A 55492-nucleotide genomic window follows, 5' to 3' on the forward strand; every position below is an offset into this window, starting at 1 on the left:
AGCATGGACTGCGATGTCAGCCAGGACTGGCTGGATCAGGTCAATCAGGCCCTCAAGCACGGCACGGCGCTGCGCATCCAGGGGGGCAACAGTAAAGCCATGCTTGGCCGTAGGGTGGAGGGCGAGGTGCTCGATACTCGCTGCCACCGCGGCCTGGTCAGTTACGACCCGACCGAATTGGTGCTCACCGCCCGAGCCGGCACCCCGCTGGTGGAAATCGAAGCAGCGCTGCACGAGGCTGGGCAGATGCTGCCGTGCGAGCCACCCCACCTGAGCGATGAGGCGACCCTTGGCGGCATGGTCGCGGCCGGGTTGTCCGGGCCGCGCCGCCCTTGGGCAGGAGCGGTAAGAGACTACGTACTCGGTACACGGGTGATCACCGGCCACGGCAAACTCCTGCGCTTTGGCGGCGAGGTGATGAAAAACGTAGCAGGCTATGACGTATCACGCTTGCTGGCTGGCAGCTTCGGCTGCTTGGGGCTGGTCACGGAGGTATCGTTGAAAGTGCTGCCGCGCCCGCGCCAATGCTTGAGCCTGCGCATGCCGATGAGCCGCCATCAGGCGCTGGCCGAGCTGGCCACGTGGGGCCAGCAACCATTGCCGATCAGCGCCGCCTGCCATGAAGGCGAAACCTTGTATCTACGCCTGGAGGGTGGTGAAGGTTCAGTGCAGTCGGCCTATCGGCGCCTGGGTGGCGAGCTGCTCGATAGCCTGTTCTGGAGCGATCTGCGGGAACAGCGCCTGGCATTCTTCGATGACCCCGCCCCCCTATGGCGGCTGTCGCTGCCGACCGCCACCGCAGAAGTCGACCTGCCAGGGCCACAACTGATCGACTGGGGCGGCGCACAACGCTGGCTTAAGTCTAGCGCGCCAGCCGAGCTGATTCGTCAGCAGCTCGCCACGGTCGGTGGTCACGCCACCGGCTATTTCCCAGGTGATGACAGCACGGCACCGCTGCCCGCAGCACTGATGCGCTACCACCGCGCCCTCAAGCAGCAACTCGACCCCCAGGGTGTATTCAACCCTGGCCGTTTGTACCCCGATTTGTGAGCAGCCACCCATGCAAACCCACCTGAGCGATAGCGCCAAGCAGCTGGCCCGTGGCGACGAGGCCGAAAGCATTCTGCGCTCGTGCGTACACTGCGGCTTCTGCACGGCCACCTGCCCGACCTATCAACTGCTCGGCGACGAGCTCGATGGCCCGCGGGGGCGTATCTATCTGATCAAACAAGTACTGGAGGGTGAACCAGCCACCGCCAGTACCCAACTGCATCTGGACCGCTGCCTGAGCTGTCGCAGCTGTGAAACCACCTGCCCATCAGGGGTGCAGTATCACCACTTGCTGGATATCGGCCGCGCCGTGCTGACGCAAAAAGTGCCGCGCACGCTCGGTCAGCGCCTGCTGCGCTTGGGCCTGCGCGCAGTGGTGCCGCATCCTGCGCTGTTCAAAGCGCTGACCCGCACTGGCCAAGCCTTGCGGCCGCTGCTGCCGGCCAGCCTCAGGTGCAAGCTGCCAGCTCGGGTAGCACCTGCCGGCAAACGGCCAGCGCCCCGTCACGCCCGGCGAGTGCTGTTGCTCGAAGGCTGCGTACAGGCGGCCTTCTCACCCAACACCAATGCCGCCACCGCGCGGCTGCTGGATCGCTTGGGCATCAGCGTGGAGCCAGCCTACCAAGCCGGTTGCTGCGGCGCCGTGGACTACCACCTTGACGCCCAACAACAAGGCCTGCAACGTGCTCGGCGCAACATTGATGCGTGGTGGCCGGCGGTCGAGGCCGGGGCTGAGGCCATCGTGCAAACTGCCAGCGGCTGCGGTGCGTTCGTGCGCGATTATGGCCACCTGCTCAAACAAGACCCGCACTACGCGGCCAAGGCTGCACGGGTCAGCGCACTGTCACGGGACCTGGTCGAAGTGCTTGGCAACGAGCCGCTCGAAAGGCTCGGCCTGTGCCCCGAGCAGCGCGTGGCCTTTCACTGCCCATGCACCCTGCAGCATGCCCTCAAGCTTGGCGGCCAAGTAGAAAGCCTGCTGTCACGCTTGGGCTTCACGCTCACTCCCGTAGCCGATGGGCACTTGTGCTGTGGCTCGGCCGGTACTTACTCTCTGACCCAGCCTGAGCTGTCGCGACAACTTCGCGACAACCGGCTCAATGCGTTGGAAAGCGGCAGACCCCAGGTCATCGTCACCGCCAACATCGGTTGCCAGATCCACCTGCACGCGGCCGCGCGCACGCCGGTCCAACACTGGATAGAAGTCGTCGAGGCTGCCCTGCAACCGGACATCGATCCCGCTTAGCCAGGCGGTGATCGTCCGCAGGCACCGCGCAGGCTGGATCGCTCGGTCCTCCTCCAACGCCCATCGCCCTCAGAACTTTCCTACAGAAGATGCGGATGTGCCTTACTTGCGGCTGTGAGCCAGCAAAAACATGCTTCAGCCATCGAACCCGAGGAGGCTGCGCATGCACCCAGACACCCGCACCACCGCCGAACTGCGCAGTGCCCTGCGCGAATTGCTGGCTCACGACATCAGCAACCCCGACGACGACCCTCACCTCTCAGGCGTGCTGTTTTTCTGCGCCACCGACGAGCGCACTCGGCAATTGGTCGAACGCATCGAACTACTGGCCAGCGAGATCTTCTTCGACCCCTGCGGGCGGGCCGTCAGCTTCCAGATGCGCGCTGTTGGGGTCAAAGGAGTGTGCATCAAGCAAAAACGCAAGGCCCTGGCAGATGAGACGGTGATACGCATCGCGCTGGGCGCCAAAGGGTACATCACGGTAAGCACCACACGCTTGTGATCCGCTATTCTGAGCGCTCTTGCGCTTGGAAACCGATCATGGAATTGCATATCCGCCTGGACGGCCGCAAAGGCCTGGCCGACCAGCTCTACCAACAGCTACGCGCCGGCATCGATAGCGGCCATCTGGCCGCAGGCACACAACTGCCGCCGACCCGGCTGCTGGCAGCGCAACTGGGGGTGTCGCGCAAAACCGTGGCTGAAGCCTATTCCAGGCTGACCTACGAAAACCTGCTCAGCGGTGTGGTCGGCCGCGGCACGTTCATCACGCCTCGCGTACCGCTGCCAAGCGGCGAAGCACGCACGGTGCCACTTGCGGCAGCGGCGACGCTGCAACGCTGGCAGCAACGGGCCACGGTGCTCGCCGGGCGTGGGCAGGAGGCGCCGTCGCGCTACGACTTCGTCGGTGGCGCTTCAAGTAAAGCGCAGTTTCCCTTCGACCAGTGGCGTAGCTGCCTGAATTACGCCCTGCGCCGCAGCCAGCGCCATCCTGAGCGGCAGTTCGCTGCCCAGGGTTTGCCCGAACTGCGTGAGGCCATCGCCCACCATATCGCCTATGCGCGCGGAGTGCATTGCAGTGCGGCAGACATATTGGTCAGCAATGGCGCACAGCAGGCCCTGGACCTGATTGCCCGGGTGCTGGTCGAGCCAGGTTGCCAAGTGGCCATGGAAGACCCTGGCTACCCACCGGCGCGGCAACTGTTCCTGGCGCAGGGCGCGAAGGTGCAATCCGTACCCGTGGACGATCAGGGCATGTGCGTTTCGCACATTGCCGATGGCACCCGCTTGATCTACGTGACACCCTCGCACCAGTTTCCGCTCGGCATGCCGATGAGCGAGCCTCGCCGCCAGGCCCTGTTGACGCGGGCCGCAGAACTCGGCGCGGTGATCATCGAGGATGATTACGACTGCGAGTTTCGCTACCAGGGCCCGCCAGCCGATGCCCTGCAGCGGCTGGACCGGCACGGGCTGGTGGCCTATGTCGGGACCTTTTCCAAGACCTTGCTGCCAGAACTGCGCCTGGGTTACGCGGTGCTCCCCCCGGCAGTGCTCGGCGCCGCCAGCGTGGCCAAACACCTGAGTGACTGGCATAGCCCGACATTGTTGCAGTGGGCGCTGGCGCGCTTCATAGCCGAAGGCCACCTGAACAAACACATTCGCCGCTGCCACGATATCTACAGCGCCCGCCGGGCACGAATCCTGGCGCGGCTGGACGACGACTTGTCGCCTTGGTTGAGCGCGGTGCCGGCCAGTGCCGGGTTCCACCTGAGCGCCCTTGCCCAGCCAGGTGTAGATATCGGGTTGCTGACCAAACTGGCCCGCAATGTACAGGTTGGCCTGTATTCACTGGCACCTTTCTTCAGCCAAGCACCGGTACGCCCAGGGCTGCTGATGGGGTTTGGCGCCATCGAATTGCTGGACATCGACCCGGCGTTGGATCGGGTCCGCGACACCCTGCAGATGCTCAGTTGATCTGGGCCACTCGGTCATCCGGCGCAGGTCGCGCCAGCGCCGCTGCGTAGCCACGCGGGGTGAAACGCGCGGTCACCAGCAACATCGCCAGCACCGTGACGGTCAACAGCGTCCAGGATGCCTGGAAGTCGCCGCTCATATCGCGTAACCAACCGGCAATATAGGGCACGATCCCAGTGATGATGAACCCGATGCCCTGCACGAACGCCGCGAGGCTACCGGCCTCGGCGGGTGCCTTGAGGTGCTCCAGAGTCAAGGTCAAGCTGAGGCTGAAGCAGGCACCCAAGCCGAAACCAATCATCGCCACCCATAGCCCCGTGGCCATGGTCGGCGCCAGCAGTAGCCCAACAAAACCTGCAAGCTGTACTCCCAGAGCCAGCCACAGACCTGGGCGGCGGTCGGTGACGCCGCGCAGCAACAAGGGTAAGCCCAAGGCACCGCAAACCTGGAACAGGGTCATCAGCCCGACCAGGTCGCCGCCACCTTGCGCCGTACCGCCGTGTTCCAGATGAAAAGCTGGCAGCCAGGCGACCATGCTGGTGTAGCCGCCGTTGATCAGGCCGAAATACAGCGCCAGCAACCAGGCCCTGGGAGAGCTGAACCAATGCCCGCTGCGGGCACTGCTGAGCATCGGCACGGGTGACCGAGGGCGCAGCACGGCCCAGGCGAGTATCGCCAGCACCGCTGGAATCGCCCACAGACCAAGCCCGGCCTGCCAATGGCCGAAGTGCTCGCTGACCCGCGGCCCCAGCATCGCTGCCAGACCTCCGCCACTCATCAGCGCCGCCGAGTACAGGCCCATGCACCCAGCCAAACGGGTGGGGAACCAGCGATTGACCAGCCCGGGCATCATGCCCTGTACCACCGCCACGCCGATTCCCGCCAGTACCGCGCTGGCAACCAGTGCCCAGGCACTGTCCAACTGCAGCCGCCACAGGCAAGCCAGGGCAATGGCGCTGAGGCCGGCCAGCATTCCGCCATGTTCGCTGACCCAGCGTCTTAGCCAAGGCTGCAGTAACGGCACCAGGCCCATGCACAGCACTGGCAGCGCAGTAAGCAGCGCCGCTTGCTGGTAGCCCAAGCCGGTACTGGCACGCATCGGCCCAAGCAACGGCCCGATACTGGTGAGGGTCGGCCTCAGGTTCACTGCCAGCACGATCATCAGCAACAGGTTCAACGCCACTCTCATCACACATCCACTCCGAACAAGACCGCCTGATTATCCTGTCTGGGAGGTCAGGGTAGAAATGAAGAGATTGGATGCAGGTCAGTGGCCAGCTGAATAACCCGATTGGCCTCCCGGCAAACCGCGCGATTGGCTATGGGGCATGCAGGCGACGGCGGCTAATGTAGGGCCAAGTCCACAACAGACCCTTGGAGCACTTATGAACGACCGTATCGAATGGGCCAAACACTCGCCGCAAGCCTACAAAGCCATGGTCGGGCTCGAGCAGGCTTTGGCCCAGAGCGGGCTGGAAAACTCCCTACTGGAACTGGTGCGCCTGCGTGCCTCGCAAATCAATGGCTGCGCCTACTGTGTGAACGTGCATGCCAATGATGCGCGCAAGGCCGGTGAAACCGAGGCGCGCTTGCAAACATTGTGCGTCTGGCAGGAAACCCCTTACTTCAGCGCCCGTGAACGTGCCGCATTGGCATGGCTGGAATGCCTGACCCGGCTGCCCGAGCGCGGTGCGCCACAAGCCGAATATCAGGCATTGCACGCTCACTTCGAACCCACTGAAGTGGTCAACCTGACGTTTGCCATTGCCACTATCAATGCCTGGAACCGCTTCGGCGTAGGGTTCGCGATGGCCCCGGCCTGAGCCGAACCTGAAATCGGCCGTGGGATCGAGGCGCTGCCTTGCAGCGTTCGGCCCCACGACCGCTCAGGCAAGGGTGCGTCGGCGGCTCAGGCAGACGTAACCCATCATCAGCACACACAGCAAGGTAACCGCCAACAACCCCACCAGCTCCCGACTGTAGCGCGCAACCAGCGCAGGGAAACCGGTGAACTCCCGATAGACTCGGATATCCGCTTCGCCCCCGGCGAAGCTCACGCCTATGCCACCTTGACGGATCTGCGAGTAGTCGGCGTCGAAGTACACCCAGACCTTGCACGCCCCGCCCTTTTCGATCAGAGGTATCAGCACCTGGGCTGTGGCCGCTTCGTACAACGTGTCGTTGCCAGCTGCATCACGTACCTGCACCAGGCCTTTGGCTGGTAGACGTACTTTTACCTCACGCACATCGCTGTCACCCAGGTTCTGCAGGTCGATGAGCAATCCGGTGCGATGATCGACCAGGCCGGCTTCGAAGGGCTTGGCAAACAGTTGCGCATAAGGGGCCTGGGCCATTTCGATCAACTTGTCGATCTGGTATTGATTCAACGCGCCGCCACTGATGCTATTGATCCGTGGCTGCAACTGCTCGTACTTGAGCTGGTCATTGGCCTTGCTGATGCGCTCGCTGAACTGGCTGGGATAGGTCAGGTAGGCGTAGGTCAGCGTCGCCTCGAGCCTTGGCTGGTTTGTGACCAGCACATAGGCCACCAGCAAGACCATCAGGCCAAGCAACATGGCAACCAGGGTTTTGCCGATTTTTTCCCAGCTCAAGAGCGTGCTTCCTTCTGTCACGGCATGAACAATCGATCCGGCGCAAAGGGTGACAAGTTCAACGCCGCCAGGCAAGCCCTCGAAGCCACGCTGCCTGCCGACGTGAAACCGCAAAGGTGACTGACCTGCCCCAGGCGCCGCCGTGGCCGACGGTTGCCTCGCGCTGCCCGGTGTCTGCTGGCGAATCAGAAGCCGAGTGTTGCCGATAGCAGGTAGGTACGCGGGGTGGCCAGGGTCAAGCCAGGCTCGCTATCGTCCGGCGCGCCCGCCGATGCCCAGTAACGTTTGTCCATCAGATTCTCGACATTGGCGCGCAGGGTGACCTCAGTGCTGTCGAGCTTCAACGCATAGCGCGCGCCCACGTCGAATCGTTCCCAGCCGTCGATCCGCTTGCTATTGGCCTGGTCCAGGTACTGGGAGCTGGAATGAATGCCCCGCCCTGTCAGGGTCAAACCGTTGACCCCAGGCACATCCCATTCCACGCCCAGGTTAACGTTGTATCGCGGAGTTGCCGGGGCGCGGTTGCCGTCAAAAGCGCCGTTGACCGTACCGGTCAGCTCGCTGTCGATGAACATCACGCCCCCGAGCACGCGGATACCGTCAAGCGGCTCGCCGAATACACTCAGTTCCACTCCACGATTTTCACGTTTACCGTTGGGGCCGAATACCCGAGACGTGGCATTGGTTTCGTATGCTGGCTGGCGGATGCGGAAGGCACTGGCAGTGAAAGCCACGCGGCCTAGATCATATTTGGCGCCGACTTCGATCTGACGGCTGATGAACGGTGGGAAGATCTGGTCCTCGTTGATCGAAGTCGACGGCGCAATCTTGCCTTGGCTCAAGCCCTCCATATAGTTGGCATAGAGCGAAAGCTGGTCGGTGACCTTGAGCAGCAGGCCAGCGGAAGGCGAAACCTTCTCTTCGTCATACGCTGTATCGCCCTTGACACCATCGCTCCAGTCGTCCACCTGAACCCGTTGCCAGCGAGCGCCCAGGGTCAGCAGCAGTCGATCGTCGACAAAGCCAAGTGTGTCGGCCAGCGCAATCCCGGAGAACCGATTTTCGGTGTAAGCCTCAGCGTCGCTGCGGGTTGGGGTGACCGGTGTTGGGGTAGCGACGGGGTTGTACAGGTTGCTCGGGGCCGTGGCATAGCGTGCGCCGCCGTTGGTGAAGTCCATGTAGAAGTAGCTGGCGGCCAGATTGACTTCATGGCTGACGGGGCCTGTTTGAAACCAGTTGCGCACCCCGGCCATGGCGGTGCGCACCGACTCGTCACGGGTGAAGTCGCGGGGCTGCACGCTGAAGTCACCGGCGTTGTTGATGATCGACACGTTATGGCGCAGGAAATCGTGGTGGCTCTCGCGAGCGCCGACTGCACCGTAGGCCATCAGTGAGTCGCTGATATCGTACTCGGCATTGAATGTGCCGAAGGTGTCGTTGGTGTGCGCCTGGCTCCAGCGCTGCGCATAGTTGTGGCGTACATCGCTGGCACTGGGCACCCTGGCATTGGCCCCGACCAAAACACGCTCCTGGGGGGCGTCGGTGTCACGCTCAGTGTGGCCCAGGTCTGCCGACAGCCGCAGGCGCTCGCCCCTGAAGTCCAGTCCAAGCACGGCCATTTCGCGGTCCACGCGCTGCTGGCCCCACTCGGTATCGCCGCCCTGCTTCACCCCATTGAAGCGCAGGCCGAACTGCTCACCCTCACCGAATCGGCGGCCAACATCCACTGCACCGCCAACTTGGCTATTGGAAGCGTAGCTACCGGTGAACTCGGTGATCGGCGTGTCGCCAGCGCGCTTGGGGACCACGTTAATGGCGCCACCCACGCTGCCCCGCGGCGAAATGCCATTGATCAGCTGGCTTGGGCCTTTGAGAATGTCAACGCGGTCGGCCATCTCCATGTCGATCGAATAGGTCGGCAGGATGCCGTAGAGGCCATTGTAGGACACATCGCTATTGAACAGGCTCAAGCCACGGATGGTGAACTGCTCGAAGCGCCCGCCTGCCGGGTTGGTAGCACGCACCGAGGGGTCGCTGGCCACTACATCGCTCAAGGTGCGAGCCTGTTGGTTCTTCACCAACTCATGGGTGTAGGTGGTCATACTGAAGGGTGTGTCCATGAAGTCGCGCGCACCGAGCAGGCCCTGCGAGCCCTTGCGCGCCACTTGCCCGCCCGCATAAGGCTGGCCGTCGTTGAGCTGGAGCTGGCCGCCGCTGATGTTGGTTGGTGCAATCTCCAGCACACTCGCGTCCTTGGGGGCCGGCACCAGGGTGAACGCCCTCTCGCCTACCGGCTGCAACAGCAGGCCCGTGCCGCGCAGCAATTGCAGGAAGCCTTCGTCCAGGGTGTAACGGCCAGACAAACCTAGGCTTTGCTGGCCACTGACCAAAGCCGGGTCAAGCGACAGGCTCACCCCAGCCTGGTCGGCGAAGCGTGTAAGCGCAGTGCCCAGGCTGCCAGCAGGTACTTCGTAGGTGCGCAGCGCTCGGTCTGCGGCCCATAGTGGTGTGCTGAACAACAGGCTCATGGCGAACCCGGCACGCAGCAAGTGGCGCGTGGAAAGTGGCATTACAGCAGGCATCGAGAAGGCTCCCTAGTGTTCTTCTACCGGTAATGACCGGTGAGAAGAATAAAGGGGACAGCCTTAGCCACGAATTTCTGGCGCCGTCAGGCTTACCCAGTAACGGGTGTGGGTCTGCACATGCAGTGGAAGGCTTGCGGCCAACAGGGCCAACACACGGTCGGTATCATCCAGGCGGAAAGTGCCTGTTACCCGCAACCGTTCCAACTCAGGATCCCAACGCAGCACACCTGGGCGATACCGGCGCAGCTCGTTGAGCAGGTCGCCCAATGGCCGATCGTTCAAGCGCAGCACGCCCTCGCGCCAGCCCAGCAGCAAATCGTCTAGGGCCGCAACACGGCCAGGGCCGTCGGCCCGCACATCGGTTTGCTGGCCCGCTTGCAGCACCACGGCACCGCCACTTAACGGGTACACCGTGGCCTGGCCTTTGACTACCGAGACTCGGCATGCCTGTTCGAACAGGTGCAGGCAAACGTCAGCGCCACTGATAACTACTTGCCCATAAGGCTGCTGCAGTACTTGGTTGCGCCCCTGGGGCACTGCCAAAGCTACCTCGCCACGCAGCAGTTTCACGCTCGCACCTTCAAGGTTCAGATCGACCGCACTATCGGTGTTCAGTTGCAACACCGTACCGTCACTTAGAACCAGCCGTCTGCGCTCGCCGACCGCCGTGTGCACATCGGCGGTCCATGCCTCTAACGGCAATTGCCGGCTCAGCAACCAGGCCGCGGGCGCCAGGGCGGCTAGGCCCAATGCCTGCTTGAGCAAGGCGCGGCGACTGGCCTGGGGGCGGTCTAGGGTAGCCATGGCCAACTCGGGGGGCAATTGCGAAAAGCGCTGGCGCAACTGCTGCGCTTTTTGCCAGGCCTGTTCATGTTCGCTGTTGCTGCCTCGCCATTGCGCCAGGCGCTTGAGGTCGCTCGGGCTAGCCCGACCGGATTCGAGCAATGCCAGCCAGCAGGCAGCTGCGCGTAGGGCCTCGCGCGTCTGGTTCGAATGCGTGTGCATCACAGCTGAGCCAATAGGCAGTGCTCGTAGGCCTGCGCCATGTAACGTTTGACCGTGCGCTCAGAAACACCCAGACGCTCGGCGATTTCGCAGTAGCCCAGGCCTTCTAGCTGACTCCAGAGAAAAGCCCTGCGCACTGCTGGTTTGAGGCCATCGAGCAGTTCATCCAACGCTTGCAGGGTTTCGAGCAGTATCCAGCGCTGCTCGGGCGACGGCAGACTCTGCTCTGGCAAATGTGCCAGTGCCTCGAGGTAGGCCTTCTCGAGGTTGCGCCTTGTGTGAAAGTTGCTGAGCAGTCGTTTGCCTACGGTAAGAAGATAGGCACGGGGTTCGCGAAGCTCGGCCAGGGGCTGAGCGCTAGCGAGCAAGCGCAGGAAGGTGTCCTGGCTGAGGTCTGCGGCATCCCAGGCGTTGCCCATACGCCGGCGCAGCCAGGCCTCCAGCCAACTGCGATGTTCACGGTAAAGATCAGGCAGGCTGTGCTGGGAAGGCGGCGCGGCGTCGACCATGATGAAGCTCGGCAAGTGAAGTAAATGGTAGTGATTCTAATTTACTTTAATCGCCGAGCCAAGACTGAGCGCAGGTGGTGTATGCCGACCTTAACGGGTCGCCACGACGAATAAGCGTGGGAATGGGAGCAATACCTTGCCGTCGGTCGATGGCGGATAGTCACGCTGCATGGCCTGCAGGTACATCTGCAGAAAATCCACCTGCTCGTCAGCCTCGAGTTTGCTCAAGTACGGCCGCAACGCCGAGCCCTTGAACCACTCCACCACTGCCTCGGCGCCACCCTGCAGCGGATGATGATAGGTGGTGCGCCACACGTCGACCCGTGTGCACAGTGGGCTGAGCAGGTCGTAGTAAAAAGCAGCATTGTGCCGCGGTGGAAGGCTGAATTCGCTGAACTTGCCCGCCCAGGGGCCACGCCCGGCGATCTCGCGCAGTTGCCGATGTGCCGGTTCATCAAGGTTGTCCGGGGTTTGCACGGCCAGGCTGCCGCCTTCGTTCAGCTGGCGCACCAGGTGCGGGTACAGCGAGCCGTGGTCGGGCACCCATTGCAGCGAGGCATTGGCCAGAATGAGGTCCTGAGGCTCTGGGGCGGCCCAGCCAGCGATGTCGGCGATCTCGCAGCGCACCCGCGGAATCAGCAAGCGCTTGCGCTGGCGTGCCTTCTCGATCATGTCGGGGTCGCTGTCCAGCGCGACCACCAGCGCATCTGGACAATGCTGCAACAGCACTTCGGTGGAATTGCCCGGCCCGCAGCCCAGATCGGTGGCATGGCGCACCGGCCTTGGCGGCACGGCGGCCAGCAGGTCGCGCACAGCGCGCGTACGTTCATCTTCGAACAGCGAGTACTGGGTGGCGGACCAGGCCATGGGCGGCTCCTTCTGAGGGCGATGCTGTGAGCATACGCCATGTAGCCAAGCCAATGGGCCTGAACTGTGCGCCTATGCTTGTAGTCATTCCCTGTATGCGCATGCCGATGAAAATCTTTCTGGCTCTGGCCATCGTGGCATTGATTGCCGCCGCCGCACTGCTCGGCTCACCCTGGATGAACCAGCGCTTTCACATGCCGGCAGAAAAACACCAGGCCCAGCAACGCGAAACGGCCGGGTCCACGAGGGAGCCGGCCGCTTCCAACAGCGAGTAAGGCTTAGTGCTGCTGCTTGCCAGAGCGGATCTGGTGGACCACGCCCATCGCTACCACCAGGGCAGCGGCGATGCCGGTAGAGATCACCAGAATCTGGTAGTCAGGCATGAAAGCCATGGTCACCAGGGCAGCGATGATGAAAGCGATCACCAGATAAGTCAGCCATGGGAACAGCCACATCTTAAGGCGCACTTCCTTGCCTTCGGCGATCAGCTTGCGGCGCATGCGCAGTTGCGAGAAGGCGATGACCAGGTACACCAACAGGGCAATCATACCGGTGGTGTTCATCAGGGTTTCCAGCACGTCTTTGGGGCGCAGGGTCTCACTGAAGTTGATCAGCGCGCAGACCACCGCCACCATGCAGGAGCCGATGATGGCGTATACCGGCACACCGGTACCGGCGCGGGTGATCTTGAAGAACGATGGCGCATCACCGCGCTGGGCCAGGGAGAACAGCATGCGCGAAGCAGTGTAATGGCCCGAGATCAGGCAACTGCTCACCGACGTCAGCACCACGAAGTTCATCAGCAGTTCAGCGTGCGGCACACCCAACAGCTCCAGGGTGCGGCGGTACGCGCCGTAGCCGGAAACCCCCAGTTGCGGGTCGTTCCATGGCACCAGGCAGACGATCAGGAAGATCGAGCCCACGTAGAACAGGCACACTCGCCATACCACCGAGTTGGTGGCTTTGACGATCTGGGTAGCAGGGTCCTTGGCTTCGGATGCGGCGATGGTGACGATCTCGGCACCCAGGAAGGCGAACATCACCCCAAGCAACGCACCGATCACGGTGGTGATGCCATTGGGCATGAAACCCTCGGCGGTCAGGTGGGTGATGCCCCGCACCTCACCGAACTGCCAGATGTTCATCACTGCGGCGGTACAAACCACCAGGAAGCAGACGATCGCCACGACCTTGATCAGCGCGAACCAGAATTCGAACTCACCGTAGTGCTTGACGTTGAAGAAGTTGACAGTGATCAGCAGCAGCGTGGTGGCCAGCACGAACACGTTGACGCTGACGTCGGGGAAGAAGCCATGGAGGATCTTGCCCGCCACGTACGCTTCCCAGGCCATCAGGATGACCCAGTACCACCAGTACAGCCAGCCGATGGTGAAGCCGGCCCAACGGCCGATGGCACGGTCAGCATAGGTCGAGAACGAGCCGGTGTCGGGCGAGGATGTCGCCATTTCGCCGAGCATGCGCATGATCAGCACCACCAGGATGCCCCCGGCCAGGTAGGCCAGTACGGCCGCTGGACCGGCGCTGTGGATCACGCTGCCGGAGCCGACGAACAAGGCGCCGCCGATCACCCCAGCGATCGACATCATCGTCAGGTGGCGCGACTTGAGCGAGGCACTGAGCTTGCTCTCGTGCTCCCCTTTCGCGGAGGTGGTTGTGGATGTTGCGTCCATCAGTTGTGTACCCCGTGCTTCTTTTTATCCAAGGAAAACTGTGAAACCCCGATGGCTCTCGGTTTCACCTGTACATCAGTGCTAATGCGGGCAGGATGGTGTGCATAGACACACGCAGGCCTTCCATGGCGGCCTGCTGACGCGCCCCAGGTGGCACCTGAGGCGAACTGAACATGCTTTGTGTGGCGCTATCTGCAACCTAATGTAAAAATGTCCGGCGTAGAGAGCCATGCACAGTGGCATGAATCTCGCACTGCACTGTACAGGCCGCCAATGCAATACACCCCATTGGCGCCTGGCGTTCCGCACCCTGAAGGCCCCTAATGTTCGAACTACATCCAGACTCTTCCACGCCGTTGGTCAATCAGATCATCGACGGCCTGCGCGAGCTGATCGATAACCAGACCCTCAAGCCCGGCGCCAAGGTGCCATCTATCCGGGCGTTCGCTGCGAGCTACTCGGTGAGTACCTTTACCGTGGTGGAGGCGTACGACCGGCTGGTGGCTCAAGGTCTGCTGGTGAGCAAGGGCAATGCCGGGTTCTTTGTCAATCGGGCCGCAGCGGAACTGCTGGACACTCACAGCGCTGAGGCCGACGCCACTCGACCATCGTTCAACTCCGAATGGTACCTGCAGCAGATCTTCGAAACCCGCCAGCTGCCATTCAAACCTGGTTGTGGATGGCTGCCCAATGAATGGATGTACGAGGAAGGTTTGCGCCGCGGCCTGCGTCAGGTGGCCGGCAGCCCGCTGGAACTTTCAGGCTACGGCGACCCGATGGGCCTTCCAGAGCTACGGGCGCTGACGGCGCAGAACCTGCAGCAGGAGCTGTCGATCGTCTGCAACCCGGCGCAGCTGATGTTGACCCACGGTGCCAGCCAGGCACTGGACCTGGCCGTGCGCACCTTGGTAAGGCCGGGTGACGTGGTGCTGGTGGACGACCCAGGCTACCCCAATCTGATGAGCATCTTGCGTACCCAAGGGGCAACCCTGGTCGGCGTGCCACGCACCCCGAACGGCTATGACCTCAATCAGCTGGAACAGCTGCTGACCCACCACCGCCCTACCGCGTTCTTCACTCAGCCGCACCTGCATAGCCCGACCTGCTCACGCACCCCGCTGCCACAGCTGCACCGCTTGCTGCAGTTGGCCAGCCAACACGGCTTCCGCCTGGTGGAAAACAACCTGTATGCCGACATGGTCGCCGAGCCGCAACCCTGCCTGGCCAGCCTCGACCATCTGCAGCAGGTGGTGTACGTGGGCAGCTACTCAAAGAGTATTTCGCCCAATGTCCGGGTCGGCTATTTGCTGGCCAACCCGCAGTTGTCACAAAACTTGCTGCACCTGAAGATGCGCTCGGGGCTGACCACGTCGCAGGTGATGGAGCGCGTGGTGTATGCCGCGATCATCGACGGGCGTTGGCGCAAGCACCTCAAGCGTCTGCGCCAGCGGCTGGCCGACGCGCATCAGGCCGTTGGCCGGCATTTACATCGGTTGGGCTTCGAGCTGTTCACCGAATCGGATGAAGGCATGTACATCTGGACCCGGCACCCGGCCATTTTGGACAGTGCTGCTTTGCTGGACGATGCCTTGGAGAAAGGCATCATGCTCGGGCCCGGGCAGTTGTTCATGGTCGATGCCCAGGCCACCGGGTGGATGCGGTTCAATGTGGCGTTCAGTACGGATCCGGCGATGTGGGAGCTTTTGGAGAAAGTGCTGGTCAAGCATGTGAGGCGCGGTGGGGCAAGGTAGCAGCCTTTGCCAAATGGTGCCCACAGCCAGTTGAGCTGTTCAGCCGAAACCAGCAAAAAGGGCGGCACTGCCGCCCAGTAATCAGCAAATGTTTCAGAGCTGTTAGGTTGCCGATTATCGCCAGTCAGCCTTTTGCGCAAAGAACGCCCGCGCATTCGCCTCCAAACTCTCCAGGTGATACCCCCCCTCCTGCACAATCACACATGGCAAACCCAACGCCCGAATCCGCTCACCCAACGCCGCAAACCCCTGCGTCGTCACCGCCACCTTGCTCTGCGGATCCAGCTCATAGATATCGAACCCAAGTGACAACACCAGCACCTGGGCGCCAAAATCCTTCACCGCATCCAGCGCAATCTGCAACTGCCCCATGAAGTCTGCCTCGCTAGCCCCGTGCGCCATCGGCAGGTTGAGGTTGTATCCCGTCCCCGCCCCCCTGCCGCGCTCGCCCTCGAACCCGGCAACTGCAGGGTAGAAGTTGGTCGGGTCACCATGGGTCGACACGTACAGTACATCGTCGCGTTCGTAGAAGATCTCTTGAATCCCCTGCCCGTGGTGCATGTCGGTATCGAGTATCGCTACACGGCTGTAGCGGCTGCGCAGGGCCTGGGCCGCCACGGCAGCATTGTTGATGTAGCAGAATCCACCCGCCGCATCGAACCGCGCATGGTGCCCTGGTGGCCGGCACAAAGCATAGGCCGCCGGCTCACCATCGAGAATGGCCTTGGCGGCAGCCACTGCGCTCTGCGCTGACCAGTAGGCCGAACGCCAGGTATTTTCCCCTATCGGGCAGCTGCCATCAGCCAGATAGCGCCCAGCCTGGGCGAGGATGCCGCGCAGGGCGTTGGGCTCGCGCACGAAGATGTTGGACATCACCTCTTCGCCCCAGTCCTCGGGCACTTCCTTCCAGCGCGCATGGGCCTGTTCGAGAAACGCCAGGTAGGCCTGGCCATGCACTGCCTTCAGCGGCTTTAGGCCTGCGTCTTCGGGCTGGCGGATGTCAAAATCCAGGTCCTTGACGGCGTGGAGCAGATGCCGGGCACGGTCGGGGACTTCCTGTGGGGTACGCATGGCGCCGCGCGAGTAGTAACTGCGCGGATGGTGCAACAGCTGTTCGGGGTGAAAGTAGCAACGCATCAGGCTTCTCCTTGTGCGACCTGGCCGGCGCGCGCCAGCACGGCATTGAGCAGCACGTCGACACCCTGGCGGGCATGCTCGGGCAAGACGTCTTCGGCTTCGTTGTGGCTCAAGCCGCCGACGCAGGGGATGAACACCATCGCCGTCGGGCAATAGCGGGCCAGCAGGATGGCGTCGTGGCCCGCACCGCTGACGATGGACTGTTGCGCGTAGCCCAGGCCGTCCACCGCCTGCTGCACGGCGGCCACGCAGTCAGGGTCGAACGGGGTGGCCGGGCTGGCCCAGTGGCGCTCGATACGAACCTGCAAGCCGCGCTGGCTGGCGATGGCCTGTAGCTTCAAGGCCAGGTCGCGCTCCATGGCCTCGAGGGCGTCGTCGCGGTGGTGGCGCAGGTCGACGGTAAAGCGCAGCACACCGGGGATGGTATTGCGCGAGGACTTGGCGATCGCCAGTTCACCCACGGTGGTCAGGCCGTGCGGCGCATGATCAGCCGCCAACCGCTCGACCGCTTGGATCATCTGCGCAGCACCGTAGAGAGCGTCCTTTCGCAGCGGCATCGGTGTGGTACCGGCGTGAGCGGCCATGCCTTGGACTGTGACGTCCAGCCAGCGGATGGCCTGCCCACCGCTGACCACACCGATGGCCTTGGCATTGTCTTCAAGGATCGGGCCTTGTTCGATATGTGCCTCGAAGTAGGCATCGACCTGGCCGCCCAGCGGGCGCTGACCGGCATAGCCGGTGCGCTGCAACTCGTCGGCGACGCTGATACCATCGGCATCACGTATGGCCAGCGCCTGCTCCAGGGCCAGGGTGCCGGTGAACACCGCCGAGCCGAACATGGCCGGGGTGAAGCGGGCGCCCTCTTCGTTGGTCCACACTGCGATTTCCAGCGGCTTGCGGGTGTGGATTTTTAGGTCGTTGAGGCGGCGCACCACCTCAAGGCCAGCCAGCACCCCATAGACACCATCGAAACGGCCGCCTTCGGGTTGGGTGTCGAGGTGGCTGCCCATCATCACCGGCGCGGCGCCCGAGTCGCTACCGGCGCGGCGCGCGAACAGGTTGCCGATGGCATCCACCGACAGCGTCAGGCCCGCCTCGCGGCACCAGTGGCTGAACAGTTCGCGACCGGCTTTGTCTTCGTCGCTCAGGGCCAGGCGGCAGCTGCCGCCACGGGCCGTGGCGCCGATTTCGGCCATGGCCATCAGGCTAGCCCACAGGCGTTTGCCATTGCTTTTCAACATGTGCGGGTACTCCAGAATCAGGTGGATCGATCAGACCAGCCCCAGGCGCTGGCTACGGGCGTACTGACGCGCCAGGGCGAGCACGCAGACCAGCGAAAGGGTGGCGATCAGCGTGTAGAACACGGCCATCGGCCACCATTGGCCAGTGAAACTGTGGGCCAACCAGGTACCGATCAGCGGGGTCAGGCCACCGGCAAGGGCACCGCACACCTGGTAGGCCAATGAAATCGCGGTATAGCGCACCCGGGTTTCGAACATGCCGCTGACATAGCCGGCGATCACCGCGTAGAACGACGCCATGCACGCTGCAGCCAAGGCGATGCCGAGCACGATCAGCGGGCCTTGGCCGGTGCTGACCAGCACGAACATCGGGTACGGCGAGGCCATTGCCAATCCTGCGACCAAGGCCAGGAAGCGGGTGGCACCAAGCTTTTCCGACAGCCAGGCGGCCAGCGGCTGCACACAGAACTGGATGACGGCCACGAAGAACAGGCATTCGAGGATCAGCGAGCGCTCAAGGTGCAGTTGCTGGGTCGTGTAGCTGATCATGAAGGTGTTGGTGAAATAGACCCCAGCGATACCCAAGGTATTGGCACCCATGCAAAGCAGCAGTGGGCGCCAGGCGGTGCGCAGCACCTCCAGTACTGGCGCCTGCTCGGCGAGTTTGGCTCGGGCCGCCTGCTCGCGGCTGGCGATGAATTCTGGCGACTCGTTGACCCCTAGGCGAATCGCCAGGCCCACCAGCAGCAACAGAGCGCTGGCCAGAAACGGCACACGCCAGCCCCAACTCATCAATTCTGCTTCTGGCAGGCGAGTCACCGCACCAAATGCCAGCAGCGACAAGATCAGGCCTGCCGGGCTGCCCAGCTGGGCGAACGAGGCGAAGAAATTACGCCGGCCCGTGGGCGCATGTTCGCCAGCCATCAACACCGCCCCGCCCCACTCGCCGCCCACGGCGATCCCTTGGACCACGCGCAGGATGATCAGCAGCACCGGAGCGGCAGCGCCGATCTGCGCATAGGTCGGCAACAGGCCGATGCACACGGTGACGATGCCCATCATCAACAGGGTGATAACCAGCGACTTCTTGCGGCCAATGCGGTCGCCCATGTGGCCGAACACGATGCCGCCCAGTGGCCGGGCAAAGAAGCCCACGGCGAAGGTGCCGAACGCGGCCATGGTGCTGAACAGGCTGTTATCGGAGGGGAAAAACAAGGCACCGAACACCAGGGCGGCAGCGGTGGCGTAAATGTAAAAGTCGTACCACTCGATCATGGTACCGATGAATGCGGCGGCGGCAGCGCGGCGCGGCTGGGGCGAAGCGGCGGGCTTCATGGGAGGCTCCTTTGCTTGTTTTTTTGGCAGGAGTTGACGGGGTCACGGTGACGCTCTGGCGGCGCTTGGGCTTGCGGCCGGTGTTGCATGCTTTCGGGGTGAGCTCGCTTGCGCTACGGCGGGCTTGGGGCTTACTCGCGAAGCATCCAACACCAAGGCCACAGGCCTGAATGACGATGATTTATCATCCTGAGGCTATGATTAGTCAATTTTCTATTTATTATTCGAATTATTAGCCCCGCTTATCATCGAGTCTGCCATGCCCGACCGTCTACTCAACGACCGCCTCGATTGGAACCTGCTGCGCACCTTTCGCGTCATCGGCCAAGAGCTGTCCATCAGCCGCGCCGCCGCGCGCCTGCACCTGACCCAACCTGCCGTCAGCCAGGCGCTCAAACGCCTTGAAGAGCAGCTTGGGCGCCAGCTTATCGCTCGCCGAGGCCCACGCTTTGTGTTGACCGAAGTGGGCGAACAGCTTTTTCAACTGGCCGGCGAGGTCTACGGCCAGATGTCACAAATCGGCGGCCTGCTGGAGCAGCCGGCCGATGAACTGGTGGGCAGGGTGCGCTTGCTGATGATCAGCCGCATCGTCAGCGCGCGCTTCGATGACATGCTTGCGGATTTCCACCGGCAGCACCCCAGGGTCGATCTGGAAATCGATGTGATGCGCAGCTCCGACATCGTCGCCGCCCTACAGGAGAAGACTGCCACCGCCGGGCTGAGCCTTTATCGCCGACCGCAGCCACGGCTGGAGCAGCGGCTATTCCTGCGCCAGCGTTATGCGTTTTTCTGCGGCAAGCATCACGCGTTGTTCGGCCAGCCTGAGGGCAACCTGCAGCGGGAGAATTTCGTTAGTTTCACCAGCGACCAGATCGGCGGGATGCTGTCGCCGCTCGCCATCTTCCGCGATCAGCAGGGCTTTTCCGGGCGGATCGTGGCGTCTTCGCCAAGCCTTGAAGAAGTGCGGCGGCTGGTGATTGCCGGGTTCGGCATTGGTTGCCTGCCCGAGCATGTGGTGGCAGCGGATGTAGCGGCTGGTTTGCTGTGGAAACTACCACCGGTGGAGGGCATCGCCGATGTCGATATCCACTTGTTGTGGAACAAAGACCAAAGGTTAAGCCGCGCCGAAGTGCTGTTCATCGAGGCGCTGCAGCACAGCCTGATAGAAACGAATCCTTGAGCCATCCGCAACACTGCACACCGCCAATCCGGCTGAACTTGGATCCACTTGGTCAAAAGAGTATGCTGGCGAAGTAGCCAATTGCCATCATCCAGTTACCCGTCGTAGCTGGCGTTCAAGGACGAAGCTCTGTGCCCAGCCATCCAACCCGCCACACCATCGCCAGACAATGGCAACTGCTCAAACTGCTCCCCGACCGCCATCCCGGAATGAGCTCAACGCAGTTGCAGGCCGCGCTGGCACGGGCTGGGCACAAGACCAGCAAGCGTACCGTGGAGCGCGACCTCAACGAACTGGCAATGCTGTTCCCGCTGCACTGCAATAGCAAAGGCATGCCTTACGGCTGGTACTGGCAGCCCGGCCTTAGCTTGAACGGCGCAGAGCAGCTACAGCCGGACGCGCTTTGCCCATCCCAGCAGATCGAGCTGCATGCCTGGGTCGATGATGGCCTGGCCCGTCGACTGGAAGGCCAGCCGCTGTCCGCTGACATGCATCTTGACCACCAAGATGAAGGCGGAGCAATGCTCGCGGCCACGGTCCAAGACAGCCGAGCGCTGATGGGCTGGCTGCTCTCCCAGGCCAGCTCGATCAAGGTGAAGGCGCCAGAAACGCTGCGCCTGTCATTGATCGCACAGCTTCGCCAGAGCCTGGCCTTGAACGACGAAGGGTATTGACCGATTAGGGTTGCCCCAGGTGCTGCCGCTCGGCCAGCGCAGTGAAATATCATACAGCACGAACCGTACACCCTTACGGTGAGGGGCTAGTGGCATCACTAGCATTGGCACTCCTTCGATCAAGCGAGTGCCATTTCCATGTTCATGAACCCCTCCCGCTACCCTGCGCTGACGCTGCTGTGCGCCAGTGTGCTTGCAAGCCCAGCACTGCTGGCCCTGCCCTTGACCCGCGATAATGGCGCGGTAGTGGGTGAGAATCAGCATTCCCTGACCGCAGGTGCCGCTGGCCCAACCTTGCTGCAGGATGTGCAACTTATCCAGAAGCTGCAACGATTCGACCGCGAACGGATACCCGAGCGTGTGGTGCATGCGCGTGGCACGGGGGCCCATGGCGAGTTCACCGCCACCGAAGACCTGTCTGCACTGACCACAGCGCCGTTATTTACCCCAGGTGAAAAAACGCCAGTGTTCGTGCGCTTTTCATCGGTAGTACATGGCCTGCACTCGCCGGAAACCCTGCGCGACCCGCGCGGTTTTGCCACCCGCTTCTACACTTCGGCGGGCAACTGGGACCTGGTTGGCAACAACTTTCCAACGTTCTTTATCCGCGACGCCATCAAATTCCCGGACATGGTCCATGCCTTCAAGCCAGACCCGCGCAACAACCTGGGCAACGATGCCCGGCGCTTCGACCTGTTCTCGCACATGCCAGAGGCCACTCGCACCCTGACTTTGCTGTACTCCAACGAAGGCACACCGAAAAGCTACCGGTACATGGATGGCAACAGCGTCCATGCCTACAAGTTCGTCAACGCCCAGGGCCAGCCCACCTACGTGAAGTTTCGCTGGAAGAGCCTGCAAGGCCGGGAAAACCTCGACCCCAAGGCTGTTGAACAGATCCAAGGCAAGAACTTCAGTCACATGACCGAAGACTTGGTTGGCGCCATTGCCACTGGCGACTACCCCAAGTGGGACTTGTACATCCAGACACTGCGCCCCGAGCAGCTGGCCGATTTCGATTTCGACCCGCTGGATGCCACCAAAATCTGGCCTGACGTGCCCGAGCGTCGGGTTGGGCAGATGGTACTCAACCGTAATGTCGGCAACTTTTTCCAGGAAACCGAGCAGGTCGCACTGGCACCTTCGAACCTGATCAAGGGCATCGAGCCCTCCGAAGACCGGTTGTTGCAGGGCCGGCTTTTCGCCTATGCCGACACCCAGATGTACCGTGTAGGTGCCAACGCCGGTAGCCTGCCGATCAACCAGCCACGGGTGCGGGTCAACAATGGCAATCAGGACGGTGCGCTGAACCCCAATCGGACCCGCGACATGGTCAACTACCAGCCCAGCCGCCTACAGCCGCGCAGCTCAAGCGACTCGGCGCGCCACAGCCAACTGGCCTTGAGCGGCAGCACTCAGCAACAAGGGATCAGCCGCGAGCAGAACTTCAAGCAGGCCGGTGAGCTTTACCGCGCCTATTCGAAAAGCGAGCAACGCGACCTGGTCAACAGCTTTGGCCAATCGCTGATGGCTGCCGATGACCAGAGCAAGCACATCATCCTGTCATTCCTGTACAAAGCCGATGCCGACTATGGTACTCGGGTAGCGAAGGTAGCTGGCGGCGACTTGAAGCGGGTCAAGATGTTGGCAGCAGACCTGCAGGACTAAGCTGAGCAGCCCCTGACAAACGGGTCCGGTAACTGCCGGGACTGTACCCGGTCCACTTCTTGAACGCTCGGTGGAACGCGCTGGGCTCCTGAAAACCTGCCTGCTCGGCAATTTCAGCGATGCTCAGCGTACCGTCGCGCAGGCGCTCGAAAGCCATTGCGCGGCGCACTTCATCCTTTATCTGCTGATAAGAGCGCCCTTCTCGCTCGAGCTGGCGGCGAAAGGTGCTGGCACTGACCCCTTGCTGCTCGGCCATGACTGCCAATGTCGGCCATTGCCCGTAGTGCCGGGCGCGCAAGTGCCGGTAGACCTTGGCTACCAGGCCGCTGTTATTGCGAAAACGAATGACCAGGCCTTGTGGCGCACTGCGCAAGAAGGTCTTCAATGCTGGCAGGTCTTGTATCACGGGTAAGCGCAGCCATGCACTGTCGAACTCGACCTCGGTACGCCCACTCCCCAGGCGCAGGTCCGGCCCCCACAGCAGCGCGTCATCGTCCTGGGGCGGGCGCGCCACTGCCAGCTCGGTGCGGTCGATGCTGATGCGCCGCCCGGCCAGCCAGCACAACAGCCCGATCACCAGCACCAGATAGGTTTCCTCGGCGTACACCCGGGTCAGCGGGTCGGTGATCTGCGACTGCACGCTGATCACCGCGCGCCCTGCGCGCAGCGTCAGGCTGCCACGCAGGTCGCGAAGGAACAGGGCAAAGCCGCTCATGCACTGGCGCAAGGCCTTTTCCAGGTTCGGCTCATGAATCAAACCACGGCAGATCAGGGCAAAGCTGCCCAGCGGCATGCCGTGGCTATCTAAGCGAAAGAACTCGTCGCCCAGCAGCTCGATCATTTCCAACCACAGGCGGGCGAAAGCCTTGGCCGGCACCCGCCCTTGCGGCTGGCCAAGCACGGCAGGGTCGATGCCCACATCCCGCAGGCGGGCCTGGAGCAGTTCAGGTTGGTCGCGCAAGGCGTGCAGCATGGCATTGAGAAAATACACCGCGACCGTATCGCTATCGCGCATCGCGCAATTCCCTGTCTATGCTGAGTGGCAAAAAATGCCAGGTTGACTGAACAGATCCGGCATAGGCCGCGACGCAGCCTTTGCCTAGACTCGGACCCACCTCGGGGGCCGCCGGCCATTCTCGCAGAGCCTGGCCCACCCCCGCCATGCCTTCGCAATCGGAGCTTCTATGAGTAGCGCAGAAATCTACGTCGTCAGTGCCGTGCGAACCGCCATCGGCGGTTTCGGTGGTAGCCTCAAGGACCTGCCGTTGGCCGAGCTGGCCACCGCCGTAACCCGCGCCGCCATTGAGCGTTCGGGCGTGGCCGCCGAGCAGATCGGCCATGTGGTAATGGCCAATGTCATTCCCACGGAACCTCGCGACGCCTATCTGTCGCGGGTGGCGGCGATGAACGCCGGTATACCCAAGGAAACGCCGGCATTCAATGTCAACCGCCTCTGTGGTTCCGGGTTGCAAGCCATCGTTTCGGCGGCGCAGTGCCTGCTGCTTGGGGATGCCGACGTAGCGCTGGCCGCCGGTGCCGAATCCATGAGCCGTGGCCCATACCTGCTGCCGCAAGCGCGTTGGGGGGCACGCATGGGCGACCTGCAAGGCATCGACTACACCGTTGGCGTGCTGCAGGATCCGTTCGAGCATTTCCACATGGGCATCACCGCAGAAAACGTCGCAGCCCAGCACGGCATCACTCGCCAGATGCAGGACGAGCTGGCCTTGACCAGCCAGCGCCGCGCCGCCCGCGCCCAGGCAGAAGGCCGCTTCGACAGCCAGATCGTGCCGCTGGAGCTGAAAACCCGTAAAGGCACTGTACATTTCGCTGTCGATGAGCACGTACGAGCCGAGGTCACCGCTGAGCAGCTGGCCGGTATGAAGACCGTGTTCAAGAAAGACGGCACTGTCACCGCCGGCAACGCCAGCGGCATCAACGATGGCGCCGCTGGCCTGGTGCTTGCCACTGGCGACGCCGTGCGCCGCCTGGGCCTTAAACCCCTGGCGCGGCTGGTGGCCTATGCCCACGCCGGCGTCGAGCCAGAGCTGATGGGCCTGGGCCCGATCCCAGCGACGCGCAAGGTGCTGGAGAAAGCCGGCTTGAGCGTCGGTGACCTGGACGTGATCGAGTCCAACGAAGCGTTCGCCGCCCAAGCCTGCGCCGTCGCCCGCGAGCTTGGCTTCGATCCGGAGAAGGTCAACCCCAACGGCTCAGGTATTTCCCTTGGCCACCCAGTCGGTGCCACTGGCGCGATCATCGCGACCAAGGCCATCCACGAGCTACAACGCATTCAAGGTCGCTATGCACTGGCCACCATGTGCATCGGCGGTGGCCAAGGCATCGCCGTGGTCTTCGAGCGCGTCTGAGGGGGTGAGCATGACGATTGAACACATTGCCGTCATCGGCGCCGGCACCATGGGCAACGGTATTGCACAAGTGTGTGCGGTGGCTGGCTACGAAGTGCTGCTGGTGGATGTTTCCGACGCCGCGCTGGAGCGCGGCATGAGTACCTTGAGCAAAAACCTGGGGCGTCAGGTGAGCAAGGCCACCCTCAGCGCCGAGCACGCCGAGGCGGCAAAGGCGCGCATCCGCACCAGCACCGACTACTCACAACTGGGTGCCGCGCAACTGGTGATCGAGGCTGCGACCGAAAACCTTCAGCTCAAGCAGCGCATCCTTCAGCAGGTGGCCGCCAATGTGGCGTCCGACTGCCTGATCGCCACCAACACCTCGTCGCTGTCGGTCACCCAGTTGGCCGCCAGCATCGAACACCCCCAACGCTTCATTGGCGTGCACTTTTTCAACCCGGTGCCGATGATGGCCCTGGTCGAGATCATTCGAGGTCTGCAGACCACAGACAGCACCTACGCCCAAGCCCTGTTGGTTACCGAGAAGCTCGGCAAGACCCCGATAACCGCTGGCAACCGCCCAGGTTTTGTAGTCAACCGCATTCTGGTGCCAATGATCAACGAAGCGATCTTCGTCCGACAGGAAGGCCTGGCCAGCGCCGAGGACATCGACACCGGCATGCGCCTGGGCTGCAATCAGCCGATCGGGCCACTGGCCCTGGCCGACCTGATCGGCCTGGATACGCTGCTGGCGATCATGGAGGCTTTTCACGAAGGCTTCAACGACAGCAAATATCGCCCCGCTCCACTGCTCAAGGAAATGGTCGCGGCCGGATGGCTGGGGCGCAAGAGCGGCCGTGGTTTCTTCACTTACTGAGGAGCACGCACCATGCCCCCGGTCACTGCCACGCGCTGTGTCGATTTCGAAGAACGTCGCGACCGGGCCATGGCGCTGTTCGCTGAAAAAGGCTTTGGCCAGGTCAGCATGCGCGAGCTGGCAGCGCATATCGGCCTGACCGCAGGCTCGCTGTATCACCACTTCCCCAGCAAGCAGGACCTGCTGTACGACCTGATCGAGGAACTGTACGAAGAACTGCAGGCGACCCTGGAGCAAGGTCGAAGGGCCATGGCCCGTGGTGAGTCTGCATTGAGTTGCCTGATCGCCGCTCATTGGCAGTTGCACGCAGAACGGCCATTGCAGTTTCGCCTGGCCGAGCGCGACATATGCTGCTTGAGCGAGCAGCAGCAGATGCAGCTGGCTTTATTGCGCGAGCGCTACGAGGCAAGGTTGCTGAGCATGATCGCGCCCCAGGCCAGCCTGCAGGGCGACGCGCGCATGGCAACGGCGCATGTCGTTGCAAACCTGCTCAACCAGTTGCCTGCAATGCTCAAAAGACTGCCGGAACAACAGGGCCTCGGGTTGATGGAAAGCCTGTTGCTGGGCGGCATCGAAAGGACCCTGCGCTAAGCTGTTCAGGCGTTATCGCAGTTGCCCTCGTGAGCCGGCCAGGCGCTTAACGCAACTCGGCCTGGATCTGGGCTCGCAGGGTATCGAGGTTGAACGGCTTGGCCAGAATTGGCGCCTTGCGCGCGATAGGGCTGCCGGACTCCAGGATTTCGGCCGGGTAGCCACTGATGAATATCACCTTGAGGTCCGGGCGCAGCTTCAACGCCGGCTCGGCGATCTCAACCCCGGAGATCCCCCCTGGCAAGCGGAAGTCGGTCACCATCAAATCAAGGTGCGGTTTGCTCGCCAGGATGGCGAACGCCTGTTCACCATCTTCGGCCTCCAGCACGTGATACCCCTCACCTGCCAAGTAATCGCTCAGCATCATGCGGATCGCCGGTTCGTCCTCGACTATCAGGACTACATCTTGTGCATCTTCACTCATGGTAACGCCTTCGAATTCATACAGTTGGCCATCAGACCCCAAGCTCAAGCAGAGGTTGCCCGCAGCTGGTCGTTTTGCTCTATTTCACCTGCCAGGGGTAGTTGCAGAGTGAAGGTGGCACCTTTGCCCTCCTCACTTTGCACCTGAATGCGCCCCCCATGGGCATGGACGATTTGTTCGGAAATGTACAACCCCAGCCCCAGCCCAGCGCTGGACTGTTGACTGGCCACACGCTCGAACTGCTGGAAGATCCGCTGCTGGTTCACCGCGCTGATGCCGATGCCTTGGTCCTGGACCTGCACCCAAGCTAGACCCGCTTGCTCGAACACCCTCACCCGCACGGGCTTACGGTTGCCATAACGCAGCGCGTTGGACAACAAATTGGCCAGCACTTGCTCAATGCGAAACTCATCCCACTCACCCTGCAGGGCCTCACAGGCCTGCAATTCGATGTGCGTACCCAGCGCCGTCGCCTGCGCCTCGAAGTTTTCCACCAGGGCGCGTACCAATTGACCGAGATCGAACGCCTTCGGGCGCAGCGACAGCTTGCCGGTGCGAATTCGCGAAACGTCGAGCATGTCCTCGATCAGGCGAATCAGGCTGTTGATCTGGCGCTCGTCACGCTCGACCATGGCCTTGAGTTTCTCGGGGCTGAAGGCGGCGAGATTGCCACGCGCCAGGTGCATCTTGCGCAGCTGGGTTTCCAGTATCAGGCCGTTGAGCGGGGTACGCACTTCATGGGCGACGATGGACATGAAGTCGTCTCGCATGCGCACTGCATGCTCAAGCTCGCCCCGCGCCACTTGCAACTGATCCAGCAGCAGTGCCTGCTCCTGGCGGCTGCGCTCGATCGCCTGCAACTGACGATCGAGAACCTTGCGCTGGCGATACAAATCGACGAACACCGACACCTTGCTTTTAACTGCCTGGGTGTCCAGGGGCTTGTGCAGGAAGTCCACGGCGCCGCTTTCGTAACCTTTGAAGGCGTAGTTCATTTCACGCCCCGCCGCAGAAACGAACACGATAGGGATGTTGCGGGTCTTTTCCGTGCCGCGCATCAGTTCGGCCAGTTCGAAGCCGTTCATGCCAGGCATCTGCACATCGAGAATGGCCAGGGCGAATTCGTGCTCGAGCAACAGCGTCAACGCTGCGTCCGCCGATTGCGCCTCATGCACTTCGCGGTCATCGCCATGGATGAGGGCGGCGAGTGCCAGCAGATTCTCCGGCAGGTCGTCGACGATCAGCAGTTTGGCAGTGGTGTGGCTTAGCATGCGCTGGTTTCCAGGGTAGCGAGCAACTGTGCGATACCGCTCAGAGAAAGAATGAGGTCGGGCGTATGCAGGGCCAATGCGGCCTCCGGCATCAACGCGACCTGTGCGTCACGAGGGTCCTGGACAATGGTCCGGCCGCCGCTGTTCTTGATGTACGCGAGCCCTTGAGCGCCGTCCTGGTTTGCCCCGGTCAGCAACACACCGAGCAAGCCACGGCCAAACACGTCAGCGGCCGAGGTGAAAAGGAAGTCGATCGCCGGACGGGAAAAATGCACTGGATCTTCCTGGCTCAGCGACAGGGTAAGGTCGGCTTCCACCGACAAATGATAGCCCGGCCCGGCCACATAGATCAGCCCCGGAGCAATCGCTTGCTTGTCGCACGCCTGGAGCACCGGCCGCAGCAAGCGCCGCTGCAGCACCTCGGCCAGTTGGCTGTGACGGTCGTCTGGCAGGTGCAGCACGCACAGCACCGGTATGTCGAAATCGGCGGGCAAGCCACCGAGCACCGTAAACAGGGCAGCAACGCCACCTGCCGAGGCACCGATCACCACCGCTTCTACGCCCTTCATGATTTGCGGTAGATCCGTTCTGGCTTGACCAACGGCTCGAAACACTCGCTATAAGCCGAAAAGTCTACCGACTCCTTGCTTCCCAATACCAAAAAACCGCGGTGGCACAAGGATTCGTGAAACAGCCCGAAGGCGCGGTCCTGCAAGGTCTTGTTGAAGTAGATCAGCACGTTGCGACACGACACCAGCTGGGTTTCGGAAAACACACTGTCGGTGGCCAGGCTATGGTCCGCGAAGGTCACATTCTCGCGCAGGCTGCCGTCCATGATGGCGTTGCCGTAAGCGGCCGTGTAGTACTCGGCAAAATCACGGCGCCCTCCCGCCAGGCGGTAGTTTTCTTCGTACTCGCGCATGCTCTGCATCGAGTAGATGCCTTGCTTGGCGCGGTCCAAAGAATGCGGGTTGATGTCGGTTGCGTAAATGATGGTGCGCTCCAGCAGGCCCTCTTCGCGCAGCAGGATGGCCATCGAATAGACCTCTTCGCCTGTACTGCAGCCGGCGATCCACACTTTGATCGACGGCCAGGTGCGCAGCAGCGGAACTACCTCCTGGCGCAGTGCCAGGAAGTGGCTCGGGTCGCGGAACATTTCGCTGACCGGGATGGTGAGATATTGCAGCAACTGCATGAAAACACCGGAGTCGTGCAGTACCCGCTCCTGCAGCGCCGATACCGTGAGGCAGTCGAACTGGCGCAATGCATGAAGAATCCGACGCTTGATGGAGGCGCCAGAGTAGTTGCGAAAATCGTAGCTGTACTTGAGGTAGATCGCCTCGATCAGCAGCCTGATCTCGATGTCGGTGTTGCGTTCGCTAGTCAAATTCGCTCCAGTTGCGGCAACCATACGCGGATCAACGAGAACAGGCGGTCCAGGTCAATCGGTTTGGCCAAATAATCGTTGGCACCGGCCTGCAGGCAACGATGCTGGTCGTCTTTCATCGCCTTGGCCGTGACCGCGATGATCGGCAGTTTGCGCCAGCGCGCTTGCTGGCGGATCAGCCGGGTGGCCTCAAAGCCGTCCATCTCCGGCATCATCACGTCCATCAGCACCAGGTCGATGTCCTCGTGCTGCTCCAGACGCTCGATGGCCTCACGCCCGTTGCGTCCGATTTCGACGATAGCGCCCTTGTGCTCCAAAGCGCTGGTGAGGGCGAAGATGTTGCGCACATCGTCGTCCACCAGCAACACCTTGCGGCCTTCGAACACCTTGTCACGGCTGCGCGCGGTCTTGAGCATGCGCTGACGTTCATGGGACAGCTGCGACTCGACTTTGTGCAGGAACAGGGTCACTTCATCGAGCAGGCGCTCCGGCGAACGCGCGCCTTTGATGATGATCGAGCGCGAGTACTTGAGTAGGTCGGCCTCTTCTTCGCGGGTGAGATTACGCCCGGTGTAGACGATCACTGGCGGGAACGAACGGATGTCCTCGGCCGTCATGCGCTTGAGCAACTCATTGCCAAGCATGTCGGGCAGCTTGAGGTCGATGATCATGCAGTCGTAGATGTTCTCGCGCAGCAGTGCCAGCGCCTCCTGGGCCATGCCCACGGCGGTGATTTCGACGTCATCGTCACCGATCAGACGAGCAATGCTTTCGCGCTGCAGGTCGTCGTCTTCGACCAGCAGAATGTGCTTGAGCTTCTGGGTCAGTTTGGCCTCCAGGCGGGCGAAGACCTCCTTGAGCTCCTCGCGGCTGGTTGGCTTGACCGCGTAACCCACTGCCCCCATGTGCATGGCGGCTTCGACACGGTCTTCTACCGAAATGATATGAACCGGAATGTGCCGCGTGCTGGGCTGCTCCTTGAGGCGCTGCAGCACAGTCAGCCCGGAGTGGTCCGGCAGGCGCATGTCCAGCAGAACCGCGTCGGGGACGAACTGTGCGGCCAATTCGAAGCCTTCGTCAGCGGCCTGCGCTACCAGGCAGCTGTAACCCAGCTCGTGGGCCAGGTCGAAGAGGATGCGCGCAAAATTCGGCTCATCCTCGATCACCAAGATGCAACGGTTGCTGAAAGGCGCTCGGCCGCGGTCGTCGGTAAAGTCGACCAACGGGCGGTGGATCAACGCTGGCGCGCCCACTTTCGGCGCAGGCGGTAGGCAATCGACGGCAGGGCGCAAGCTCAGAGCTTCGACCTCCTCGTCCTGTGCCTCATAGCGCGCCGGTAGCGTCAGGCTGAACACGCTGCCTTGGCCTGGACTGCTCTGGACGCTGATCGTCCCACCCAGCAAGTGCGCCAGGTCTCGCGAGATCGAAAGGCCCAAACCAGTGCCGCCATAACGTCTGTTGCTGGTGCCGTCGACCTGGTGGAACGCACCGAAGATCGCTTCCTGCTGGTCGCCGGCGATGCCAATGCCCGAGTCGCGCACCGCAAATATGATGCCGGCGTCGGCCTGATAGGTGATGCCGAGGCTAACCTGGCCCTGCTCGGTGAACTTGAGGGCGTTGGACAGCAGGTTCTTGAGGATCTGCTCCACGCGCTGGCGGTCGGTGAACAGCGTGGCAGGCACCTGCGGCCCGACCGTTATCTCAAAGCTCAGGCCCTTCTGCTCGGCCACCGGCAGGAACATGCCGCGCAACCCTTCGACCAAGCGTTCGAGCTGGGTGGTTTCCGGGCGAACTTCCAGCTTGCCGGCCTCGACCTTGGCGATATCGAGGATGTCATTGATCAGGTTCAGCAGGTCGTTGCCGGCCGAATAGATGGAGTCGGCAAACTTGACCTGTTCAGCGCTGAGGTTGCCCTCACCGTTCTCGGCCAGCAGCTTGGCCAGAATCAGCGAGCTGTTGAGCGGCGTGCGCAACTCATGAGACATGTTGGCGAGGAATTCGGACTTGTACCTGCTCGAGCGCTGCAGGTCGTCGGCACGAGCCTGCAGCTCGTCCTGAGCCTGACGCAGTTCATCGTTCTTGCGGTCCAGAGCCTCGGTGCGTTCGGACAACTGCTCGTTGGTCTGCTCAAGCTCGGCCTGCTGAGTTTCCAGGTGGGCCTGCGACTCCTTGAGTACCCGCGACTGCTCTTCGAGCTCCTCGTTGGCGGTCTTGAGTTCTTCCTGCTGCACCTGCAGCTCCTCGTTGAGCTGCTGGGTCTCGGCAAGCACTTCCTGCAGGCGCTGGCGATAGCGAGCGCTTTCGATCGAGATCCCGAGGTTCTCAGTGACGCGCTCCATGAACTCGTCGTCACGCGCTTGCAGCGGGCGCAGGAAACCAAGCTCGACTACACCGTTGATCTGCCCATCATGACGGGCCGGCATCAACAGGGCGCCACGCGGCAACCCATCGCCAAGGCCTGTGCTGAGCCGATAGTAATCCTGCGGCAAGTCGTCCAGGCGCAGCAGGCGCGCCTCGCGCACAGCCTGTGCCAATAAGCCGTCATGGTCACCGAGGACCTGCTGGCGGGCCTGCTCCTCGGCCGCCAAACCATAGCTGGCTACGCGGACCAGTCGGCCGTGTTCATCGCGCACGTATACCGCACCGACCACACTGCCGAGGTAGGTCGCGAAGAATCGCAGGATATTCTCACCCAGCATCGGTAGCGTCAGTTGGCCTAGTACCTGCTCAGCCAGTTGCGTCTGGCCGTTGCGTAGCCAGGCCTGGTGTTCCAGACGTTCGGCCGAACGCTGCTGCGCCTGCAGGTTCTTGGTATAGCTGTCAGACAGGGCGAGCAGATCGCGACGGCCCAGGTATGCGAGCAAGGCGCTCAGCCCGACAATCAGCAGCACGAAGATGGAGATAGCCGTGACAGTGACAGTGCCAACTTTCTCGGTGCGGGTCATACGCAGCTGTTGCTCGGTACCGATCAGATCGTCGAACTGCTTGCGGATTTCATCCGTGATGCGCTTGCCGCGGCCGTTGCCTACCGATGCGCGGTAGTCACCGCCATTGCGACGCTGGCTGATCATTTCGCCACCGAAAGCGTTCCAGGCATCTTGCAATGCGATCAACCGGTCGATCCGGTCAACCTGCTGAGGGTTGTCCTTTACCATGTCCCGCAGGCTGCGCAGGCTGCCGAGAATGCGCGGCTTGGCAACCTCGTAAGGGTCCAGGAAACGCTCATCGCCAGTGATCAGAAAACCGCGCATGCCGGTTTCCATGTCGATCGAGAGCTTGACCGTTTCGTTGGCATTGCCGATCACTCGATCGGTGTGCTCGACCCATTGCATGGCCGACAGTAGGTAGCTGATCACCGCGACGAAGGCCACGGCGCCCAGCAGGCCGACCCCAAGCGGAAGACCAACATTACGGCTCAGCAGCTTGCGAAAGCTTTGCTGGTCCATCGAGGCTGCTTGAATCATCTGAAAACGCCCGCGCGAAAAAAAGTCCATGGATAGATTGTGGCGGCTACTGCCGGTGCTCGCCTACCGTAGCGCTCACCACGTAGCCGGCGAGTTTAACGCGCACAAGCGCCGCCGGCAGGGCATTTAGCCAGTATTTGAAGGCGACGTGTTCGAATCGTTCCATCTAAATGTCACAATCGCTATTCTCGGGAACTTCTGTGGCTGCCTGGCGCACAGAGTAGAGACATGCCTTTCATTATAGGAATCCCCCCATGCACCTTCTGGTAGTCGAAGACGACGACATCGTACGTATGCTGATGGTCGAAGTGCTCGACGATTTGGGCTACAGCACCCTTGAAGCCGATAATGCCACGGCGGCGCTGAAAATCATCGCCGATGCCAACCAGCCTTTGGCTCTGCTGGTGACCGATGTCGGCTTGCCGGACATGAGCGGTGAAGTACTGGCGGGCGAGGCACGCAAGTTGCGTCCACTACTGCCGGTGCTGTTCGCCAGCGGTTATGCCGAGAGCTTCGATATTCCCGAAGGCATGCACATGATCGGCAAGCCGTTCAGCATCGATCTGCTGCGTGACAAAGTGGTGAGCATCTTGGGGCCACGCTGAACGCCCCAGTAAGCGCCAGTGCCGGTGAACAGCGCTAGGGTTCCCGGCGCAATAGATAGGTATCCATGATCCAGCCTTTGCGCAACCGCTCCCGTTCGCGCACCTCAAGTATCTGCGACTTCACCAAGTGCAAGGGCCCGGCAATGATCACTTCATCTTCAGTGCCAAGGTACGCACCCCAGTAGATCATCAGCGCTGGATCCTCAATATTTGCGAACTCGCACTGCCCATCGAGCATAACAACCACGTTGTCCACCCGCGTCAGTTCGGCGAGCCGGCGCCCTGGCAGAACCATCAGCGGTTCGCCGACACGGTTGAGTGAAATTTGATGCTTGGCGGCCAGCGCTTGGACACTACTGATGCCAGGGATCACCTGTAAGCGCAACGCCACGCCGCATTCGCGAACCAAGTTCAGAATGCGCAGAGTGCTGTCATAAAGGCTGGGCTCACCCCACAGCAAAAAGGCGCCGATATCCTCTTCACCCATTTCTTGGTTGATCAGCCGTGCGTACAGTGCGGCACGCTGGCGGTGCCAATCGTGCACTGCGCGCTGGTAATCCACAGCTTGCCCATCACGTGATGGGTCAGCAAGTTGCATCAGACGATAGCCACCCTTGGGCCGATAGCGATCGAGCAATGCCTTGCGAAGGGTAACCAGCGCTTGTTTGGCAGGCCCCTTGTCGTGAACGAAGAACACTGTTGCCCTGCCCAGGGCCTCGACAGCTTCCAGGGTGACCTGCCGAGGATCGCCCGGACCAATACCGATAAGCAGCAATTCTTTCATGGCACCATGCGGCCCTTGAATAACTATAGGGAGATTTATAGCCGACTACGACCTTGACGCCTATCTGTTGACGAATAGCCGCAGCGTTGACATGGCTGCCGGCACACAACCGCTAAAGGCTGCGCAGGCCAATGGATATCCGAAACTGCAGTCAAGACAAGATTCACAAGTACGCTGCAAAATTGCCACTCACGCACGAACGTTGCGCCTGCGCATAGAAAACCAACATTGATCGACCTTTGTCTGAAAGAACCCTCGAATACCCGAGATCACGCCTTTGCACCCAGGGCCAGCGCGCGAGGAATCGTCATCTTGTTAAGCCTCGGTCACCGCGTGCAAAACATAGAAAGTTCCAAGTTACTTATGAAAAGTTTGAGGTTTACCAAAGTCGCGCCGCTGTCTACACTCGGTATCAGCGAACAGTTCTACCCACCTGCATGGCCGCCGTTCAGTGTTTCTAATGTTCGTCACGCCGCGCCATGAAAGACGTACAGGAGTGATTACAGTGTCCAGACTTGCAGAGTTTCGTGCTGCCGAAAAAGCGCTCCAGGAACAGATGGCGCAACTGGAGGTGCTGAAAAAGGATGCCGGCTTAAAACGCGAAATCGAATTTGAACAGAAACTAGTCGGCTTGATGAAAAGCTATGACAAAAGTTTGCGCGATATCATCGCCATTCTCGATCCCAAAGCGGACAGCCGCAGTACCGCCCCGGCCGCCAAGCAACAGCGGCGCCCGCGCGCGGTAAAAGTCTATGCAAACCCACACAGTGGCGAGCTGATCGAAACCAAAGGCGGCAACCACCGCGGGCTCAAGGCCTGGAAGGAGCAATATGGGGCCGATACTGTGGAAAGCTGGGTGCGCTGATGAAACGTCAACGCCAACTTCACACTTTTTTCACAAGGCCTGAAGCAGTATCGAGACAGCTAACGGACTAGCGACCCCATCACGCGCCCGCACATGCGGGCCTCTAATTCTGGCGCCCTGCTCTTTCGAGCAGGGCGCTTTCATTTGCGCAGATGCTCGACTGCCGTATCATGGTTCACCTGTCTGTTTTGCTGGCACCTGCGTGTCAGCCACGATTCTGGAGTACTCATGAGCCTGCACGACCTGAACACCCTGCCTGGCGTTACCGCACAGCCCGATGCTGCGACCGCCCAGTTCGTTTTCAACCACACCATGCTGCGGGTCAAGAACATCGAGCGCTCGCTGGATTTCTACACCCGCGTGCTGGGCTTTTCCCTCGTCGACAAGCGCGACTTCCCCGAAGCTGCTTTCAGCTTGTATTTCCTGGCCTTGGTAGACCCTGCGCACATCCCTGCCGACGATGCCGCACGCCACCAATGGATGAAGTCGATCCCCGGGGTATTGGAACTGACCCATAACCACGGCACCGAAACCGACCCGGACTTCGCCTACCATGACGGCAATACCGACCCGCGGGGCTTTGGCCACATCTGCGTATCGGTGCCGGACGTGCGTGAAGCCTGCGCCCGCTTCGAAGCCCTTGGCGTACCGTTCCAGAAACGCCTGCAGGACGGCCGCATGAATCACCTGGCATTCATCAAGGACCCGGACGGTTACTGGGTGGAAGTGATTCAGCCAACCGAGCTCAAAGGCTGACAGCAGCGATTCGCATTCGTCGGGCCAGCAACTGATGGCCGCTCGCTGTGGTATATGAAGGTATAGCTTCACATGCCACAGCGAGGTAAAGGACGATGCAATCTCTTCACTGTGAATACCGCAACCACACCATCACTGCCAGCGTGATGCCGCACCCGGACTCTCCCCTGCCCTATGCTGCAGGCTGCCTGATCACCGATCCACAGGGGCATACCAGCAGGCGGATGTCCATGCCAATGAAATTCTTCTCTGACCTTGAGCATGCACAGCATGTCTCCTTGGCCCATGGCCGGGCCTTGGTCGATGAGCAGTTGGACAAGGGTCACAAAGCGTTCTGATCCCCTTGTTCAGCCTTGTCAGGGAGCGGCGCGCGCATAGGCCACCGCCGCTTCTACCTGCTCCGGGCTTGGACGAACGCCTGTGTAAAGCACAAACTGCTCCAGGGCCTGCAGCGCGATGACTTCCAATCCGGTAATGACGGGTTTACCTAAAGCTTCGGCCCGCTGAATCAATGGCGTACGCGCAGGCATCGCCACTACATCGAATACGCGCTCAGCCGCCGCGATCGCCTGTTCGCTGAAGGCCAGATCATTGGCCTCAGGGCCGCCTGCCATACCGATAGGGGTCACGTTCACCAGCATCGGTGGGCATCGGTCACCGAGGTCTGGCACCCAGCGGTAGCCGCAAGCATCGGCCAACTGCCGACCGGCTTGCTCGTTGCGCGCGGCGATGATCCCTTCTGCAAACCCCGCATCGCGCAGGGCACTGGCGACAGCCTTGGCCATCCCCCCACTGCCGCGCAGCGCGAACGCAGTGCAGGGGTCTACCTCGTGCGCCTCAAGCAGTTGTCGCACGGCGAGGTAGTCGGTGTTGTAGGCTTTCAGATGGCCTGCGTGATTGACCAGGGTATTGACAGACTCGATTGCCGCAGCCGATGGATCGACTTCATCGACCAGCGCCAGGCACGCCTCTTTGTACGGCATCGACACACCACAGCCACGAATGCCCAGCGCGCGGATGCCGGCAACGGCTGCAGGCAGGTCATCAGTGGTCATGGCCTTGTAGTAGTAGTCAAGGCCAAGTTGTTGGTAGAGGTGGTTATGAAAACGCACCCCGAATGTGCCAGGGCGCCCGGCCAGGGAAATGCAAAGCACCGTGTCTCTACTGGGCGTTGTCGCCATTGCCTGCTCCACTTTGAATACGCAATCGTTTTGCCAGCGTATCAGAGACCGCCACTGGTCGTCCCTTACACAACATTTACCGTTTCCCTGTGCTCGGTTTACCCAGACAGCAGTCATAGTAATAAGGCCCCAAGCGCGGGGTAACCTTGCGAGGAAGTCTCATGAAGCGTCATCTCCCCGGAATCGTCCTGTTGGTCGGTGCCCTGGCCATCAGCGGGCAAGCCTCTGCCCACGGTGGCGGCGGCCACGGCTGGTACGGCCCAGGCCCACTGCTCGGCGCGGCGGTCGTTGGGGCCGTGGTCGGGGCGACCGTGTCTGGCGGCCACGACCGTACAGTCTATGTAGAGCGTCAGCCAGCCTACTATGGGCCGCCGCCGGTCTATGTACAGGCGCCGCCCCAGCCGGTTTATTACCAACCGTACTACGTGCCGGCACCGCCACCCCCGGCTTACCGCCCCTACTACGGCCCGCCACCTGTGTATTACGGCCCGCCGCGCTGGTAAGCGTTGATAAAACTGATGAGTACTATTGAGCGCGTTGATTTCCAGGCAAGCCGGCTGCTGCGTAAGGTAGTGCCATGTTTCACAGGAGGTCCGTATGGCCACTATCCAGATCATGTCCGTTGTCGGCACCGCAGTGCCGGCCGTGTTGCGCGAGCAAGGCCTGCTGGCTTGCTGGTACCTGGTCAGCAATGGCGAAGCCGTCAGCGGGCCACTGGCCTCCCGGGCCTCGGCCCAGGCCCTGGCTGAGCAGATACAGGCCAGTTGCCTGATCGCTTGACCCATTGTGTTGTGCGTTGCTCCCTACGCAACTTGTGACCCGCCGCATGGCGGGTCTTTTTTTGCCCGTTGACCCGACCAGTGGAGGTTGGACAACCGATACAGCATGAAGCTTTTTTCATTTCTGTCAGGGGGCTCAACGAGCAATCGACAGCCGTTGAGCCATACTCCAGAATGCACCGGTTTTGGGGGAAAACCCTTGCACAGCCAACGACATACCAACTATTAGTGAGCCTCAACGTGAAAACATCCCTGTCTATCCTCAGCCTGCTGCTGTTGCTCACAGGTACTGCGACCTTTGCGTCGACCGCTGCTGCACAACCCCCGGCCCAGGTTCAGCGTGATCCCGCCAAGCTGCATCTGGCCTCTGGCAGCGCCCTGCTCATCGATCTCAACACCAATCAGGAGCTGTATTCGAGCCGCGCTGACCGCGTAGTGCCTATCGCGTCGGTCACCAAACTGATGACGGCGATGGTGGTGCTCGACGCCAAGTTGCCCATGGATGAGATGCTCACCATGACCATTGCCAACAACCCGGACATGAAAGGCGTGTATTCGCGCGTGCGCCTGGGCAGTGAACTGAACCGTCGCGAAACCCTGCTGATCACCTTGATGTCCTCGGAAAACCGAGCGGCGACGACCCTGGCCAACCATTATCCAGGCGGCTACCCAGCCTTCATCAAGGCGATGAACGCCAAAGCGCGCAGCCTGGGGATGGCGCACACCCGCTACATCGAGCCAACCGGCCTTTCAACCCAGAACGTCTCCACAGCGCGTGATCTGGCCAAGCTGCTGATGGCGGCGCGCAAGTACCCGATGCTCAGCGAGCTGTCGACCACGCGTGAAAAGACCGTAGCCTTCCGCAAGCCGAATTACACCTTAGGCTTTCGTAACACCGATCACCTGGTCAACAAAAGCAACTGGGACATCAAGCTGACCAAGACCGGTTTCACCAACGAGGCCGGCCATTGCCTGGTATTGCTGACCAAAATGGACAACCGCCCAGTGGCCATGGTGATCCTCGATGCCTTTGGCAAATACACGCACTTCGCTGACGCCTCGCGGATGCGCCAGTGGCTGGAAACCGGCGCCACCAAGCCAGCCCCGGCAGTGGCCATGCAATACAAGGCAGAAAAACACGGCAAAGGGCGCTTGGCGTCGGACTGAATGCCACCCGCTGGCCTCAACGCTGCATCAGCAGCGGTGAGGCCAGCCCAATCACCTTCAGGCTTGCGTGTCGACTACGCTGCCAGCGCTGCTGCCACCGGTTTTTTCCAAGGCTTCGAGCAATTGTGCGGTGGCCGCCATGATTTCCCCGCTGAGGGTGGCGATGCTGGCCTGCTTGGCCGTGATGAGCGCCAACTTGGCGGGATCTTCGCTGTTCTGCGCCATCAAGCTGGCCAACTGCTTCTGTTCTTCGGCCATCTGCTTCTGAAGATTCTTGATCATTTCGCGCAGTTGCTTGATATGTGCAGGCTCAGCGCTTTCGCTGCTGCCCTGAGCGCCGCCTGCGGCCTGGGCCTGCCCGTTGCTGCGAAGCTTCGAGGCGTCGACTTGCAGGGTCGAGCCGCTGGCCTGGGTGGTTGCGCTTTCGTTGGCCGGTGTTGTGCTAGTGGCCTGGGACGAAGCGTTGCTGATACTGACTGCTGGGATACCTACCATGTCTTGCTCCCTGTGTAGCCATGGATTCTTGAGCTGACCGGCTTATCGGCAGGCATCGCCAGAGCTTGAGACGCTACCGGCCACAGGCAGGCGCCTTGGCAGTAAATTCCCCTTTCGCTGGCTCGTTCCACCCAATGTACCAGCGCAGGCGCCGTAGCCCGGCATGCGCCCACATTCGACCCATATGGAATCGCAGCCATGAGCCAGCCTGCACACCCGGAAACTATCAAGGACCTGATCGGCGTGGGCTTCGGCCCGTCCAACCTGGCCTTGGCCATCGCCCTGGAAGAACTCGCCCAGAGCCAGGGCCATGCCCTGGATGCACTGTTCATCGACAAGCAGAAGGATTACCGCTGGCACGGCGAAACCCTGGCGACCCAGAGTGAATTGCAGATCTCGTTCCTCAAGGACCTGGTTTCGCTACGCAACCCCACCAGCCCTTACAGCTTCGTCAACTACCTGCACCATAAGCAACGCCTTGCCGATTTCATCAACCTCGGCACCTTCTACCCCTGCCGCCTGGAGTACAACGACTACCTGCGCTGGGCGGCCGAACAATTTGCTGATCAGGCTGTGTATGGCGAGCAGGTGCTGCGTATCGAGCCTGAGCTCAACGCGGGGCGTGTGGAGCACTTGCGCCTGATTTCACGCGACGCCCAGGGCCGCGAGATGAGCCGGCGCACCCGCGCCGTAGTGGTAGGGAGCGGCGGCACGCCGAAGATTCCCGAGAAATTCGGTGCATTCAAAGACGACCCAAGGGTTTTCCACCACTCTCAATACCTGAGCAGCCTCGACAAACTGCCGTGCTCGGCAGGCCAACCCATGCGTATCGCCGTGATCGGCTCGGGTCAGAGCGCTGCTGAAGCCTTCATCGACCTGAACGACAGCTACCCATCAGTCAAAGTCGACATGGTGCTGCGCGGTTCTGCCCTCAAGCCGGCCGACGACAGCCCATTCGTCAACGAAATCTTCTCACCCGATTACACCGACCTGGTCTTCAATGAACCTGCCGACCAGCGCGCCAAGCTGCTTGGCGAATACCACAACACCAATTACTCAGTGGTCGATCTCAACCTGATCGAGCGGATCTACGGCATTCTCTACCGCCAGAAAGTCGCCCACCAATTCCGCCACAATGTCTTGTGTCGGCGCCAGGTGGAAGCGGTAGTGGCCACCCGCGACGGTATCGAGCTTACCCTGCGTGACTTGGCTACCGGCCAGCACCAGACTCACCGCTACGATGCGGTGATACTCGCCACAGGCTACGAGCGCCGCTCGCACCGCGAACTCTTGGCCCCGCTGGCAGACTACGTGCAAGACTTTGCCGTCGACCGTCACTACCGAGTGCTAAGCAGCCCCGACATGCAGGCTTGCGTCTATCTGCAAGGGTTCTGTGAGAGCAGCCATGGCTTGAGCGACACCCTGCTGTCGGTACTGCCCTCTCGTGCCGCTGAGATCGGCCAAGCGCTCTACCGCGATTTGGCACATCAGCGGGGCACCCCCCAGCCCGCCGTCGCCCTCACCAGCGCCTGATCGCCCCATCCAACCTCGACGGGGCCTACAGCAGCCCCGTCGAGCTGTGCCGCTCCTGAAACATTTACTTGCACTTAATGCTTCAGGATTTTCATTCTCATTCGTCTTTTGAAGAGCAGCCCTTTTTGGTTGGGCCTGTGTTCGCCCCCTATTTCAGAAGACTGACCGATGGCAAAATCACCGAAAAAATCCAAGTCTAAGTTGTGGTTCCTGGTCCACAGCTGGCTCGCCCTGCCGATCTGGTTCTTCGTGCTGATCGTCTGCTTCACCGGCATGCTGGCCGTGGTCAGCCAAGAACTCGTCTGGCTGGCAAACCCAGACGTGCGTGCCAGCAAACCTGACGACAACGCCGAACGTCTGACTTTTCAGCAGGTGCTCGACGCCTTGCACCAGGCAGAACCTGACATGGCAGTGAACACCCTCAGCCAACCCGACGGTTCACACTTCGCCGTCACGGCGCGGGTCACCTACCCCGATGGCTCGAGCCCCATGCTGTACGTCAACCCTTACACCGGCGCCATCCAGGGCAAGATGCCGGACTTCAACTTCGAAGCTTTCACCCGCGCCCTGCATGGCTGGTGGCTGGTGCCTTTCACCAACGGCTTCAGCTGGGGTTGGTACATGGTTTCGCTGTTGGGGCTACCGATGCTGGCGTCGCTGGTCACGGGCCTTGTGGTGTACAAGAAGTTCTGGAAAGGCTTCTTCAAACCGCTGCGCACTGGCCACGGCCCGCGCATTTTCTGGGGCGACCTGCACCGCTTGGCCGGCGTGTGGTCGATCTGGTTCATCGCCGTCATCTCCATCACCAGCATCTGGTTCCTCATCCGGGCCATTCTCTTCGACAACCAGATCACCATCTCAAGCGAGCCGATCGTACCAGTGATCGCCCGTGAGCAGGTGCCGCAGACTCTCGACGGCAGCCCGGCGCCACGCATCGACCTGGACGAAGCCGCGCGCATTGCCGGCCTGGCCATTCCCAGCCTGGATATCACCTCCGTCTCACTACCAGCCACTGCCTACAGCCACATCGAAATGGGCGGGCGCGGCTGGTACCCGTTGATGTTCCAAAGCGCCTCGGTCAACCCTTATACCCGCCAGGTCGACAGTCAGTTCCTGCTCAGCGACCGCTCGGCGTTGGAGTTCGTCACCGAATCCATGCGGCCTTTGCACACCGGAGATTTTGGTGGGCTGCCGATCAAACTGATCTGGTTCTTCTTCGGCCTGGTGCTGACCCTGATGGTCTTCAGCGGCCTGCTGATCTGGACCAAGCGCACTGCCCAAGCCACCGCAGCCGCACTCAAGCGCAGTGAGCGCGCCACGGGCGGCGCGCACCGTGAAACCGCCCTGGAGGCGCGCCCATGAACCCGGCCAACGCATTGCCCACCCACCCAGTCAAGCAGTGGTGGCACAAGTGGCGCTTCCACCTGAACATTCTGCTCATTCTCATTCCGCTGGGCTTCATGCCCAAATACTTCGCTGACGCCAAGCTGCTGCGCGGCGACGCAGGTCTGGGTGCCAACCCCGTCTCAGGTATCCAGGTCGGCCCCTACAGCCTTGACCTGGCCGAGCTGCGCGACGAAGCACCCCGCGCAGACGGCCCCGCAGGGCATTTCAAGCTATTCAACGCGGCGCTGTGCAAGGCATGTGTGAATGAGGTCAAGGCGGTTTACCTGCGCATCGGCAAGCCACGCAGCCTGCGTACCGCCGGCACAATTTTCTTCGGAGCACCGTACAGGATGATCACCAACCTCCCCATCCCACCGCGCACCCGCACCGATGCGCAAATCTGGATCACCCTCGAAGGCTGGGACGGCAGCCTGCACCAGGCATCCGTCCCGTTGGCACAGGCTTCGCCGGCCACTGTGGCCTGGCTCGAAAAACAAGGAGGCACCCCATGAACACCTTGATGCGCAGGCTCGCCCTGCCTCTACTGGCCATCGCAGCAGGCCCCGCCCTGGCCCACAACCCGATGTGCGAATGCGAGGAAGTTGCCGGCGGCCAGGTCAAATGCACGGGCGGATTTTCCGATGGCAGTGGTGCGCCGGGGGTAACCCTCGATGTGATCGGCTATGACGAGCAGGTACTGGTCGGCGGCAAACTCGGTGACGACTCCAGCCTCACCTTCAAACGCCCGGACGGCGAGTTCTACGTGCTGTTCGACGCAGGCCCCGGCCATGTCGTGGAAGTCGACCACGCCGATATCACGCCGCCATGAGCTGCCCTGCCATGCGCCATACCCAGGTGGTACGCCCGGCAGGTGCCGGGCATGAAACCCTCTATGTACTGCTGGTCAGCCTGCTGATCGTCGCCCTTGCCGCCAGTGTGGTGGCACTGCGTGGCGAGCGGATAGACGAACAGACCATCGCCAGCCATCAGATCGATGCACGCCGCGACCTGACGGCTGCCGAACAAGGGATCTACACCGACTTGCGGGTGGCCTTCGACGAAATCCAGCTGATGCGCGAAGAAAGCGGCGCCATTCCCAGCGTCGCCGCATTGGCTGAAGAAGGCCTGCCGCCGTTCGTGGTCGATGTCGGCAGCCAGAGCCGCGGCGAACATCGCTGGCATTTGTTGCCGAACGCTACCTACCTTGGCCTGAGCCAGACGCCGGAGGTGGCCGGCAGCTTCCTGCTGATCCTGCCCGAGGCCAACGGTGCTGAGGTCGACGTCTGGTTGCGCCGCGACAGCGCCACCACGCTTCCCGATGACCTCGGCCAAGCGGCACTGATCGCCGCCGGCTGGCAGCAAGTGGTCAGCCATTACGACGCCGGGGTCACCCGCGAACACCGTCACTGAATCCAAGGACTGCCCATGCTTCGTAGAACCTTCGCCCTGCTCTTGGCCTTGGCCCTGCCAGCGATGGCCCTGGCCGCTCCCGGCCAGCCGCTGCGTATCGGTATAACCCTGCACCCGTACTACAGCTATGTCAGCAATATCGTAGGTGACAAAGCCGAAGTGGTGCCGCTGATCCCCGCAGGTTTCAACCCCCATGCCTACGAGCCGCGCGCCGAGGACATCAAGCGCATCGGCACTCTGGATGTGGTGGTTCTCAATGGCGTAGGTCATGACGACTTCGCCGACCGAATGATCGCGGCCAGCGAAAAACCCGATGTCACGACCATAGAGGCCAACCGCAACGTACCTCTGCTGGCGGCCACGGGCATTGCCGCGCGTGGCGCCGGCAAGGTGGTCAACCCGCATACCTTCCTGTCGATCAGCACCACCATTGCTCAGGTCAACAACATCGCTCGCGAGCTGGGCAAGCTCGACCCCGACAACGCCAAGTTCTACACGCAGAACGCCCGCGCCTATGCCAAGCGCCTGCGCGCTTTGCGCGCAGAAGCCCTGGCCAAGGTCAGCCAAGCGCCTTCGGCGACATTGCGCGTGGCCACCATCCACGCCGCCTACGACTACCTAGTACGCGACTTCGGCCTGGAGGTCACGGCTGTAGTAGAACCCGCCCACGGGATCGAACCCAGCCCTGCGCAACTGAAGAAAACCATCGATCAGCTCAAGGCCCTGGACGTAAAAGTGATCTTCTCGGAAATGGACTTCCCCTCGGCTTATGTTGCAACCATTCAACGGGAGGCCGGCGTACGCCTTTATCCACTCACTCACATTTCCTACGGTGAATATACCCAGGATAAGTATGAAATAGAGATGAAGCGCAACCTCGACACCGTGGTCCGGGCCATCGAGGAGAACCGCACATGACCGCCGCGGCCAACCTGACCGTCCCTACAGGGCCGGGCATCGAATTCGCCTGCATCGACCTCACCTTGGGCCGCACCCGCATTCTTCAGCAGGTGCAGTTCAACGTTGCCCCTGGCAGCGTGCACGCCATCGTCGGCCCCAATGGCGGCGGCAAGAGTTCATTGATCAAGACGCTGCTCGGGCAGATGCCCCATCAAGGCCAGCTGGCGCTGCATTGGCCAAGTGCTCACCAGGTGATCGGCTACGTGCCGCAGGCACTGGAGTTCGACCGCGGGCTACCGATGACCGTGGATGATTTCATGGCAGCCATGTGCCAGCGGCGGCCGGCCTTCCTTGGCCTGTCGCGCAGGGCAAAACCGGCGATCGATGCGGCGCTGGAGCGTGTTGGTATGCTCGACAAGCGCAAGCGGCGCATGGGCGCTTTGTCTGGCGGTGAGCGCCAACGCGTGCTCTTGGCCCAAGGCCTGATTCCCGAGCCGCAGCTGCTGGTACTCGACGAGCCGATGTCGGCGCTCGACGAGGCAGGCATTCAGGTGTTCGAACAACTGCTGCATGGCTGGCGCCAGGCCGGCACCACGGTGCTGTGGATCGAACATGACCTGCAAGCTGTGCTGCGCCTGGCCGACCGAGTCACCGGGCTGAACCGCCAGGTGCTGTTCGATGCCCCGCCGGCCCAGGCGCTGACCCCGGAGCGCCTGCTTGGCCTGTTCTCTGTTCACCCTCGCAGCGAGCGCCCTGTATGATGAGCTTCGAAGCATTGCGCCAACTGATTCAGGCCTGGGCCGAAGCCGGTTACCTGCCCCAGGCCTTGGCTTATGGTTTCGTGATCAATGCCTTGCTGGCTGGCTTGATGATCGGCCCGGTGCTCGGAGGCCTGGGTACCCTGGTGGTGGTCAAGCGCTTCGCGTTCTTTTCCGAAGCAGTCGGCCACGCCGCACTCACCGGGGTCGCTATCGGCATCCTGCTCGGCGAACCCTACACCGGCCCATATGGCAGCCTGTTCGGCTACTGTCTGCTGTTCGGCATTTTGCTCAACTTCCTGCGCAACCGCACGGGGCTGTCACCAGACACGCTGATCGGCGTCTTTCTATCGGTGTCGCTGGCCCTTGGCGCCAGCCTGTTGCTGATGCTGGCTGGCAAAATCAACGTGCATATTCTCGAGAACGTGTTGTTCGGGTCGGTGCTGACCGTCAGCGCTCAAGACCTGATGGTGCTGGGCATCGTCGCGGTGCTGGTGGTGGCACTGGCGGTGCCGCTTTACAACCGCATCATGCTGGCCAGTTTCAACCCGCAGTTGGCAGCAGTGCGTGGGGTGGCGGTGAAGACCCTGGATTATCTGTTCGTCGTGCTGGTCACCCTGGTCACCGTGGCTTCGGTCAAGGTGATCGGCGCCATTCTGGTCGGTGCGCTGTTGGTCATACCGGCGGCGGCGGCACGGTTGGTCAGCCAGTCACTGAAGGGCTTTTTCTTCATATCGATGCTGATTGCCACCCTGAGCACCCTGCTTGGCATTCTGCTGCCGATCATGCTCGACCTGCCGGTGCCCTCGGGCGCGGCGATCATTCTGGTCGCAGGCATGTGCTTCGCCCTAGCCGCACTGGCTCGCGCCCTCGTTCCACGCCTGCAAGGAAACCCGGCATGAACTTCAAACACCTGACCCTGGCCGTCGTCCTGGCCGGCCTGCCTGTCTACGCTACGGCCACTGAAGTGCTGACCACCCTGCCGGTGACCCACAGTTTGGCCAGCGCCCTGCTCGAGGGCACAGAAGTACAGCTCAAGCGGGCCGCCCCGGCCAACCTGCCGGCCAGCCGTCAACCTGCGTATTTCAGCAGCCGAGGTGCTGCTGCTTTGGCCAGAGCCGCGCAGCATGCAGACGCGGTCATCGGCGTGCGCTCTATCTGGCGGGACGACCCGCTGTATCCAATGGCCCGGCGCAGCAACATTCGCATCGTCGAGATCGATGCGGCGCGGCCGGTCGATGGTGCGCTACCGGGTATCGCCATAAGCGGCGATGACGCCTATGCGAGCTACCCCTGGCTGAACCCGACCAACCTTGGGCGTATGGCCGATGTGCTGGCCAATGACCTGGAGCGCCTGGCACCCGCCGACAAAAACAGGATCCAAAGCAACCTGGCCGGGCTCAAGCGACAACTACTGGAGATGACTGCCAGCAGCCAGACGCGACTGGCCCAGGCCGACAACCTGAGTGTGGTCAACTTGTCCGAGCGCCTGGGGTATCTGGCCAGTGGCTTGAACCTGGATGTGGTGGAGCAACCGTTGCCGGCCGACGGCAAGTGGGACGCAAAGGCGCTGGAGGCCCTGCGTGAGAACCTTCAAGGGCAGGATGTGGTATTGGTGCTGGATCATCGCCAGCCAGAGGCGGCGCTTATGCAGGTGATCGAGGCGGCCGGGGCGAAACTGCTGGTGGTCGAGAGTGACCCGCAAGACGCTGTGGCTGGGCTTAAGGCCAGCGTCGAACAGGTCGTCACCGCGCTGGACGCAGGATGACGCACTGGCCTGCTCGCAGGGATTGACCCTTGAGCAGGCCAGTTCACTCTAGCGCTTCATGCAGCGCTGATAGCGTTCATCCACGCGCCCGGCAAACCAGGCGGTGGTCAGCTTGCGGGTGATCTTGGGGCTTTTGAGTTCGATCCCAGGGAGGATGGCCCGCGCTGATGGCTTACCTGCGGCCGCATCGGCCATGGCAAAGACCCCGCTGTACAGCTGGCTGTCCTCGAACGCCAGGCTGTCACCGAGCTCCAGCTGGCTGCGGATCTGAGGATGACGCAACCCAAGCTTGCGCCCCAGTTTGCGTGCCGCCTGCTCGGTACTGCCCGGCATGATCGAGCCTGGGGCGATCAAGTCACCGTCCAGCGCCAACGTGATCCCCGTGACCTTGCTCAAGGCTGCCTGGAACGCGGCATTGCGGCTTGCATACCACCCTGCGTTGAAATCAGCGAAGCGGTACAACTGCCGCTCGTAATGCGCCGGGTAGCCCAGCAAGTGAGCAATGCCGAAATACATGCCACCTCGGCGGGTGAACACTTCCTGACGAATCGTCCCGCTGTAGGTATAAGGATAATCTTGGGTGTGTTTCTGAGCGAAATCGATGCTGACCTGCATGGGCCCGCCGGTGTGCACCGGGTTCAAGCCGCCGAGCAAGGTTTTGCCCAATGGCAGGCGGGCGATGAACTCGTCGTAAAGTGCGCTCAGTTGCTTCTCGCTACGGACGGCCAACAGCCGCTGTTGATAGCTTTGGCCATTGCCCGAAGACGTGTTCAACGCAGCGTCCACCAGCATGCCTGGGATATGCAGGCGCGCAGCGCGGCGGTCGATTTCGCCGCGGGCGATGCGCCCCAGGTTAGGCACCTGCGGGTCTGCGTTGAAGGTCGACTCCTGCTCGGTCACCGCCAGCACCGCACACAGGTTGCTCTTGCTGGGCGAAATGCGCTGGGCCTGGAAAGCGGTCTGGATATCTTTCGCCCAGCCCTCTCGGTCTTTGGCCTGTGCCGGCAACAGGCGCATCAGTTGAGCGCGCACCTCGGCTGGATCGGCTTCGGGCGCTTGCTCACGGCGCCCGGCGCAGCCCTGCAGCAGCGCCAAAGCCATCAGCCCGGCCGCCCATAGCCGCCGGTTCAGGGCTGTTCTCCGACCATATAGGTCTTGCTGATGTGGCGGAACTGCGGATGGCTGGCACTGCCCATGAGCTCGAACAGCACCATTTCTCGGGTCACCAGCTGTGCGCCGGCCTGACGCATGCGCGCAAGGCCGGCCGCCTTGTTGGCTGGCGTACGGCTGTCGCAGGCATCCTCGACCACGAATACCTGCTTACCGCAGCCCAGCAGGCCAAGCACGGTCTGAAGCACGCAGACATGGGCTTCCATGCCACAGACGATCACTTGCTCCCGGGCCATCAGGCTGGCCGGCAGGCAACCGGCGGCCACGCAGGAGAAATGGCTTTTTTCCACCACCTCTGCGGCCGGGGCCGCAGCCAGAAGTGCTGGCAAGGTCGGGCCCAAACCTTTGGGGTATTGCTCGGAAATCACCACGGGCAATGCCAGGTCGGCGCAGGCAGCCAGCAACCAATGAGCGCGATCACGCATGCCCTGCGGGTCACTCATGGCGCCAATGAGCCGCTCTTGGATGTCGACGACCAGCAATGTGGCCCGGTGATGTTCGATCAGCATTATCTGCCCCTTACCTGGGAAAAGGCCTAGCCTCCCCCAGGCAAACGGCGCCGTCAATCAGGCAGACGGCCTCTGCCCTTCAAGGGCCTGGGTAATGGCCCCGAGCACCTGATCCTCGTGTTCGTGGATGAAGAAATGGCCTCCCGGGAACATCTGCAACGAAAACGCTGCACAGGTTTCCTGCCGCCAGGCCTGCAGCTGCGCCTCGCTGGCCCGATCTGCCTCGCCCCCGAGCACATGCAATGGGCATTGCAGGGCTGGCCGGTGACGATACCGGTAGCGGCCACAGAGCAGGAAGTCGGCGCGCAGGACGGGCAAGGTCAGGCTCATCAGTTCGGCGTTTTCCAGCACCTGCGGCGGGGTGCCGTTGAGTTCGCGCAGGTCCTGCTTGAGCTCATCGTCGCTCTTGGGCGCACGCCAGTTGTTGCCATCGTAATCCTCGCGCCGTGTAGGCGCTGCGGTGCCACAGGCAAACAACGCCAAGGGTAGCGGGCTGCCCAGCGCCTGAAGTTCGTGAGCCAGTTCAAATGCCAGCAGCGCGCCCATGCTGTGGCCGAGCAGCGCATAAGGGGCATGGGCGAGCATGCGCTGTTCATTGGCCAACTGCCGGGCCAACCCTTGCATGTCAGTCTGCAGCGGCTCACCGATGCGCGTGCCACGGCCTGGCAGTTCCACAGGACGCACTTGCAGCCAAGCCGGCAGCTTGCGCCGCCAGCGGCTGTAGACCATGGCGCTTGCGCCCGAATAAGGCAGGCAAAGCAGATTGATGGCGGTCACTGGGCGGCGGCTTCGGCCATCTGCTTGCGCAGGCTCAATGGGCGCATGTCGGTCCATACTTCGTCGATATACGCCAGACATTCCTGCTTCAGGCCGCGCTTGCCCACTGCACGCCAGCCTTCAGGGATAGCCTTGTAGTCTGGCCAGATGGAATATTGCTCTTCGTGGTTGACCACTACCTGGAACTGGATATCGTCGCGGTCGAATACGGAAGTCATTGCCTGTCTCCTTGAGTGAGGGTGCCGCTGCGCGCCTGGCGCAGGCAGGTTCTCAGGTAGACGTAGCGCGCTGCGGAAAAATTAGCTTCATGCGTCCCTGAGCAAGTCATGGGCATCGAGCAAGCGGAACGCCACTTCTGGATTGCGCTCCAGGCCACGGCGAATCGCAGCCGGTATCGACTGCCGGGTCTTGCGGCAAAGGCCAGGCTGCTCGTCCAGCTCTATGGCGATGCCACGCATGGTGCGCACCTCGTTCAGGCCAGGGCTGATGCGCACTCGGATACCCAGGTTTTGGTACATCTTCGATTGCAGGTGGTGCAGGTCAGCGAGGTCTTTGAGCTGCTCGAGGCGCTCGATCAGACGCTTTTCCTCCTGCCGGGTCAGCAGCAGGATGCGCTGGGCCGCTGCTGGCTGCTCGACCAGCTGTTCACGGCCGCAGTCACAGACGCCAGGCGGGCACGGTTGGCGAAGTGGGATGGACATAGTCATGGTTCAAGCATAGCCGGTTGATACCACCGCGTCGGCGCAAAAAAAATTCCTCCCAGGATAAAAAATTTCACAAAACACTGGACCTGGCGCCCGCGCTTCGCCTATAAATCGCCCAAGAGAAACTTATATTCCCATCAAGAAACATGATCGCCAGCTGCACCCTCTTTTGTGCTCTTGTGCCCCGACCTGCCCCAATTCATCACGAGGCCTACCCCACATGCACCCCGCTCCTGATCATTTCATCCTGCGCGTCAGTTGCCCGGCCGTGTCCGGAATCGTCGCCGCGGTAACCACTTACCTGGCCGAGCACGGTTGCTACATCAGCGAGATGGCGCAGTTCGACGACGAGGACAATGGGCGTTTCTTCATGCGCGCGGTGTTCCGCTACAACACCAACGTCCAGGGGGATACGCCGCAACTGGAAGCAGGGTTTGCCGATGTGGCGCAACGTTTCGCCATGGACTGGAGCCTGCACAGCAGCGCCCGGCCGTTGCGGGTACTGTTGATGGTCAGCAAGTTCGACCACTGCCTGGCAGACCTGCTCTACCGGCACGCCAAGGGCGAGCTGGACATGCAGATTACCGCCGTGGTGTCCAACCACCTGGACCTGCGTCCGATGGCCGAGCGTCAGGGTATTCGCTTCGTCTACCTGCCCGTAAGCAAAGAGACCAAGGCCGAGCAGGAAGCGGCACTGATGCGCATTGTCGAGGACACAGGTACAGAACTGGTGGTGCTGGCGCGCTACATGCAAATCCTCTCCGATGACTTGTGCCGGCAGCTGTCGGGCCGCGCGATCAATATCCACCACTCGTTCCTGCCAGGTTTCAAAGGTGCCAAGCCTTATCACCAAGCCTATCAGCGCGGGGTCAAGCTGATTGGCGCCACTGCCCACTACGTCACCAGCGACTTGGACGAGGGCCCGATCATCGAGCAAGAAGTGCAACGCGTAGACCACGCCTACGCTCCCGACGACCTTGTGGCCATCGGCCGCGACACCGAGACCATCGCTTTGTCACGAGCGGTCAAGTACCACCTTGAGCATCGGGTGTTCCTGAACCACGACCGCACGGTGATCTTCAAATGAACGCCATCCCCAGCATCAAGCTGATAGACGGCAAGGCGACTGCAAAACGGGTGCTGGCCGAGGTCGGCGAGCAGGTGCAGGCGTTGCGTCAAGCAGGCGTACAGCCGGCCCTTGCGGTGGTATTGGTCGGCTGCGACGCAGCCAGCCAGGTCTATGTTCGCAACAAGGTGCTACGGGCCGAGGAAGTCGGCATTCGCTCCCTGGAACACCGCCTGCCCGGCGATACCTCCCAGGCCCATTTGCTGGCCCTGATCGAGCGCCTCAACCGGGACAGGGAAATCAACGGCATTCTCGTGCAGTTGCCATTACCTGGGCATATTGACGAACACCGCGTCCTCCAGGCCATCGACCCTTTGAAGGACGTGGACGGCTTTCACAGCGCCAATGTAGGGGGCCTGGCCCAGGGCCGCGATGTGCTGACGCCCTGTACGCCCAGTGGCTGCATGCGCTTGCTGCGCGATGCCTGTGGCGAGCTGCGCGGCAAGCATGCGGTGGTGGTCGGCCGCTCGAACATCGTCGGCAAACCCATGGCTGCGCTGCTGCTTCAGGCCGACTGTACGGTGACCATGGTGCACTCACGCAGCCACGATCTGCCGGCGTTGTGCCGCCAGGCCGACATCGTCGTCGCCGCAGTGGGCAAGCCACGCTTGATCGGTGCCGATTGGCTCAAGCCAGGGGCGGTAGTCATTGATGTCGGCATCAACCGCATTGAAGAAGCCGGCCAAAGTCGTCTGGTCGGTGACGTCGACCTTGCCGCCGCGCTGACGCAAGTGGCCGCCATCACCCCAGTACCCGGCGGGGTCGGCCCAATGACCATCGCCTACCTGATGAAAAACACACTGCTTGCCCTCGACCTGCAACAACAGGCCGCCCACCAGGAGCGCACCTCATGCCTTTCGCCCTGCTGAAGTACGGCCTGAGCGCCGACTACCCGGTGGAGGTCGACCTGCCGCCACCGTGCGATCTCAAGCCGCGCTATGACGTGGTGATCATCGGTGGCGGCGGCCATGGCCTGGCCATCGCCTACTACCTGGCCAAATACCACGGCGTGACCAACATCGCCGTGTTGGAAAAAGCCTACTTGGGCGGCGGCAACACCGCGCGCAATACCGCGGTGATCCGCTCGAACTACCTGACATCCGAAGGGGTGCGGTTCTACGCAGAATCGGTGCGGATGTTCCAGGACCTGTCCAACGAGTTCGATTTCAACATCATGTACTCCGAGCGTGGGCAGCTGACCCTGGCGCACACCGACGCCACGGTGCGCGCGTTCCGCCAGCGCGCCGAGGTCAACAAGCACTTCGGCGGGCGCAGCGAAATGATCGATCGCCAGCAGATCCGCGAGCTGGTACCGAGCCTGAACCTGGACCCTGGGCACCTACCGGTGCTCGCAGGGCTTTGGCATATGGACGGCGCCACTGCTCGGCACGATGCGGTGGCGTGGGGCTATGCCAAGCAAGCGGCCAAGCGCGGGGTGCAGATTCATCAGCTCACCGAAGTCCAGGACTTGGTCATCCGCCATGGCCGGATCGAAGCGCTGAAGACCAACCGCGGTACCGTGCAGTGCGGCTGTGTGGTGCAGGCCGTGGCCGGTGCCAGTTCGCTATTGATGGCCAAGGCCGGCATCCGTGCGCCGATCCATACCTACCCACTGCAGGCCATGGTCACTCAACCGTTCAAGCCATTCCTTGACCCATTGGTGAGCTCATCGGCGCTGCACTGCTACGTGCAACAGACCAGCCGGGGCGAAATCGTTTTCGGCGGCGGCTCCGACCCCTACCCGCTGTACAACACCCGCTCGACCCTCGACCTCAAGGAAAGCCTGCTGGCCCACGCCATCGAAATGTTCCCGTTCATGGCCAACGCCAAGCTGATGCGCCAGTGGGCCGGGATGACCGACATGACTCCCGATTACAGCCCGATCATGGGCTTGTCACCGGTGGACAACTACTACCTGGACGCCGGTTGGGGCACCTGGGGGTTCAAGGCCACGCCCATCTGCGGCAAGACCATGGCCGAGCTGGTGGCCAGTGGCGGTAAGGTGCCCGAGCTGATCGCGCCGTTTGCTCTGGAACGCTTCAGCCGCTTCCAGCAAGTCAACGAAATGGGCGCCACTGCGGCCAGCCACTAGGAGCACACGACGATGAAGATCCTGACCTGCCCCTTGAACGGCCCGCGCAACATCAGCGAGTTCACCTATGGCGGCGAGTACAAGGCGATGCCTGACCCTGCAAGCTGCACCGATGCGCAATGGGCCGACTACGTATTCAACAGCGCCAACCTGGCCGGCGTGGTCGTGGAATGGTGGCTGCACAATGCCTCCAGCTACTGGTTCCTGGCCGAACGCCACACCGTCACCGACCAGGTGCTGCGCACCTTCGATCCGCAAACGCTGTTCGACCGCCGCGTCGACTTCGCCCCTGTCGTTACCCCGGAGATCACCGGATGAACAACCACACTCGCCTCCCCGCGCCCATGGGCCTGTTGATCGACCGCAACTTGCCCCTGCGTTTTGAATTCGACGGCCAGCCATATCAAGGGTTTGCCGGTGACACCATTGCCAGCGCGCTGTTGGGCAACGGCCGCTGGCTACTGTCACGTTCGTTCAAATATCACCGCCCCCGCGGTCCACTGAGCATGGCCGGCCAAGATGCCAACACCCTCGTGCAGCTCCCCGATGAGCCTAATGTGCTGGCCGACATGCAGGCCGCCGAAGACGGCCTGGTGGTTGCCGGGCAGAACTTCAACGCAAGCCTGGAGCACGATCGCGACGCTTACCTGGGCAAGTTTTCGCGCTTCATGCCGGTGGGCTTCTACTACCGCTCGTTCTACAAGCCCAAAGGGATGTGGAAGGTCTGGGAGCCTTTGATTCGCAAGAAAGCTGGGCTGGGCGTGCTGAATCTGGGGTTCAAGCCGCAGTACTACGACAAGGCCTATCTATTCGTCGATGTCGCCGTCATCGGGGCCGGCCCGGCCGGCCTGCGCGCGGCCCTGGATGCCGCCAATGGCGGGGCCAAGGTGTTGCTGATCGAGCAACAGCCGGTGCTAGGGGGCTCGCTGACCTACGCCCGCTTCGACATCGCCGGCACCCGCGCCGCCACCGTGCGCCATGAACTGCTGGCCGCCGTGCAGGGGCACGCGAACATTGAGGTGCTGTGCGAGGCCACCTGCAATGGCTGGTTTACCGACCACTACTTGCCGGTCATCCGCCACAAGCGCCTGTACAAAGTACGGGCCAAGCGTTGCGTCGTGGCAGCCGGGTCCTTCGACCAGCCCGTGGTGTTTCGCAACAACGACCTGCCTGGAGTGATGCTGACCAGTGCGGCACAACGGCTGATGAAGCTCTACGCCGTCAAGCCCGGGCAGCGTGCAGTGGTCCTCACCGGCCACGATGACGGCTACCTGGCCGCACTCGATTTGCAGGAACAAGGGGTGGCCATCGCCGCCGTGGTCGACATGCGCGCCGCACCCGCGGACCCAGCGCTGGGCAGCGAGCTCAAACGCCGGAACATTCCCTTGCACCTGGGCAGCACCGTCTATGAGGCGCTGCACGCATCAGGCATGCGCCACGTCACCGGCGTAGACATTCGCCCGATCACAGGCCAAGGCAAGGTGGGCGAGCACGGCTTGCGCGTGGCCTGCGACCTGCTGTGCATGTCCGCCGGCTACATGCCGGTGTACCAGCTGCTGTGCCAGGCCGGCGGCAAGCTGGCCTACGACGTGGAGCGTGACGAGTTCACCATCAGCCAGCTGCCCGAAGGTTTGGATATCGCTGGATCGGTGAACGGCCACCACCACCTGGCCAATGTGCTCACCGACGCCGCGCGCAGCGCCGGGCAGGCGCTTGCGGCACTGGGGCTGCAAACTGCGACACAGCCGGCCTATGTGGCCGAAGCCAAAGTCAATTTCCCCTGGCCTATTTTCCCGCACCCCAAGGGCAAGGACTTCGTCGATTTCGACGAAGACCT

General features: G+C 61.9%; 58 protein-coding genes (2 of these 58 running past the window's edge). 34 read left to right on the plus strand and 24 right to left on the minus strand.

Annotation, left to right across the window (positions count from 1 at the left end):
• The 4 genes from glcE to J5M56_RS00540 form a co-directional block, all read left to right on the plus strand.
• Positions 1 to 1050 carry the 3' portion of a glycolate oxidase subunit GlcE gene (gene glcE / locus J5M56_RS00525; protein ID WP_060479114.1) on the plus strand. The gene continues 3 nt to the left of window position 1, outside the view, so the window shows 1050 of its 1053 coding nt (coding positions 4-1053); its start codon lies beyond the left edge, outside the window; the stop codon is at positions 1048 to 1050.
• 10 nt (positions 1051 to 1060) lie between these two features.
• Positions 1061 to 2296 (plus strand): glycolate oxidase subunit GlcF, encoded by a 1236-nt coding sequence (gene glcF, locus J5M56_RS00530; protein ID WP_207869018.1) that lies wholly within the window; start codon positions 1061 to 1063, stop codon positions 2294 to 2296.
• 163 nt (positions 2297 to 2459) lie between these two features.
• The gene (locus J5M56_RS00535) at positions 2460 to 2798 is read left to right on the plus strand and encodes a hypothetical protein (protein WP_207869020.1); all 339 of its coding nucleotides are present in this window, start codon (positions 2460 to 2462) and stop codon (positions 2796 to 2798) included.
• A gap of 38 nt (positions 2799 to 2836) precedes the next feature.
• Positions 2837 to 4270 carry a PLP-dependent aminotransferase family protein gene (locus J5M56_RS00540; RefSeq protein ID WP_207869022.1) on the plus strand — a complete coding sequence of 478 codons (1434 nt, stop codon included), beginning with the start codon at positions 2837 to 2839 and terminating at the stop codon, positions 4268 to 4270.
• On the opposite strand, the gene J5M56_RS00545 is transcribed toward J5M56_RS00540, so the two are convergent.
• The gene (locus J5M56_RS00545) at positions 4263 to 5459 is read right to left on the minus strand and encodes a CynX/NimT family MFS transporter (RefSeq protein WP_207869024.1); all 1197 of its coding nucleotides are present in this window, start codon (positions 5457 to 5459) and stop codon (positions 4263 to 4265) included. The two genes, J5M56_RS00540 and J5M56_RS00545, sit on opposite strands and share 8 nt — an antisense overlap.
• Positions 5460 to 5655: 196 nt before the next feature.
• Between J5M56_RS00545 and J5M56_RS00550 the strand changes: the two genes are divergently transcribed.
• The gene (locus J5M56_RS00550; protein WP_207869026.1) at positions 5656 to 6093 is read left to right on the plus strand and encodes a carboxymuconolactone decarboxylase family protein; all 438 of its coding nucleotides are present in this window, start codon (positions 5656 to 5658) and stop codon (positions 6091 to 6093) included.
• Between the two features lie 63 nt (positions 6094 to 6156).
• On the opposite strand, the gene J5M56_RS00555 is transcribed toward J5M56_RS00550, so the two are convergent.
• The 5 genes from J5M56_RS00555 to tam form a co-directional block, all read right to left on the minus strand.
• A complete protein-coding gene (locus J5M56_RS00555; protein ID WP_207869028.1) occupies positions 6157 to 6882 on the minus strand; it encodes a hypothetical protein in 726 nt (241 codons plus the stop codon).
• Between the two features lie 185 nt (positions 6883 to 7067).
• Positions 7068 to 9464 (minus strand): TonB-dependent receptor, encoded by a 2397-nt coding sequence (locus tag J5M56_RS00560; RefSeq protein ID WP_207869030.1) that lies wholly within the window; start codon positions 9462 to 9464, stop codon positions 7068 to 7070.
• A gap of 63 nt (positions 9465 to 9527) precedes the next feature.
• The gene (locus tag J5M56_RS00565; RefSeq protein ID WP_207869032.1) at positions 9528 to 10472 is read right to left on the minus strand and encodes a FecR domain-containing protein; all 945 of its coding nucleotides are present in this window, start codon (positions 10470 to 10472) and stop codon (positions 9528 to 9530) included.
• Positions 10472 to 10981, minus strand: coding sequence for a sigma-70 family RNA polymerase sigma factor (locus tag J5M56_RS00570; RefSeq protein WP_060479122.1), 510 nt, complete (start codon positions 10979 to 10981; stop codon positions 10472 to 10474). Before J5M56_RS00570 ends, J5M56_RS00565 begins: the two co-directional genes overlap by 1 nt.
• Before the next feature lie 90 nt (positions 10982 to 11071).
• Positions 11072 to 11848 carry a trans-aconitate 2-methyltransferase gene (tam, locus tag J5M56_RS00575; RefSeq protein WP_207869034.1) on the minus strand — a complete coding sequence of 259 codons (777 nt, stop codon included), beginning with the start codon at positions 11846 to 11848 and terminating at the stop codon, positions 11072 to 11074.
• Between the two features lie 95 nt (positions 11849 to 11943).
• Here tam and J5M56_RS00580 point away from each other — a divergent pair, with 95 nt between their 5' ends.
• Complete coding sequence (locus J5M56_RS00580; RefSeq protein ID WP_060479124.1) at positions 11944 to 12123, plus strand: hypothetical protein; 180 nt, start codon at positions 11944 to 11946, stop codon at positions 12121 to 12123.
• Between the two features lie 3 nt (positions 12124 to 12126).
• Here J5M56_RS00580 and J5M56_RS00585 read toward each other — a convergent pair whose 3' ends face one another.
• A complete protein-coding gene (locus tag J5M56_RS00585; RefSeq protein ID WP_060479125.1) occupies positions 12127 to 13539 on the minus strand; it encodes an amino acid permease in 1413 nt (470 codons plus the stop codon).
• A gap of 323 nt (positions 13540 to 13862) precedes the next feature.
• Here J5M56_RS00585 and J5M56_RS00590 point away from each other — a divergent pair, with 323 nt between their 5' ends.
• A complete protein-coding gene (locus tag J5M56_RS00590; protein ID WP_207869038.1) occupies positions 13863 to 15290 on the plus strand; it encodes a PLP-dependent aminotransferase family protein in 1428 nt (475 codons plus the stop codon).
• A gap of 114 nt (positions 15291 to 15404) precedes the next feature.
• Here the strand turns inward: J5M56_RS00590 and J5M56_RS00595 are convergent, their stop codons facing one another.
• From J5M56_RS00595 to J5M56_RS00605, 3 genes are read right to left on the minus strand one after another with little or no spacing between them, the layout of a single operon-like run.
• Entirely contained in the window at positions 15405 to 16427 is a 1023-nt protein-coding gene (locus J5M56_RS00595; protein ID WP_186477017.1) for a histone deacetylase family protein, read from the minus strand.
• Positions 16427 to 17668, minus strand: coding sequence for a Zn-dependent hydrolase (locus tag J5M56_RS00600; protein WP_207869040.1), 1242 nt, complete (start codon positions 17666 to 17668; stop codon positions 16427 to 16429). Before J5M56_RS00600 ends, J5M56_RS00595 begins: the two co-directional genes overlap by 1 nt.
• Positions 17669 to 17698: 30 nt before the next feature.
• On the minus strand, positions 17699 to 19003 hold the full coding sequence (locus J5M56_RS00605) for an MFS transporter (RefSeq protein ID WP_207869042.1): 1305 nt from the start codon (positions 19001 to 19003) through the stop codon (positions 17699 to 17701).
• Between the two features lie 259 nt (positions 19004 to 19262).
• Between J5M56_RS00605 and J5M56_RS00610 the strand changes: the two genes are divergently transcribed.
• From J5M56_RS00610 to J5M56_RS00620, 3 genes are all read left to right on the plus strand, one after another.
• Positions 19263 to 20183: a LysR family transcriptional regulator gene (locus tag J5M56_RS00610; RefSeq protein WP_186477014.1), complete on the plus strand. Its 921-nt coding sequence runs from the start codon at positions 19263 to 19265 to the stop codon at positions 20181 to 20183.
• Between the two features lie 131 nt (positions 20184 to 20314).
• Positions 20315 to 20857: a WYL domain-containing protein gene (locus J5M56_RS00615; RefSeq protein ID WP_207869044.1), complete on the plus strand. Its 543-nt coding sequence runs from the start codon at positions 20315 to 20317 to the stop codon at positions 20855 to 20857.
• Between the two features lie 144 nt (positions 20858 to 21001).
• Positions 21002 to 22525 (plus strand): catalase, encoded by a 1524-nt coding sequence (locus J5M56_RS00620; RefSeq protein ID WP_207869633.1) that lies wholly within the window; start codon positions 21002 to 21004, stop codon positions 22523 to 22525.
• Here the strand turns inward: J5M56_RS00620 and J5M56_RS00625 are convergent.
• Positions 22494 to 23540 (minus strand): AraC family transcriptional regulator, encoded by a 1047-nt coding sequence (locus J5M56_RS00625; protein ID WP_207869046.1) that lies wholly within the window; start codon positions 23538 to 23540, stop codon positions 22494 to 22496. The two genes, J5M56_RS00620 and J5M56_RS00625, sit on opposite strands and share 32 nt — an antisense overlap.
• Before the next feature lie 169 nt (positions 23541 to 23709).
• Here J5M56_RS00625 and J5M56_RS00630 point away from each other — a divergent pair, with 169 nt between their 5' ends.
• The 3 genes from J5M56_RS00630 to J5M56_RS00640 are packed head-to-tail and all read left to right on the plus strand — an operon-like array spanning position 23710 to position 26344.
• Complete coding sequence (locus J5M56_RS00630) at positions 23710 to 24894, plus strand: acetyl-CoA C-acyltransferase family protein (protein WP_207869048.1); 1185 nt, start codon at positions 23710 to 23712, stop codon at positions 24892 to 24894.
• 10 nt (positions 24895 to 24904) lie between these two features.
• Positions 24905 to 25753: a 3-hydroxybutyryl-CoA dehydrogenase gene (locus J5M56_RS00635; RefSeq protein WP_186477010.1), complete on the plus strand. Its 849-nt coding sequence runs from the start codon at positions 24905 to 24907 to the stop codon at positions 25751 to 25753.
• A gap of 12 nt (positions 25754 to 25765) precedes the next feature.
• On the plus strand, positions 25766 to 26344 hold the full coding sequence (locus J5M56_RS00640; protein ID WP_207869050.1) for a TetR/AcrR family transcriptional regulator: 579 nt from the start codon (positions 25766 to 25768) through the stop codon (positions 26342 to 26344).
• Between the two features lie 46 nt (positions 26345 to 26390).
• Here J5M56_RS00640 and J5M56_RS00645 read toward each other — a convergent pair whose 3' ends face one another.
• The 5 genes from J5M56_RS00645 to J5M56_RS00665 are packed head-to-tail and all read right to left on the minus strand — an operon-like array spanning position 26391 to position 32890.
• Positions 26391 to 26768, minus strand: a complete 378-nt coding sequence (locus J5M56_RS00645; RefSeq protein WP_060479143.1) for a response regulator — start codon at positions 26766 to 26768, stop codon at positions 26391 to 26393.
• A 44-nt stretch (positions 26769 to 26812) separates the two neighbouring features.
• Positions 26813 to 28039, minus strand: a complete 1227-nt coding sequence (locus J5M56_RS00650; protein WP_207869052.1) for a hybrid sensor histidine kinase/response regulator — start codon at positions 28037 to 28039, stop codon at positions 26813 to 26815.
• The gene (locus J5M56_RS00655) at positions 28033 to 28608 is read right to left on the minus strand and encodes a chemotaxis protein CheB (protein WP_186477007.1); all 576 of its coding nucleotides are present in this window, start codon (positions 28606 to 28608) and stop codon (positions 28033 to 28035) included. The genes J5M56_RS00650 and J5M56_RS00655 overlap by 7 nt, the downstream gene beginning before the upstream one ends.
• A complete protein-coding gene (locus J5M56_RS00660; protein ID WP_060479138.1) occupies positions 28605 to 29426 on the minus strand; it encodes a protein-glutamate O-methyltransferase CheR in 822 nt (273 codons plus the stop codon). Before J5M56_RS00660 ends, J5M56_RS00655 begins: the two co-directional genes overlap by 4 nt.
• A complete protein-coding gene (locus tag J5M56_RS00665; RefSeq protein WP_207869053.1) occupies positions 29423 to 32890 on the minus strand; it encodes a response regulator in 3468 nt (1155 codons plus the stop codon). The genes J5M56_RS00660 and J5M56_RS00665 overlap by 4 nt, the downstream gene beginning before the upstream one ends.
• Positions 32891 to 33144: 254 nt before the next feature.
• On the opposite strand from J5M56_RS00665, the gene J5M56_RS00670 reads away from it, so the two are divergent.
• Positions 33145 to 33495, plus strand: a complete 351-nt coding sequence (locus tag J5M56_RS00670; protein ID WP_060479140.1) for a response regulator — start codon at positions 33145 to 33147, stop codon at positions 33493 to 33495.
• Between the two features lie 34 nt (positions 33496 to 33529).
• Here the strand turns inward: J5M56_RS00670 and cobF are convergent, their stop codons facing one another.
• Positions 33530 to 34279, minus strand: a complete 750-nt coding sequence (gene cobF, locus J5M56_RS00675) for a precorrin-6A synthase (deacetylating) (RefSeq protein ID WP_207869055.1) — start codon at positions 34277 to 34279, stop codon at positions 33530 to 33532.
• Between the two features lie 505 nt (positions 34280 to 34784).
• Between cobF and J5M56_RS00680 the strand changes: the two genes are divergently transcribed.
• The 3 genes from J5M56_RS00680 (at position 34785) to J5M56_RS00690 (ending at position 36238) form a co-directional block, all read left to right on the plus strand.
• Entirely contained in the window at positions 34785 to 35144 is a 360-nt protein-coding gene (locus tag J5M56_RS00680) for a histone-like nucleoid-structuring protein, MvaT/MvaU family (protein ID WP_186477370.1), read from the plus strand.
• A 228-nt stretch (positions 35145 to 35372) separates the two neighbouring features.
• Positions 35373 to 35900 (plus strand): lactoylglutathione lyase, encoded by a 528-nt coding sequence (gloA, locus tag J5M56_RS00685; RefSeq protein ID WP_207869057.1) that lies wholly within the window; start codon positions 35373 to 35375, stop codon positions 35898 to 35900.
• A gap of 95 nt (positions 35901 to 35995) precedes the next feature.
• Positions 35996 to 36238, plus strand: coding sequence for a hypothetical protein (locus tag J5M56_RS00690; RefSeq protein WP_060480032.1), 243 nt, complete (start codon positions 35996 to 35998; stop codon positions 36236 to 36238).
• 18 nt (positions 36239 to 36256) lie between these two features.
• Here the strand turns inward: J5M56_RS00690 and J5M56_RS00695 are convergent, their stop codons facing one another.
• Positions 36257 to 37081 carry a shikimate 5-dehydrogenase gene (locus J5M56_RS00695; RefSeq protein WP_207869059.1) on the minus strand — a complete coding sequence of 275 codons (825 nt, stop codon included), beginning with the start codon at positions 37079 to 37081 and terminating at the stop codon, positions 36257 to 36259.
• Between the two features lie 161 nt (positions 37082 to 37242).
• Here J5M56_RS00695 and J5M56_RS00700 point away from each other — a divergent pair, with 161 nt between their 5' ends.
• From J5M56_RS00700 to pbpG, 3 genes are all read left to right on the plus strand, one after another.
• Positions 37243 to 37584, plus strand: a complete 342-nt coding sequence (locus tag J5M56_RS00700) for a hypothetical protein (protein ID WP_060480034.1) — start codon at positions 37243 to 37245, stop codon at positions 37582 to 37584.
• Between the two features lie 94 nt (positions 37585 to 37678).
• Positions 37679 to 37861: a hypothetical protein gene (locus J5M56_RS00705; protein WP_207869061.1), complete on the plus strand. Its 183-nt coding sequence runs from the start codon at positions 37679 to 37681 to the stop codon at positions 37859 to 37861.
• Between the two features lie 239 nt (positions 37862 to 38100).
• Complete coding sequence (gene pbpG, locus J5M56_RS00710; protein ID WP_225915525.1) at positions 38101 to 39027, plus strand: D-alanyl-D-alanine endopeptidase; 927 nt, start codon at positions 38101 to 38103, stop codon at positions 39025 to 39027.
• Between the two features lie 57 nt (positions 39028 to 39084).
• Here pbpG and J5M56_RS00715 read toward each other — a convergent pair whose 3' ends face one another.
• A complete protein-coding gene (locus tag J5M56_RS00715; protein ID WP_207869064.1) occupies positions 39085 to 39522 on the minus strand; it encodes a hypothetical protein in 438 nt (145 codons plus the stop codon).
• 198 nt (positions 39523 to 39720) lie between these two features.
• On the opposite strand from J5M56_RS00715, the gene J5M56_RS00720 reads away from it, so the two are divergent.
• The 9 genes from J5M56_RS00720 (at position 39721) to J5M56_RS00760 (ending at position 47277) form a co-directional block, all read left to right on the plus strand.
• Positions 39721 to 41055 (plus strand): SidA/IucD/PvdA family monooxygenase, encoded by a 1335-nt coding sequence (locus J5M56_RS00720; protein WP_186476999.1) that lies wholly within the window; start codon positions 39721 to 39723, stop codon positions 41053 to 41055.
• 168 nt (positions 41056 to 41223) lie between these two features.
• Entirely contained in the window at positions 41224 to 42417 is a 1194-nt protein-coding gene (locus tag J5M56_RS00725) for a PepSY domain-containing protein (RefSeq protein WP_207869068.1), read from the plus strand.
• Positions 42414 to 42953 (plus strand): thiamine pyrophosphate-binding protein, encoded by a 540-nt coding sequence (locus J5M56_RS00730; protein ID WP_207869070.1) that lies wholly within the window; start codon positions 42414 to 42416, stop codon positions 42951 to 42953. Before J5M56_RS00725 ends, J5M56_RS00730 begins: the two co-directional genes overlap by 4 nt.
• Complete coding sequence (locus J5M56_RS00735) at positions 42950 to 43270, plus strand: hypothetical protein (RefSeq protein WP_060480041.1); 321 nt, start codon at positions 42950 to 42952, stop codon at positions 43268 to 43270. The genes J5M56_RS00730 and J5M56_RS00735 overlap by 4 nt, the downstream gene beginning before the upstream one ends.
• 11 nt (positions 43271 to 43281) lie before the next feature.
• Positions 43282 to 43851, plus strand: coding sequence for a DUF6162 family protein (locus J5M56_RS00740; RefSeq protein ID WP_207869072.1), 570 nt, complete (start codon positions 43282 to 43284; stop codon positions 43849 to 43851).
• Between the two features lie 63 nt (positions 43852 to 43914).
• Positions 43915 to 44769 (plus strand): metal ABC transporter substrate-binding protein, encoded by an 855-nt coding sequence (locus tag J5M56_RS00745; RefSeq protein ID WP_243430434.1) that lies wholly within the window; start codon positions 43915 to 43917, stop codon positions 44767 to 44769.
• Positions 44766 to 45512, plus strand: a complete 747-nt coding sequence (locus tag J5M56_RS00750) for a metal ABC transporter ATP-binding protein (protein WP_207869076.1) — start codon at positions 44766 to 44768, stop codon at positions 45510 to 45512. The genes J5M56_RS00745 and J5M56_RS00750 overlap by 4 nt, the downstream gene beginning before the upstream one ends.
• On the plus strand, positions 45512 to 46411 hold the full coding sequence (locus J5M56_RS00755; protein ID WP_060480062.1) for a metal ABC transporter permease: 900 nt from the start codon (positions 45512 to 45514) through the stop codon (positions 46409 to 46411). Before J5M56_RS00750 ends, J5M56_RS00755 begins: the two co-directional genes overlap by 1 nt.
• Complete coding sequence (locus J5M56_RS00760) at positions 46408 to 47277, plus strand: zinc ABC transporter substrate-binding protein (RefSeq protein WP_207869078.1); 870 nt, start codon at positions 46408 to 46410, stop codon at positions 47275 to 47277. The genes J5M56_RS00755 and J5M56_RS00760 overlap by 4 nt, the downstream gene beginning before the upstream one ends.
• Positions 47278 to 47325: 48 nt before the next feature.
• On the opposite strand, the gene J5M56_RS00765 is transcribed toward J5M56_RS00760, so the two are convergent.
• The 5 genes from J5M56_RS00765 to J5M56_RS00785 all read right to left on the minus strand — a co-directional run bounded on the left by J5M56_RS00765 (position 47326) and on the right by J5M56_RS00785 (position 50440).
• Positions 47326 to 48378: a DUF1615 domain-containing protein gene (locus J5M56_RS00765; protein ID WP_186476992.1), complete on the minus strand. Its 1053-nt coding sequence runs from the start codon at positions 48376 to 48378 to the stop codon at positions 47326 to 47328.
• Between the two features lie 26 nt (positions 48379 to 48404).
• Positions 48405 to 48956 carry a hydrolase gene (locus J5M56_RS00770; RefSeq protein ID WP_186476991.1) on the minus strand — a complete coding sequence of 184 codons (552 nt, stop codon included), beginning with the start codon at positions 48954 to 48956 and terminating at the stop codon, positions 48405 to 48407.
• A 57-nt stretch (positions 48957 to 49013) separates the two neighbouring features.
• The gene (locus J5M56_RS00775; RefSeq protein WP_207869080.1) at positions 49014 to 49733 is read right to left on the minus strand and encodes an alpha/beta fold hydrolase; all 720 of its coding nucleotides are present in this window, start codon (positions 49731 to 49733) and stop codon (positions 49014 to 49016) included.
• Positions 49730 to 49951, minus strand: coding sequence for an MbtH family protein (locus tag J5M56_RS00780; protein ID WP_060480048.1), 222 nt, complete (start codon positions 49949 to 49951; stop codon positions 49730 to 49732). Before J5M56_RS00780 ends, J5M56_RS00775 begins: the two co-directional genes overlap by 4 nt.
• An 87-nt stretch (positions 49952 to 50038) precedes the next feature.
• Positions 50039 to 50440, minus strand: coding sequence for a hypothetical protein (locus J5M56_RS00785; RefSeq protein WP_060480049.1), 402 nt, complete (start codon positions 50438 to 50440; stop codon positions 50039 to 50041).
• Between the two features lie 217 nt (positions 50441 to 50657).
• Here J5M56_RS00785 and purU point away from each other — a divergent pair, with 217 nt between their 5' ends.
• The 5 genes in view from purU to J5M56_RS00810 are tightly spaced (at most 12 nt apart) and all read left to right on the plus strand, a layout consistent with a single transcriptional unit that may run on beyond the window.
• Complete coding sequence (purU, locus tag J5M56_RS00790) at positions 50658 to 51524, plus strand: formyltetrahydrofolate deformylase (RefSeq protein ID WP_060480050.1); 867 nt, start codon at positions 50658 to 50660, stop codon at positions 51522 to 51524.
• Complete coding sequence (folD, locus tag J5M56_RS00795; protein ID WP_186476989.1) at positions 51521 to 52432, plus strand: bifunctional methylenetetrahydrofolate dehydrogenase/methenyltetrahydrofolate cyclohydrolase FolD; 912 nt, start codon at positions 51521 to 51523, stop codon at positions 52430 to 52432. The genes purU and folD overlap by 4 nt, the downstream gene beginning before the upstream one ends.
• Positions 52414 to 53655 carry an FAD-dependent oxidoreductase gene (locus tag J5M56_RS00800; RefSeq protein WP_207869082.1) on the plus strand — a complete coding sequence of 414 codons (1242 nt, stop codon included), beginning with the start codon at positions 52414 to 52416 and terminating at the stop codon, positions 53653 to 53655. The genes folD and J5M56_RS00800 overlap by 19 nt, the downstream gene beginning before the upstream one ends.
• Before the next feature lie 12 nt (positions 53656 to 53667).
• Positions 53668 to 53973, plus strand: a complete 306-nt coding sequence (locus J5M56_RS00805; RefSeq protein ID WP_207869084.1) for a sarcosine oxidase subunit delta — start codon at positions 53668 to 53670, stop codon at positions 53971 to 53973.
• Positions 53970 to 55492 carry the 5' portion of a 2Fe-2S iron-sulfur cluster-binding protein gene (locus J5M56_RS00810; RefSeq protein ID WP_207869086.1) on the plus strand. The gene runs 1381 nt beyond the window's last position, so only the first 1523 of its 2904 coding nucleotides appear in the window; its start codon is at positions 53970 to 53972; its stop codon lies off the right edge, out of view. Before J5M56_RS00805 ends, J5M56_RS00810 begins: the two co-directional genes overlap by 4 nt.

The sequence above is a fragment of the Pseudomonas sp. 51_B genome (assembly GCF_017491595.1).
Classification (GTDB): domain Bacteria; phylum Pseudomonadota; class Gammaproteobacteria; order Pseudomonadales; family Pseudomonadaceae; genus Aquipseudomonas; species Aquipseudomonas promysalinigenes.

Coding starts and splice junctions, on each gene's coding strand:
- glcF (WP_207869018.1), top strand. CDS start 1,061: ATGCAAACCCACCTGAGCGATAGCGCCAAGCAGCTGGCCCGTGGCGAC.
- J5M56_RS00535 (WP_207869020.1), top strand. CDS start 2,460: ATGCACCCAGACACCCGCACCACCGCCGAACTGCGCAGTGCCCTGCGC.
- J5M56_RS00540 (WP_207869022.1), top strand. CDS start 2,837: ATGGAATTGCATATCCGCCTGGACGGCCGCAAAGGCCTGGCCGACCAG.
- J5M56_RS00545 (WP_207869024.1), bottom strand. CDS start 5,459: ATGAGAGTGGCGTTGAACCTGTTGCTGATGATCGTGCTGGCAGTGAAC.
- J5M56_RS00550 (WP_207869026.1), top strand. CDS start 5,656: ATGAACGACCGTATCGAATGGGCCAAACACTCGCCGCAAGCCTACAAA.
- J5M56_RS00560 (WP_207869030.1), bottom strand. CDS start 9,464: ATGCCTGCTGTAATGCCACTTTCCACGCGCCACTTGCTGCGTGCCGGG.
- J5M56_RS00565 (WP_207869032.1), bottom strand. CDS start 10,472: ATGCACACGCATTCGAACCAGACGCGCGAGGCCCTACGCGCAGCTGCC.
- J5M56_RS00570 (WP_060479122.1), bottom strand. CDS start 10,981: ATGGTCGACGCCGCGCCGCCTTCCCAGCACAGCCTGCCTGATCTTTAC.
- tam (WP_207869034.1), bottom strand. CDS start 11,848: ATGGCCTGGTCCGCCACCCAGTACTCGCTGTTCGAAGATGAACGTACG.
- J5M56_RS00580 (WP_060479124.1), top strand. CDS start 11,944: ATGCGCATGCCGATGAAAATCTTTCTGGCTCTGGCCATCGTGGCATTG.
- J5M56_RS00585 (WP_060479125.1), bottom strand. CDS start 13,539: ATGGACGCAACATCCACAACCACCTCCGCGAAAGGGGAGCACGAGAGC.
- J5M56_RS00590 (WP_207869038.1), top strand. CDS start 13,863: ATGTTCGAACTACATCCAGACTCTTCCACGCCGTTGGTCAATCAGATC.
- J5M56_RS00595 (WP_186477017.1), bottom strand. CDS start 16,427: ATGCGTTGCTACTTTCACCCCGAACAGCTGTTGCACCATCCGCGCAGT.
- J5M56_RS00600 (WP_207869040.1), bottom strand. CDS start 17,668: ATGTTGAAAAGCAATGGCAAACGCCTGTGGGCTAGCCTGATGGCCATG.
- J5M56_RS00605 (WP_207869042.1), bottom strand. CDS start 19,003: ATGAAGCCCGCCGCTTCGCCCCAGCCGCGCCGCGCTGCCGCCGCCGCA.
- J5M56_RS00610 (WP_186477014.1), top strand. CDS start 19,263: ATGCCCGACCGTCTACTCAACGACCGCCTCGATTGGAACCTGCTGCGC.
- J5M56_RS00620 (WP_207869633.1), top strand. CDS start 21,002: ATGAACCCCTCCCGCTACCCTGCGCTGACGCTGCTGTGCGCCAGTGTG.
- J5M56_RS00625 (WP_207869046.1), bottom strand. CDS start 23,540: ATGCGCGATAGCGATACGGTCGCGGTGTATTTTCTCAATGCCATGCTG.
- J5M56_RS00630 (WP_207869048.1), top strand. CDS start 23,710: ATGAGTAGCGCAGAAATCTACGTCGTCAGTGCCGTGCGAACCGCCATC.
- J5M56_RS00635 (WP_186477010.1), top strand. CDS start 24,905: ATGACGATTGAACACATTGCCGTCATCGGCGCCGGCACCATGGGCAAC.
- J5M56_RS00640 (WP_207869050.1), top strand. CDS start 25,766: ATGCCCCCGGTCACTGCCACGCGCTGTGTCGATTTCGAAGAACGTCGC.
- J5M56_RS00645 (WP_060479143.1), bottom strand. CDS start 26,768: ATGAGTGAAGATGCACAAGATGTAGTCCTGATAGTCGAGGACGAACCG.
- J5M56_RS00650 (WP_207869052.1), bottom strand. CDS start 28,039: ATGCTAAGCCACACCACTGCCAAACTGCTGATCGTCGACGACCTGCCG.
- J5M56_RS00655 (WP_186477007.1), bottom strand. CDS start 28,608: ATGAAGGGCGTAGAAGCGGTGGTGATCGGTGCCTCGGCAGGTGGCGTT.
- J5M56_RS00665 (WP_207869053.1), bottom strand. CDS start 32,890: ATGATTCAAGCAGCCTCGATGGACCAGCAAAGCTTTCGCAAGCTGCTG.
- J5M56_RS00670 (WP_060479140.1), top strand. CDS start 33,145: ATGCACCTTCTGGTAGTCGAAGACGACGACATCGTACGTATGCTGATG.
- cobF (WP_207869055.1), bottom strand. CDS start 34,279: ATGAAAGAATTGCTGCTTATCGGTATTGGTCCGGGCGATCCTCGGCAG.
- gloA (WP_207869057.1), top strand. CDS start 35,373: ATGAGCCTGCACGACCTGAACACCCTGCCTGGCGTTACCGCACAGCCC.
- J5M56_RS00690 (WP_060480032.1), top strand. CDS start 35,996: ATGCAATCTCTTCACTGTGAATACCGCAACCACACCATCACTGCCAGC.
- J5M56_RS00695 (WP_207869059.1), bottom strand. CDS start 37,081: ATGGCGACAACGCCCAGTAGAGACACGGTGCTTTGCATTTCCCTGGCC.
- J5M56_RS00700 (WP_060480034.1), top strand. CDS start 37,243: ATGAAGCGTCATCTCCCCGGAATCGTCCTGTTGGTCGGTGCCCTGGCC.
- J5M56_RS00705 (WP_207869061.1), top strand. CDS start 37,679: ATGGCCACTATCCAGATCATGTCCGTTGTCGGCACCGCAGTGCCGGCC.
- J5M56_RS00715 (WP_207869064.1), bottom strand. CDS start 39,522: ATGGTAGGTATCCCAGCAGTCAGTATCAGCAACGCTTCGTCCCAGGCC.
- J5M56_RS00720 (WP_186476999.1), top strand. CDS start 39,721: ATGAGCCAGCCTGCACACCCGGAAACTATCAAGGACCTGATCGGCGTG.
- J5M56_RS00725 (WP_207869068.1), top strand. CDS start 41,224: ATGGCAAAATCACCGAAAAAATCCAAGTCTAAGTTGTGGTTCCTGGTC.
- J5M56_RS00730 (WP_207869070.1), top strand. CDS start 42,414: ATGAACCCGGCCAACGCATTGCCCACCCACCCAGTCAAGCAGTGGTGG.
- J5M56_RS00735 (WP_060480041.1), top strand. CDS start 42,950: ATGAACACCTTGATGCGCAGGCTCGCCCTGCCTCTACTGGCCATCGCA.
- J5M56_RS00740 (WP_207869072.1), top strand. CDS start 43,282: ATGCGCCATACCCAGGTGGTACGCCCGGCAGGTGCCGGGCATGAAACC.
- J5M56_RS00745 (WP_243430434.1), top strand. CDS start 43,915: ATGGCCCTGGCCGCTCCCGGCCAGCCGCTGCGTATCGGTATAACCCTG.
- J5M56_RS00750 (WP_207869076.1), top strand. CDS start 44,766: ATGACCGCCGCGGCCAACCTGACCGTCCCTACAGGGCCGGGCATCGAA.
- J5M56_RS00755 (WP_060480062.1), top strand. CDS start 45,512: ATGAGCTTCGAAGCATTGCGCCAACTGATTCAGGCCTGGGCCGAAGCC.
- J5M56_RS00760 (WP_207869078.1), top strand. CDS start 46,408: ATGAACTTCAAACACCTGACCCTGGCCGTCGTCCTGGCCGGCCTGCCT.
- J5M56_RS00765 (WP_186476992.1), bottom strand. CDS start 48,378: ATGGCTTTGGCGCTGCTGCAGGGCTGCGCCGGGCGCCGTGAGCAAGCG.
- J5M56_RS00770 (WP_186476991.1), bottom strand. CDS start 48,956: ATGCTGATCGAACATCACCGGGCCACATTGCTGGTCGTCGACATCCAA.
- J5M56_RS00780 (WP_060480048.1), bottom strand. CDS start 49,951: ATGACTTCCGTATTCGACCGCGACGATATCCAGTTCCAGGTAGTGGTC.
- J5M56_RS00785 (WP_060480049.1), bottom strand. CDS start 50,440: ATGACTATGTCCATCCCACTTCGCCAACCGTGCCCGCCTGGCGTCTGT.
- purU (WP_060480050.1), top strand. CDS start 50,658: ATGCACCCCGCTCCTGATCATTTCATCCTGCGCGTCAGTTGCCCGGCC.
- folD (WP_186476989.1), top strand. CDS start 51,521: ATGAACGCCATCCCCAGCATCAAGCTGATAGACGGCAAGGCGACTGCA.
- J5M56_RS00800 (WP_207869082.1), top strand. CDS start 52,414: ATGCCTTTCGCCCTGCTGAAGTACGGCCTGAGCGCCGACTACCCGGTG.
- J5M56_RS00805 (WP_207869084.1), top strand. CDS start 53,668: ATGAAGATCCTGACCTGCCCCTTGAACGGCCCGCGCAACATCAGCGAG.